General features: G+C 66.6%; 67 protein-coding genes (2 of these 67 cut by a window edge). 37 read left to right on the top strand and 30 right to left on the bottom strand.

Annotated features, from left to right (window positions below):
• Positions 1-97: the 5' end (the start) of an LD-carboxypeptidase gene (locus tag VH326_RS01860; protein WP_329630085.1), read on the bottom strand. 743 nt of this gene lie to the left of the window's left edge; only the first 97 of its 840 coding nucleotides appear in the window; the start codon lies at positions 95-97; the stop codon falls past the left edge of the window.
• Positions 98-153: 56 nt separating this feature from the next.
• Between VH326_RS01860 and VH326_RS01865 the strand changes: the two genes are divergently transcribed.
• Entirely contained in the window at positions 154-1,587 is a 1,434-nt protein-coding gene (locus VH326_RS01865) for a UDP-N-acetylmuramate--L-alanine ligase (protein ID WP_329630086.1), read from the top strand.
• 361 nt (positions 1,588-1,948) lie between these two features.
• Here the strand turns inward: VH326_RS01865 and VH326_RS01870 are convergent, their stop codons facing one another.
• The gene (locus tag VH326_RS01870; RefSeq protein ID WP_329630087.1) at positions 1,949-2,131 is read right to left on the bottom strand and encodes a hypothetical protein; all 183 of its coding nucleotides are present in this window, start codon (positions 2,129-2,131) and stop codon (positions 1,949-1,951) included.
• Positions 2,132-2,368: 237 nt separating this feature from the next.
• A complete protein-coding gene (locus VH326_RS01875) occupies positions 2,369-2,794 on the bottom strand; it encodes a type II toxin-antitoxin system PemK/MazF family toxin (RefSeq protein ID WP_329630088.1) in 426 nt (141 codons plus the stop codon).
• A gap of 154 nt (positions 2,795-2,948) precedes the next feature.
• Here VH326_RS01875 and VH326_RS01880 point away from each other — a divergent pair, with 154 nt between their 5' ends.
• From VH326_RS01880 to VH326_RS01930, 11 genes are all read left to right on the top strand, one after another.
• Positions 2,949-3,365 carry a hypothetical protein gene (locus VH326_RS01880; protein WP_329630089.1) on the top strand — a complete coding sequence of 139 codons (417 nt, stop codon included), beginning with the start codon at positions 2,949-2,951 and terminating at the stop codon, positions 3,363-3,365.
• A complete protein-coding gene (locus VH326_RS01885; RefSeq protein ID WP_329630090.1) occupies positions 3,362-3,775 on the top strand; it encodes a hypothetical protein in 414 nt (137 codons plus the stop codon). Before VH326_RS01880 ends, VH326_RS01885 begins: the two co-directional genes overlap by 4 nt.
• Positions 3,772-3,975: a helix-turn-helix transcriptional regulator gene (locus VH326_RS01890; RefSeq protein ID WP_329630091.1), complete on the top strand. Its 204-nt coding sequence runs from the start codon at positions 3,772-3,774 to the stop codon at positions 3,973-3,975. The genes VH326_RS01885 and VH326_RS01890 overlap by 4 nt, the downstream gene beginning before the upstream one ends.
• A gap of 3 nt (positions 3,976-3,978) precedes the next feature.
• Positions 3,979-4,914, top strand: coding sequence for an alpha/beta hydrolase (locus VH326_RS01895; RefSeq protein ID WP_329630092.1), 936 nt, complete (start codon positions 3,979-3,981; stop codon positions 4,912-4,914).
• Positions 4,915-5,069: 155 nt separating this feature from the next.
• A complete protein-coding gene (locus tag VH326_RS01900; RefSeq protein ID WP_329630093.1) occupies positions 5,070-5,780 on the top strand; it encodes an alpha/beta hydrolase in 711 nt (236 codons plus the stop codon).
• 3 nt (positions 5,781-5,783) lie between these two features.
• Entirely contained in the window at positions 5,784-6,563 is a 780-nt protein-coding gene (locus tag VH326_RS01905; protein WP_329630094.1) for a tetratricopeptide repeat protein, read from the top strand.
• 150 nt (positions 6,564-6,713) lie between these two features.
• The gene (locus VH326_RS01910; protein ID WP_329630095.1) at positions 6,714-7,166 is read left to right on the top strand and encodes a VOC family protein; all 453 of its coding nucleotides are present in this window, start codon (positions 6,714-6,716) and stop codon (positions 7,164-7,166) included.
• 4 nt (positions 7,167-7,170) lie between these two features.
• Positions 7,171-8,214: an NAD(P)H-dependent flavin oxidoreductase gene (locus tag VH326_RS01915; RefSeq protein WP_329630096.1), complete on the top strand. Its 1,044-nt coding sequence runs from the start codon at positions 7,171-7,173 to the stop codon at positions 8,212-8,214.
• A complete protein-coding gene (gene gloB, locus VH326_RS01920; protein WP_329630097.1) occupies positions 8,214-8,939 on the top strand; it encodes a hydroxyacylglutathione hydrolase in 726 nt (241 codons plus the stop codon). The genes VH326_RS01915 and gloB overlap by 1 nt, the downstream gene beginning before the upstream one ends.
• 50 nt (positions 8,940-8,989) lie before the next feature.
• Positions 8,990-9,406, top strand: coding sequence for a hypothetical protein (locus VH326_RS01925; protein ID WP_329630098.1), 417 nt, complete (start codon positions 8,990-8,992; stop codon positions 9,404-9,406).
• 169 nt (positions 9,407-9,575) lie between these two features.
• On the top strand, positions 9,576-9,947 hold the full coding sequence (locus tag VH326_RS01930; RefSeq protein WP_329630099.1) for a DUF6232 family protein: 372 nt from the start codon (positions 9,576-9,578) through the stop codon (positions 9,945-9,947).
• A gap of 9 nt (positions 9,948-9,956) precedes the next feature.
• Here VH326_RS01930 and hslU read toward each other — a convergent pair whose 3' ends face one another.
• Entirely contained in the window at positions 9,957-11,252 is a 1,296-nt protein-coding gene (hslU, locus tag VH326_RS01935) for an ATP-dependent protease ATPase subunit HslU (RefSeq protein ID WP_329630100.1), read from the bottom strand.
• Positions 11,253-11,409: 157 nt separating this feature from the next.
• Positions 11,410-12,120, bottom strand: coding sequence for a winged helix-turn-helix transcriptional regulator (locus tag VH326_RS01940; protein ID WP_329630101.1), 711 nt, complete (start codon positions 12,118-12,120; stop codon positions 11,410-11,412).
• 88 nt (positions 12,121-12,208) lie between these two features.
• Between VH326_RS01940 and VH326_RS01945 the strand changes: the two genes are divergently transcribed.
• The 9 genes from VH326_RS01945 to VH326_RS01985 all read left to right on the top strand — a co-directional run bounded on the left by VH326_RS01945 (position 12,209) and on the right by VH326_RS01985 (position 18,927).
• Positions 12,209-12,646 (top strand): VOC family protein, encoded by a 438-nt coding sequence (locus VH326_RS01945; protein ID WP_329630102.1) that lies wholly within the window; start codon positions 12,209-12,211, stop codon positions 12,644-12,646.
• A gap of 89 nt (positions 12,647-12,735) precedes the next feature.
• Positions 12,736-13,443, top strand: a complete 708-nt coding sequence (locus tag VH326_RS01950; protein ID WP_329630103.1) for a glutathione S-transferase family protein — start codon at positions 12,736-12,738, stop codon at positions 13,441-13,443.
• A complete protein-coding gene (locus VH326_RS01955; protein WP_329630104.1) occupies positions 13,440-14,156 on the top strand; it encodes a DUF1428 family protein in 717 nt (238 codons plus the stop codon). The genes VH326_RS01950 and VH326_RS01955 overlap by 4 nt, the downstream gene beginning before the upstream one ends.
• A gap of 10 nt (positions 14,157-14,166) precedes the next feature.
• Positions 14,167-14,949, top strand: coding sequence for a VOC family protein (locus tag VH326_RS01960; protein ID WP_329630105.1), 783 nt, complete (start codon positions 14,167-14,169; stop codon positions 14,947-14,949).
• A gap of 20 nt (positions 14,950-14,969) precedes the next feature.
• The gene (locus tag VH326_RS01965; protein WP_329630106.1) at positions 14,970-15,464 is read left to right on the top strand and encodes a VOC family protein; all 495 of its coding nucleotides are present in this window, start codon (positions 14,970-14,972) and stop codon (positions 15,462-15,464) included.
• Positions 15,461-15,937, top strand: coding sequence for an SRPBCC domain-containing protein (locus VH326_RS01970; RefSeq protein ID WP_329630107.1), 477 nt, complete (start codon positions 15,461-15,463; stop codon positions 15,935-15,937). The genes VH326_RS01965 and VH326_RS01970 overlap by 4 nt, the downstream gene beginning before the upstream one ends.
• Positions 15,930-16,598: a dihydrofolate reductase family protein gene (locus VH326_RS01975; protein ID WP_329630108.1), complete on the top strand. Its 669-nt coding sequence runs from the start codon at positions 15,930-15,932 to the stop codon at positions 16,596-16,598. The genes VH326_RS01970 and VH326_RS01975 overlap by 8 nt, the downstream gene beginning before the upstream one ends.
• 134 nt (positions 16,599-16,732) lie before the next feature.
• A complete protein-coding gene (locus tag VH326_RS01980; protein WP_329630109.1) occupies positions 16,733-17,575 on the top strand; it encodes a hypothetical protein in 843 nt (280 codons plus the stop codon).
• A 68-nt stretch (positions 17,576-17,643) separates the two neighbouring features.
• A complete protein-coding gene (locus VH326_RS01985) occupies positions 17,644-18,927 on the top strand; it encodes a phospholipid carrier-dependent glycosyltransferase (protein ID WP_329630110.1) in 1,284 nt (427 codons plus the stop codon).
• Here the strand turns inward: VH326_RS01985 and VH326_RS01990 are convergent.
• The 7 genes from VH326_RS01990 to VH326_RS02020 all read right to left on the bottom strand — a co-directional run bounded on the left by VH326_RS01990 (position 18,924) and on the right by VH326_RS02020 (position 25,556).
• A complete protein-coding gene (locus tag VH326_RS01990) occupies positions 18,924-20,024 on the bottom strand; it encodes a glycosyltransferase family 2 protein (RefSeq protein WP_329630111.1) in 1,101 nt (366 codons plus the stop codon). The two genes, VH326_RS01985 and VH326_RS01990, sit on opposite strands and share 4 nt — an antisense overlap.
• Before the next feature lie 47 nt (positions 20,025-20,071).
• A complete protein-coding gene (recO, locus tag VH326_RS01995; protein ID WP_329630112.1) occupies positions 20,072-20,683 on the bottom strand; it encodes a DNA repair protein RecO in 612 nt (203 codons plus the stop codon).
• 120 nt (positions 20,684-20,803) lie between these two features.
• Positions 20,804-21,715: a GNAT family N-acetyltransferase gene (locus VH326_RS02000; protein WP_329630113.1), complete on the bottom strand. Its 912-nt coding sequence runs from the start codon at positions 21,713-21,715 to the stop codon at positions 20,804-20,806.
• A gap of 2 nt (positions 21,716-21,717) precedes the next feature.
• A complete protein-coding gene (locus tag VH326_RS02005) occupies positions 21,718-22,665 on the bottom strand; it encodes a polysaccharide deacetylase family protein (protein WP_329630114.1) in 948 nt (315 codons plus the stop codon).
• 235 nt (positions 22,666-22,900) lie between these two features.
• Complete coding sequence (gene uvrC / locus VH326_RS02010; RefSeq protein ID WP_329630115.1) at positions 22,901-24,826, bottom strand: excinuclease ABC subunit UvrC; 1,926 nt, start codon at positions 24,824-24,826, stop codon at positions 22,901-22,903.
• A 40-nt stretch (positions 24,827-24,866) separates the two neighbouring features.
• The gene (locus VH326_RS02015; RefSeq protein WP_329630116.1) at positions 24,867-25,193 is read right to left on the bottom strand and encodes a hypothetical protein; all 327 of its coding nucleotides are present in this window, start codon (positions 25,191-25,193) and stop codon (positions 24,867-24,869) included.
• A gap of 63 nt (positions 25,194-25,256) precedes the next feature.
• Positions 25,257-25,556, bottom strand: a complete 300-nt coding sequence (locus VH326_RS02020; protein WP_329630180.1) for a chorismate mutase — start codon at positions 25,554-25,556, stop codon at positions 25,257-25,259.
• 132 nt (positions 25,557-25,688) lie between these two features.
• Here VH326_RS02020 and VH326_RS02025 point away from each other — a divergent pair, with 132 nt between their 5' ends.
• Positions 25,689-26,387, top strand: coding sequence for a hypothetical protein (locus VH326_RS02025; protein WP_329630117.1), 699 nt, complete (start codon positions 25,689-25,691; stop codon positions 26,385-26,387).
• Positions 26,388-26,399: 12 nt separating this feature from the next.
• On the opposite strand, the gene VH326_RS02030 is transcribed toward VH326_RS02025, so the two are convergent.
• Genes VH326_RS02030 through VH326_RS02050 form a run of 5 tightly spaced genes read right to left on the bottom strand, consistent with a single transcriptional unit; the run spans position 26,400 to position 28,899 of the window.
• Entirely contained in the window at positions 26,400-26,954 is a 555-nt protein-coding gene (locus tag VH326_RS02030) for a F0F1 ATP synthase subunit B (RefSeq protein WP_329630118.1), read from the bottom strand.
• Positions 26,947-27,441, bottom strand: coding sequence for an ATPase (locus tag VH326_RS02035; protein WP_329630119.1), 495 nt, complete (start codon positions 27,439-27,441; stop codon positions 26,947-26,949). Before VH326_RS02035 ends, VH326_RS02030 begins: the two co-directional genes overlap by 8 nt.
• A gap of 51 nt (positions 27,442-27,492) precedes the next feature.
• The gene (locus VH326_RS02040) at positions 27,493-27,720 is read right to left on the bottom strand and encodes a F0F1 ATP synthase subunit C (protein WP_293988874.1); all 228 of its coding nucleotides are present in this window, start codon (positions 27,718-27,720) and stop codon (positions 27,493-27,495) included.
• A gap of 40 nt (positions 27,721-27,760) precedes the next feature.
• Complete coding sequence (locus VH326_RS02045; RefSeq protein ID WP_329630120.1) at positions 27,761-28,531, bottom strand: F0F1 ATP synthase subunit A; 771 nt, start codon at positions 28,529-28,531, stop codon at positions 27,761-27,763.
• A 47-nt stretch (positions 28,532-28,578) separates the two neighbouring features.
• Positions 28,579-28,899 carry an AtpZ/AtpI family protein gene (locus VH326_RS02050; RefSeq protein ID WP_329630121.1) on the bottom strand — a complete coding sequence of 107 codons (321 nt, stop codon included), beginning with the start codon at positions 28,897-28,899 and terminating at the stop codon, positions 28,579-28,581.
• A gap of 183 nt (positions 28,900-29,082) precedes the next feature.
• On the opposite strand from VH326_RS02050, the gene radC reads away from it, so the two are divergent.
• Positions 29,083-29,763 carry a RadC family protein gene (gene radC / locus VH326_RS02055; RefSeq protein WP_329630122.1) on the top strand — a complete coding sequence of 227 codons (681 nt, stop codon included), beginning with the start codon at positions 29,083-29,085 and terminating at the stop codon, positions 29,761-29,763.
• Between the two features lie 67 nt (positions 29,764-29,830).
• Here radC and VH326_RS02060 read toward each other — a convergent pair whose 3' ends face one another.
• Positions 29,831-30,484: an EF-hand domain-containing protein gene (locus tag VH326_RS02060; protein ID WP_329630123.1), complete on the bottom strand. Its 654-nt coding sequence runs from the start codon at positions 30,482-30,484 to the stop codon at positions 29,831-29,833.
• A 206-nt stretch (positions 30,485-30,690) separates the two neighbouring features.
• On the opposite strand from VH326_RS02060, the gene purB reads away from it, so the two are divergent.
• Entirely contained in the window at positions 30,691-32,019 is a 1,329-nt protein-coding gene (gene purB, locus VH326_RS02065) for an adenylosuccinate lyase (RefSeq protein WP_329630124.1), read from the top strand.
• Positions 32,020-32,300: 281 nt separating this feature from the next.
• On the opposite strand, the gene dnaJ is transcribed toward purB, so the two are convergent.
• Entirely contained in the window at positions 32,301-33,416 is a 1,116-nt protein-coding gene (dnaJ, locus tag VH326_RS02070; protein ID WP_329630125.1) for a molecular chaperone DnaJ, read from the bottom strand.
• Between the two features lie 60 nt (positions 33,417-33,476).
• Positions 33,477-35,399 carry a molecular chaperone DnaK gene (gene dnaK, locus VH326_RS02075; protein ID WP_329630126.1) on the bottom strand — a complete coding sequence of 641 codons (1,923 nt, stop codon included), beginning with the start codon at positions 35,397-35,399 and terminating at the stop codon, positions 33,477-33,479.
• Positions 35,400-35,564: 165 nt separating this feature from the next.
• Between dnaK and VH326_RS02080 the strand changes: the two genes are divergently transcribed.
• The 5 genes from VH326_RS02080 to VH326_RS02100 all read left to right on the top strand — a co-directional run bounded on the left by VH326_RS02080 (position 35,565) and on the right by VH326_RS02100 (position 38,977).
• Complete coding sequence (locus VH326_RS02080; RefSeq protein ID WP_329630127.1) at positions 35,565-36,908, top strand: transferrin-binding protein-like solute binding protein; 1,344 nt, start codon at positions 35,565-35,567, stop codon at positions 36,906-36,908.
• The gene (locus VH326_RS02085; protein ID WP_329630128.1) at positions 36,908-37,450 is read left to right on the top strand and encodes a transferrin-binding protein-like solute binding protein; all 543 of its coding nucleotides are present in this window, start codon (positions 36,908-36,910) and stop codon (positions 37,448-37,450) included. The genes VH326_RS02080 and VH326_RS02085 overlap by 1 nt, the downstream gene beginning before the upstream one ends.
• 63 nt (positions 37,451-37,513) lie before the next feature.
• A complete protein-coding gene (locus VH326_RS02090; RefSeq protein WP_329630129.1) occupies positions 37,514-37,951 on the top strand; it encodes a copper chaperone PCu(A)C in 438 nt (145 codons plus the stop codon).
• Entirely contained in the window at positions 37,948-38,418 is a 471-nt protein-coding gene (locus VH326_RS02095) for a vgr related protein (protein WP_329630130.1), read from the top strand. Before VH326_RS02090 ends, VH326_RS02095 begins: the two co-directional genes overlap by 4 nt.
• A 58-nt stretch (positions 38,419-38,476) precedes the next feature.
• On the top strand, positions 38,477-38,977 hold the full coding sequence (locus tag VH326_RS02100) for a PH domain-containing protein (protein WP_329630131.1): 501 nt from the start codon (positions 38,477-38,479) through the stop codon (positions 38,975-38,977).
• Positions 38,978-39,058: 81 nt separating this feature from the next.
• On the opposite strand, the gene VH326_RS02105 is transcribed toward VH326_RS02100, so the two are convergent.
• From VH326_RS02105 to VH326_RS02125, 5 genes are read right to left on the bottom strand one after another with little or no spacing between them, the layout of a single operon-like run.
• Positions 39,059-40,285 (bottom strand): threonine synthase, encoded by a 1,227-nt coding sequence (locus tag VH326_RS02105; protein ID WP_329630132.1) that lies wholly within the window; start codon positions 40,283-40,285, stop codon positions 39,059-39,061.
• 47 nt (positions 40,286-40,332) lie between these two features.
• Positions 40,333-40,803 carry a hypothetical protein gene (locus VH326_RS02110; RefSeq protein ID WP_329630133.1) on the bottom strand — a complete coding sequence of 157 codons (471 nt, stop codon included), beginning with the start codon at positions 40,801-40,803 and terminating at the stop codon, positions 40,333-40,335.
• 2 nt (positions 40,804-40,805) lie between these two features.
• Complete coding sequence (grpE, locus tag VH326_RS02115; protein WP_329630134.1) at positions 40,806-41,366, bottom strand: nucleotide exchange factor GrpE; 561 nt, start codon at positions 41,364-41,366, stop codon at positions 40,806-40,808.
• Positions 41,367-41,392: 26 nt separating this feature from the next.
• Entirely contained in the window at positions 41,393-42,436 is a 1,044-nt protein-coding gene (hrcA, locus tag VH326_RS02120) for a heat-inducible transcriptional repressor HrcA (protein ID WP_329630135.1), read from the bottom strand.
• 31 nt (positions 42,437-42,467) lie between these two features.
• Positions 42,468-42,974, bottom strand: coding sequence for a hypothetical protein (locus tag VH326_RS02125; protein ID WP_329630136.1), 507 nt, complete (start codon positions 42,972-42,974; stop codon positions 42,468-42,470).
• A 56-nt stretch (positions 42,975-43,030) separates the two neighbouring features.
• Here VH326_RS02125 and rph point away from each other — a divergent pair, with 56 nt between their 5' ends.
• Together rph and rdgB are read left to right on the top strand one after the other, a co-directional pair.
• Entirely contained in the window at positions 43,031-43,762 is a 732-nt protein-coding gene (gene rph, locus VH326_RS02130) for a ribonuclease PH (protein ID WP_329630137.1), read from the top strand.
• Entirely contained in the window at positions 43,759-44,403 is a 645-nt protein-coding gene (gene rdgB, locus VH326_RS02135) for an RdgB/HAM1 family non-canonical purine NTP pyrophosphatase (protein WP_329630138.1), read from the top strand. The genes rph and rdgB overlap by 4 nt, the downstream gene beginning before the upstream one ends.
• Here the strand turns inward: rdgB and VH326_RS02140 are convergent.
• Together VH326_RS02140 and VH326_RS02145 are read right to left on the bottom strand one after the other, a co-directional pair.
• The gene (locus tag VH326_RS02140) at positions 44,400-45,224 is read right to left on the bottom strand and encodes a hypothetical protein (protein ID WP_329630139.1); all 825 of its coding nucleotides are present in this window, start codon (positions 45,222-45,224) and stop codon (positions 44,400-44,402) included. The genes rdgB and VH326_RS02140 overlap by 4 nt on opposite strands.
• A 115-nt stretch (positions 45,225-45,339) precedes the next feature.
• Complete coding sequence (locus VH326_RS02145) at positions 45,340-45,861, bottom strand: CAP family protein (RefSeq protein ID WP_329630140.1); 522 nt, start codon at positions 45,859-45,861, stop codon at positions 45,340-45,342.
• Between the two features lie 23 nt (positions 45,862-45,884).
• Between VH326_RS02145 and hemW the strand changes: the two genes are divergently transcribed.
• A complete protein-coding gene (gene hemW / locus VH326_RS02150; RefSeq protein ID WP_329630141.1) occupies positions 45,885-47,048 on the top strand; it encodes a radical SAM family heme chaperone HemW in 1,164 nt (387 codons plus the stop codon).
• A 140-nt stretch (positions 47,049-47,188) separates the two neighbouring features.
• On the opposite strand, the gene VH326_RS02155 is transcribed toward hemW, so the two are convergent.
• Positions 47,189-48,376, bottom strand: a complete 1,188-nt coding sequence (locus VH326_RS02155) for a penicillin-binding protein activator (RefSeq protein ID WP_329630142.1) — start codon at positions 48,374-48,376, stop codon at positions 47,189-47,191.
• A gap of 12 nt (positions 48,377-48,388) precedes the next feature.
• On the opposite strand from VH326_RS02155, the gene rsmI reads away from it, so the two are divergent.
• The 4 genes from rsmI (at position 48,389) to VH326_RS02175 (ending at position 51,366) form a co-directional block, all read left to right on the top strand.
• A complete protein-coding gene (gene rsmI, locus VH326_RS02160; protein ID WP_329630143.1) occupies positions 48,389-49,222 on the top strand; it encodes a 16S rRNA (cytidine(1402)-2'-O)-methyltransferase in 834 nt (277 codons plus the stop codon).
• A complete protein-coding gene (locus tag VH326_RS02165) occupies positions 49,219-49,572 on the top strand; it encodes a YraN family protein (protein WP_329630144.1) in 354 nt (117 codons plus the stop codon). The genes rsmI and VH326_RS02165 overlap by 4 nt, the downstream gene beginning before the upstream one ends.
• Before the next feature lie 244 nt (positions 49,573-49,816).
• Entirely contained in the window at positions 49,817-50,770 is a 954-nt protein-coding gene (gshB, locus tag VH326_RS02170) for a glutathione synthase (protein WP_329630145.1), read from the top strand.
• Positions 50,767-51,366, top strand: coding sequence for a DedA family protein (locus tag VH326_RS02175; protein ID WP_329630146.1), 600 nt, complete (start codon positions 50,767-50,769; stop codon positions 51,364-51,366). Before gshB ends, VH326_RS02175 begins: the two co-directional genes overlap by 4 nt.
• 144 nt (positions 51,367-51,510) lie before the next feature.
• Here the strand turns inward: VH326_RS02175 and VH326_RS02180 are convergent, their stop codons facing one another.
• Both VH326_RS02180 and VH326_RS02185 read right to left on the bottom strand, forming a co-directional pair.
• Positions 51,511-52,395 carry a tyrosine recombinase XerC gene (locus tag VH326_RS02180; RefSeq protein WP_329630147.1) on the bottom strand — a complete coding sequence of 295 codons (885 nt, stop codon included), beginning with the start codon at positions 52,393-52,395 and terminating at the stop codon, positions 51,511-51,513.
• A complete protein-coding gene (locus VH326_RS02185; RefSeq protein ID WP_329630148.1) occupies positions 52,392-52,832 on the bottom strand; it encodes a hypothetical protein in 441 nt (146 codons plus the stop codon). Before VH326_RS02185 ends, VH326_RS02180 begins: the two co-directional genes overlap by 4 nt.
• A gap of 42 nt (positions 52,833-52,874) precedes the next feature.
• Here VH326_RS02185 and VH326_RS02190 point away from each other — a divergent pair, with 42 nt between their 5' ends.
• On the top strand, positions 52,875-54,007 hold the 5' portion of the coding sequence (locus tag VH326_RS02190) for a primosomal protein N' (RefSeq protein ID WP_329630149.1). It continues 1,036 nt past the right edge of the window; only the first 1,133 of its 2,169 coding nucleotides appear in the window; the start codon lies at positions 52,875-52,877; its stop codon lies off the right edge, out of view.

Here is a 54,007-nt window from a genome sequence, read left to right on the forward strand (position 1 = left end):
TCACCAGCTCGACGCCATATTCGGCGGCGAGCGCGGGCACCGCATCGAGCGAATGCTCGTCGACCCGGTTGGCCGGCGCCATCACCGCGATTTTCATTGGCCCTGCCGCCCCGTCCTTGCCGTCGTTCGTGAAAGCGGAGATAGCGCCGCGCGATGGATAACGCCAACCCGCAAGCCGCGCTGACCGGCCGCCGCTTCTTCTTCGTCGGCATCGGCGGGTCGGGGATGATGCCGCTGGCGACGATCCTGGCCGCGCGCGGCGCCACCGTCGCGGGGTCCGACCGCAGCCTCGATGCCGGGCGCCTGCCCGCCAAGTTCGATCATCTGCGCGAGCTCGGCGTCGAATTGTTCGCGCAGGACGGCAGCGGGATCGTGTCGCCCGACCAAGTCGTCGTCGCCTCGGCGGCGATCGAGGCCAGCGTCCCCGACATCGTCGCCGCCGACGCGATCGGCTGCGAGCGGCGCACTCGCGCCGAACTGCTCGCCGAATTGTTCAACGCCGCCCCGATCTCGATCGGCGTCGCGGGGACCAGCGGCAAGTCGACCGTGACCGGGATGATCGGCTGGATCCTCCACGCGACGGGCCGCGACCCGACGGTGATGAACGGCGCGGTGATGAAGAACTTCGCGACTCCCGACGCGCCGTTCGCCAGCGCGCTGGTCGGCCAGGGCCCAAATAAGGATGGGGCGTTCGTCAGCGAAGTCGACGAAAGCGACGGATCGATCGCGCTGTACCGGCCCAGCGTCGCGGTGCTCAACAATGTCAGCCTCGACCATAAGTCGATGGAGGAGCTGCGCCGGCTGTTCGGCGACTTCGCGCACCGCGCGACGACGACGGTGGTCAACGTCGAAGATGCGGAAAGCGCCGCGCTCGCCGCGACGCTCGATCGTGCGCGGACGGTGACCTTCGCGGTCGAGACCGAGGCCGATCTGGTCGCGGAGCACCTGTCGCCGGAGCCGCATGCCATCGCCTTCGACCTGGTGGCGAACGGCGAGCGCCATCGCATTGGCTTGGCGGTCCCCGGGCGGCACAACGTCTCCAACGCGCTCGCCGCGATCGGTGCCGTGACCGCCGCCGGCGTCGCGCTTGGGGAAGCGGCCGGCGCGATCGAAGGGTTCGCCGGCCTGCGCCGCCGCTTCGAATTGGTCGGCGAGGCAGAAGGCGTCGCCGTGATCGACGATTTCGGGCACAACCCCGACAAGATTGCCGCGACGCTCGCCACGCTCCACGCGCATCCCGGACGGTTGCTGCTGCTGTTCCAGCCGCACGGCTATGGGCCCTTGAAGGTCATGCGCCGCGAACTGGTCGATGCGTTCGCGAACGGGCTCAAGCCCGGCGACGTGCTGATCCTGCCGGACCCGGCCTATTATGGCGGCACCGTCTCGCGCGAAGTGACCAGCGCCGACATCGTCGCCGATCTCGCCGCGCGGGGGTGTGACGCGCGCCATATCGCCGACCGCGCCGAGGCCGCCGCGACGATCGCAGGCCTCGCCCAAGGGGGCGATCGCGTGGTGGTGATGGGGGCGCGCGACGACACGCTGAGCCAGGTCGCGGCCGATATCCTGGCGACGATCGCGGCGCGCTGAGCCGCCGAAGATCACACGCTCCGCCGCCTTCGCGAGTCCGCGAAAGGTCCCAATGTTCGCATTGCCATGGGGATTGCGCGCGCGCCGTCGATCCGCCTGCGCCCGCACCGCCGGAGCGCGGTAAATTTCTCGAACCTCGCGCATATCGCACACCAAAAGCGCTGTGAAGTTTCCAATCGCCAAGGCCCCGCCGGTCCGCATGCGCGGAACGGTGTCAGACGAAATCCAACATTGCCAGCGGCTTGTGGCGAACGGCGGCAGTTGCGCCGTGACAAGCCGCGTCGTCGGTCATCGCGCTGCGATGCTGGCCGCGCTCGCGGCCGGGCGCGAAACAGCCGAGGCCATTTCCCTGCCGCGAGCGTCAGACCGGCTTGGCGCCCGGCGTGCCGCACTTGGCGAACTTGCCGTTCTTGAGCTTGCACCGCACCGGCGTCTTGTCCGGGCACTTCATGAACTTGCCCTTGGCATCCTTGCACGGCGCGGCGAGCGCGACCGGCGAGGCAACCAACGACAGGACGGCGAGCGAGGTAAGCATCAGGCGCATGGCACACTCCTTTATCGGAACCGCTGTGTGCACCCTCATATGCGCGGCGGCAAGTGAGGCCTCGCGAGCGAGCCATGGAGCGCGATCCGCAGAAACGAGAAAGGCCACCCTAGGGCGGCCTTTCCGAACACTACAACTCCACCCGCTTGTTATCGCAAAGTGGAGCCGGCTACCTCGTTAGAGATAGTCTCCAAGCCCGATGCCTACGCAGAGCGGGAACGTCGATCATATAGCCAATTACAAGTGTTTTGTCAAGGAATCGAACCCGAGGCCGCACAGCAGTGAGACGCGTAAGGCATACAATTGATCGACGCTCACCTTGCCTGTGCGCCACTGTCGAGCGCTCCCTCGCGGACGACGATCTTTGAAGCGATCCAACCTGTCCAGGGATACCGTCGCGATCATATCGCACTTTGCCCACATGACCAGAGAATCGAACGGCGGCGGCAGGGGCTGGGCGAGCTCGATGCGGCAATGGTAATTCTCGACCGGATCAGGCTCAGTCGTACTTAGCGGCAAGACAGTAGCAAGCCTGCCGCGGCGGCGAAGCCTCGGACCAACTACGACGACCGGCCTGGCCTTTCGCATCTCCGGGTCGATGACGACGGCATCATAGTTACACATGACGAGTTCGCCGGCAGACGGATAATAAAGAAGGCCCATCGATCCTCCGACCACTCCTTGTTTAACCCCACTACGGGATTGTGCCGCAAACGGTTCTGGAATGACCAGAGCCATCTATGTCTGTAAAGCCCCCTTGACGTAAAGCCTCCTTTCCATGTAAAGCTTCCTTCACTGATTCGAAAGGAGCCTTTACATGCCCCCTAGCCCCGCAGCAAAACGGTACAGCCGCCGCGTGCTGATCGTCAGCCTGGTCTACGTCGTCTGCCTGCTGGGCGCGGTGTATGGGTTCAAGCACCATCTGTTCAGCGGCCCGATCGCCTGGATCGTCGCGGTGCTGCCGGGGCTTTCGATCGTCGGGGTGTTTGTCTCGATCGGGCTCTATCTCGTCGAGGAGCGTGACGAATACCTCCGCGTGCTGATGGTCCGCCAGACGTTGTGGGCGAGCGGGTTCGCGCTCAGCATCGCGACGATCTGGGGCTTCCTCGAAAGCTTCGAGCTCGTCGGGCACGTCGAATCCTATTACGTCGCGGTGTTGTGGTTCGGCGGGCTTGGGCTCGGCGCGTGCGCCAACAAGCTGAGCCTTGGTTCCGCCGCGGAGCGCGGGGAATGAGCCGCGATCGCGACTCCGCCGAGTGGACCTATGTCCGCCGAGTCATCCCGACGATGATCGTCTACCTCGCGCTGATCGTCGCGGTGCCGTTCCTGATCGCCTGGCTGCGGCCGAGCGGGCCGGCGCTGTGGCTGATCGCGTTGCTGCCCGCTGTCCCGCTCTCGGCGGTGTTCTGGTTCTACGGCCGATTCTTCGTCGAGCTGCGCGACGAATATATCCGCCTGCTGGAGATCAAGAAGGCGGTGATCGCGACCGGCATCGTGATGATGGCGGCGACCGCCTGGGGCTTCCTCGAAAGCTATGCCGGGGCGCCGCACTTGCCGCTGTTCGCGGTGCCGCTGGCGTGGTTCCCGTGCCAGGGCATCGGTGCTGCGATCGTGACGATCGCCGAGCGGATGGCGGACGCATGAACAACCGCCTCCGCGTGCTCCGCGCCGAGCGCAACTGGAGCCAGGGCGACCTCGCCGCCGCGCTCGACGTGTCGCGCCAGAGCGTCAACGCGATCGAGACCGGGCGTTACGACCCTTCGCTCCCGCTCGCCTTCAAGATCGCCGAACTGTTCGGCCTGACCATCGAAAACGTCTTCACCAGTCCATCCAAGGAGAATTGAGCCATGACCCCTGCCAGCAAAGCCCGCTTCATCGCCGCGATCGCGTTTCCCGCGCTCGCGTTCAACGTCGCCCAAGCGCACGCCGCGCCGCACGCCGTGCCGCAAGCCGCGCGGATGCCGGTCTCGGCGATCTATTCGGCCGAGGTGCGGATGCCGCACATATCGGTCGTCACCGCGGGCAAGGGCAGCCCGGTGATCCTGATCCCCGGCCTCTCCTCGCCGCGCGCGGTGTGGGAGGATGCCGCGGCCAAGCTGGCGGCGAACCACCGAGTCTATCTGGTCCAGGTCAACGGTTTCGGCGGCGACGATCCCGGCGCCAACCTGGCCCCCGGCATCCTGCCCGGCGTGGTCGCCGATCTCGACGCCTATATCGCGAAGAACAAGCTGCAGGGCGCGGCAGTCGTCGGCCACTCGATGGGCGGGCTGCTCGGGTTGATGCTGGCCAAGGCGCACCCGGCCGATGTCGGCAAGCTGATGATCGTCGATTCGCTGCCCTGGTACGGGATACTGTTCGGCCCGACCGCGACGGTCGCGATGGTCGAGCCGCAAGCCAAGGCGATGCGCGACGGCATGGCGGCGAGCTATGGCAAGCCCAACCCGCAGGCGCAGATGATCGCGTCCAAGCTCGCGCTCAAGCCCGACAGCCAGGCCAAGCTGCTCGCGTGGATGGACAAGGCCGACGCGCGAGTTTCCGCCGAGGCGATGTACGAGGATCTGATGACCGACCTGCGCGGCGACATGGCCGGGATCGCGACCCCGATCACGATGCTGTTCCCGACCTCGGCGGCTCTGCCCAAGGCGGTGGCCGAGCCGATCTATCACGGCGCGTACAAGGACGCGCCGCACGTCACCTTCATCGACGTCGAGGACAGCGCGCACTTCATCATGCTCGATCAGCCCGCGGCGTTCGAAGCAGCACTGATGGCGTTCGTGGGGTAGGAACGTGGGGTGAGGCTGCCCCTCACCCCCACGTCCGTCATGCTGAACTCGTTTCAGCATCCAACGTGCAACAACGAGCGCCGTCCGTCGCGGAGGGTTGGACCCTGAAACAAGTTCAGGGTGACGGGTGAGTGGGCGATGCCTAAAGCCGCCCCATGACCGACACCCCCCGCCCCACGCCGGCTCACCACCTCACGATCGGCAAGGGGCCGCCGGTGCTGTTCCTGCCCGGCTATGCCTCGGACATGGCGGGCAGCAAGGCGCTCGCGCTCGAAGCCTGGGCACAGGCGGTGGGGCGGACCTTTCTGCGGTTCGACTATGCCGGGTGCGGCGCGAGCGCGGGCGATTTCGAGGAGCAGACGCTGACCGGTTGGCGCGACGATGCGTTGGCGATGCTCGACCTGTTCTCCGAGCCCGCGATCCTGGTCGGGTCGTCGATGGGCGGGTGGATCGCGCTGATGATCGCGCGCGACCATCCCGAGCTTGTGGCCGGCCTGATCGGCATTGCCCCTGCCCCCGATTTCACCGACTGGGGCTTTTCGACCGACGAGAAGATGGCGATGCTGCAGAACGGGCGGATCGAGCGCGCGTCGCCTTATTCGGACCAGCCGACCGTCTATACCGCGCGCTTCTGGCAATCGGGCGAAGCGTCGCGGATGACCGCGGGGACGATCGCGGTGGATTGCCCGGTGCGGCTGATCCATGGGCTGAACGATGGCGACGTGCCGAGCGAGCGGACGATGCATTTGCTCCGCCAGCTCCGTTCAGCCGACGTGCAGGCGAGCTTCGTCAAGGGCGGCGATCATCGCCTGTCGCGCGACGGCGACATCGCGCTGCTGATCCGCACCGTCGAAGGAATCGCCTGACCCATGCTGCTCCTCGCGATCGCGCTCCAGGCCGCCGCTGCGCCGACCCCCGCCGACACGCGCTACAAGGCTTGCCTCGATCTATCGACGAGCAATCCGCCCGCCGCCGAGGACGAGGCCGAGCGCTTCCGGCTGGCGGGGGGCGGCGCACGCGCGCGGCAATGCCTGGGGCTCGCTTATGCGCAGGAGGAGCGCTGGCAGGACGCCGCGACCGCGTTCGACGCGGCGGCGCGCGAGGCCGATACCGCCAAGGACACGCTGGCGCCGCGATACTGGGCGCAGGCGGGCAACGCCTGGCTGGCCGCGAACGCGCCCGCCAAGGCCTATGCCGCGCTGAGCACCGCGCTCGCCGCCGGGACGCTCGAGGGGCAGGACAAGGGCGAGGCGTTGCTCGATCGCGCGCGTTCGCTGGTCGCGGCGGGGCAGCTAGCGCCGGCGCGCACCGACCTCGACGCCGCGCTCGATGCCGCGCCGCAGGACCCCCTCGCCTGGCTGCTGTCGGCGACGCTGGCGCGGCGGATGAACGATCTGCCGCGTGCGCAGGGCGACATCGACCAAGCGCTCAAGCTGTCGGCGGACGATGCCTCGGTACAGCTCGAAGCGGGCAATGTTGCCGCCGCGACGGGCAATGCCGATGCCGCCAAGGCGGCCTGGGAAAAGGCGGTCAAGATCGCGCCGACCAGCCCGGCCGGCCAAAGCGCGCGCGCCGCGCTGGGGCAATTCGATGCACCGCTTCCACCGGCCGCGCCGCCGGCGCCGGTACCGGTGACACGCCCGAAATAACAATCGCGACGCTGCGCCCCACACGCCTCCCCGGCGAAAGCCGGGGTCCAGCATCGCGCCGCTCGCCACTGGGCCCCGGCCTTCGCCGGGGAGGCGTAGATATTTGAAGGGCACACGCCTATCTCCCGACACAATCAAGGGAGCGCTCACATGAACTACCTCCACACCATGATCCGGGTCAGCGACCCCGACGCCACGGTGAAGTTCTTCGAGCTGCTGGGCTTGCAGGAAGTCCGCCGGATGGAGAGCGAGCAGGGGCGCTTTACTTTGATCTTCCTCGCGACGCCCGAGGATCATGCGGAGCTGGGCGGTGAGCGCCGCGCCGAGGTCGAGCTCACCTACAACTGGCCGGCCGAGGACGGCAGCGCAGAGACCTATACCGGCGGGCGCAATTTCGGGCACCTCGCCTATCGCGTCGAGGATATCTACGCGACGTGCCAGCGGCTGATGGACGCCGGCGTGACGATCAACCGCCCGCCGCGCGACGGCTACATGGCGTTCGTCCGCACCCCCGACAACATCTCGATCGAGCTGCTCCAGGCCGGCGGCCCGCGCGAGCCCGCCGAGCCCTGGGCGTCGATGCCGAATACGGGCGAATGGTGATTCGATGAGCGGCTGGCCCGATCGGCGGTTGCTCGAGCTGACCGGCGCGGGCGTGCCGATCGTCCAGGCGCCGATGGCGGGAGCGAGCGGGGTTGCGCTGGCGATCGCAGCGATGCGTGGCGGCGCGATCGGCTCGCTGCCATGCGCGATGCTGACGGCGGAGCAGGCGGCAGACCAGGTGGCCGAGATACGCGCGGCAACCGACGGCCCGCTCAACCTCAATTTCTTCTGCCACCATCTCGGTCCCGAGCCCGACGACAGTGCGTGGCGCGCGTTGCTCCAGCGCTTCTACGACGCCGAGCACGTCACGCCGGTCCCGCCCCCGCCGCTGCGCCGTCCGTTCGACGAAGCGATGGCGGCGATGGTCGAAGCGGTGCGGCCGACGATCGTCAGCTTCCACTTCGGCCTGCCCGCGCCCGATCTGCTCGCGCGCGTTCGGGCGTCGGGCGCGCTGGTGTTCGCTAATGCGACCGCACTCGACGAAATCCACTGGCTCGACAATGCAGGCGTCGATGCCATTGTCTTGCAGGGCGAAGAGGCCGGTGGCCATGCCGGCTGGTTCCTCGACGGCCACAAACCGACACCGCTTGCCGATCTTCTCGCGGTGCCCGTCGCTATTCCAACCATCGCCGCGGGTGCGATCGTCGACGCCGCCGACATCGCCGCCGCGCTGACCGCCGGCGCGAGCGCGGTGCAGATCGGTACCGCCTATCTCGCCTCCCCCGAAAGCCTGGCGAGCGCGCCGCACCGCGCGTTGCTCGGCAGCGCGACCGAGACGGTTTTCACCAACCTGCTCTCGGGCGGTCTCGCGCGGGGGTTCCGCAATCGGCTGATCGACGCGATCGGCCCGATCAACGCCGCGGCGCCTCCCTATCCTTACGCCTCCGCCGCGCTCGCTCCATTGCGGGCCAAGGCCGAAGCCGATGGCCGTGGCGATTATTCGCCGCTGTTGGCCGGTACCGGCGCGGCGCGCGTGCGCCCCGAGCCCGCGGAGGCCCTCACCCGCCGCCTCGCTGCCGAAACCCTCATCCTGCTGGAGACCGCCTGATGGCCCTCGATATCGTTCGCATCCCCGCGTTCAGCGACAATTACATCTGGCTGGTCCACGATGCCGACAGCGGGGAGACGATGGTGGTCGATCCCGGCGATGCCGCCCCGGTGATCGCCGAAGCCGACCGGCGCGGCTGGACGATCTCGGCGATCTGGAACACGCACTGGCACCCCGACCACATCGGCGGCAACCAGGCGATCAAGGATGCGCATGGCGCGAGCGTGATCGCGCCTGCCGCCGAAGCCGCGAAAATCCCAAGCGCCGACCGGCTGGTCGCCGAGGGCGATACCGTCAAGCTAGGCGCACACGTCGCCACGGTCCTGGAGACGCCCGCGCATACCGGCGGGCATATCAGCTATCACTTCGACCAGGACGCCGCGCTGTTCCCCGGCGACACCTTGTTCGCGATGGGCTGCGGGCGGCTGTTCGAAGGCAATGCCGAGCAGATGTACGCCGCGATGCAGCGCTTCGCCGCGATGCCGCCCGAGACGCAGGTCTATTGCGCGCACGAATACACGCTGTCGAACGCGCGCTATGCCCGTGTCGCCGAGCCCGAAAACGCCGCGATCGCGAAGCGATTGGCCGCGGTCGAGGCTTTGCGCGCAGCGGGCGAAGCGACCGTGCCGACCAGCATCGGCGAGGAGCGCGCGACCAATCCGTTCATGCGCGCAGCCTCGGTCGCCGAGCTCGCCGAACGCCGCGCCGCCAAGGATGCTTTTTGAGCGCGTGTGCGTTATACCGTGCGACGGGGGGTCAAGCGATGGAGTCGTCGATGCGTATTCTTGCCCCAACCCTCGCGCTAGCCGCGCTCGCGCTGACCGGCTGCGCGATGTCCCCCGCCGAAACCGCCCGCGCGCAGGAGCGCGCCGCCGCCGATCAAGCGGCGCTTGGGCAGAAGCTTGCCGGGCTGCATCCGGCCGGCACGACCGATTGTCTCGATCACTTTCAAACCAACAACGCCTCGCTCTCCGCTTACGGGCCGGCTCTGGTCTATCGAGTCAGCGACCGCCTCGTATACGTCAACGACACGGCGGGCGGCTGCGAGGCGGTTTCGCGCGGCGACATCCTGGTGACGAAGTCGAACCAGGGACAGCTATGCCGCGGCGACATCGGCCAGACCGTCACCCCCGGATCGCGGGTGCCGAGCGGCAGCTGCGCGCTGGGATCGTTCACCAAATACGTGCGCTGAGGCCGAACGCGGCGGCAGTTGTGCGGCGGCGAGAGCGACCGCTTTGTCGTTCGGCGCGTTCACGCCGCACGACCTGCAAGGAAATAGCACCAAAACGACCGCAACTGCCGCTCCGCCACGTTGACAGCTTTCACCCCCGTGCCGAGAAATCGGCGAAGGGGGAGCGACCATGGCTGAAGACGTATTTTACGAGGCGCCGGGCGTGAAGGTGACCAACGCGCGCTTCATCGTCGATAACCAGACCTACGCAATGAACGGCGTCACCTCGGTCAAGACCTTGACCATTCCGCCAAGCTATGGCGGCGCGATCATAGCCATACTCATCGGATTGGTATTGCTCTTCGCGGGCGCGGCCGGGGTCAAGGTGCTCGGGCTAGCGATCGCGGCATTCGGAATATTCCTGATCGTCAAAGCGAAGGCGGAGCATGTCGTCGTGCTGCACAGCGCCTCCGGCGAAGCGCAGGCGCTCAAGAGCACCGACGGACAGCATATCCACGACGTGATCGCCGCGCTCAACGACGCGCTGGTTCATCGCGGCTGACGCCAGCGCCTAGAGCACGAAGCGGCTCAAATCGGTGTTGCGCGCGATCGAGGCGAGCTGCCGGTCCACGTAAGCGGCGTCGATCGTCAGCGACGAACCGCCGCGGTCCTCGGCATCGAAGCTGACTTCCTCGAGCAGCTTCTCCATCACCGTCTGCAGCCGTCGCGCGCCGATATTCTCGACTTCGCCATTCACTTCGGCGGCGATGCGCGCGACCGCGCGGATGCCGTCGTCGGTGAAATCGATCGTCACGCCCTCGGTGCCGATCAGCGCCTTGTACTGCTCGGGAAGCGACGCCTTGGTGTCGGACAGGATGGCGACGAAATCGTCCTCGGTCAGCCCCTTCAACTCGACCCGGATCGGCAGCCGTCCCTGGAGCTCGGGGAGCAAGTCCGACGGCTTGGCGATGTGGAACGCGCCCGACGCGATGAACAGGATATGGTCGGTCTTCATCGGCCCGTATTTGGTCGCGACGGTGGTGCCTTCGATCAGCGGGAGCAAATCGCGCTGGACGCCCTCGCGACTGACCGATCCGCCGCGCACGTCGCTGACCGCGATCTTGTCGATCTCATCGAGGAAGACGATGCCGTTCGATTCGGCGTCCGACAGCGCGACTCGCGCGACGTCCTCCTGATCGAGCCGCTTGTCGGCTTCTTCCTCGACGAGCTTGTCCCATGCTTGCGGCACGGTCAGCTTGCGGCGCTTCATCTGCTGGCCGCCGAACCCCTTCATCATCTCGCCGAGATTGATCATCCCGACTTGCGCGCCGCCGGGGATGTCGAACGGCATTTGCTGCGCCGCCTCGAGTTCGATCTCGATCTCGGTCTGGTCGAGATGCCCGTCGCGAAAACGCTGGCGAAAACTTTCGCGAGTCGCGGTCGACGAATCCTTCCCCGTCAGCGCGTCGAGCAAGCGGTTCATCGCCGCTTCCTCGGCCTTGTCCTTGACCGCGACCCGGCGGCGTTCCTTTTCGAGCCGGATCGCTTCCTCGACCAGGTCGCGCGCGATCTGCTCGACGTCGCGGCCGACATAGCCGACCTCGGTGAACTTGGTCGCCTCGACCTTGACGAAGGGGGCATCGGCGAGCTTGGCCAGCCGCCGCGAAATCTCGGTCTTGCCGCACCCGGTCGGCCCGATCATCAGAATGTTCTTGGGCGTCACCTCGTCGCGCAGATCGGCCGACAGTTGCTGACGGCGCCAGCGATTGCGCAGCGCGACCGCGACGGCCTTCTTGGCGTCGGTCTGGCCGATGATGTGCGCGTCCAGTGCGCGGACGATGGCTTTGGGGGTAAGGGCGTCGTTCATTGTTCTCTTCATTCCCCTCCCGCGAGCGGGAGCGGCCAGGGTGGACGTGGATCGAGCGTCGGCATGCTGAAACAGGCCCACCCCGACCCCTCCCGCGAGCGGGAGGGAGATGATCGCGATATTGGGTGCCGTGCGCGTCAATCAACCACAATGCGCCTCAAGCGCGTGGCGCGAACTTCGGCGGGAGCGGAAACAACGTGACGAACCGCTCGGCGAGCGCGCGGTCGCCCTTGATCCGCATTGCCCCCGCCGCCTCCAGTTCGCCTAGCGGCACACCGCCGTACACCGCGCCGGCGAGCGCCGGAGGCATCGTGTCGAATGTCACATCGGCACCCGACGGATCGCCGCGCACGACCGCGATACCGTGGTCTAGCGTCGCGACGAAGCCGTCGTCGCCAAAGCGGAACCCGACCGTGGCGTCTAGGTCGCCGAGCCGTTCGCGGTCGATCATCGTGCGGAACGACAGCATCGCCGACGCCGCGCTGAACGGCAGCGTCGGATCGTGCTCGGGCGATCGCGTCGCCCAGCGGCCGAGCTCGCTCAGGATCGGTTCGGCGAGGTAGCCCCATTCGGTCAGTTGATAGACTTGCGCCGAGGCCGGCGGCGGCAGCTTGCGGCGCTCGATCACGCCTTCGCGCTCGAGGCTGGTCAAGCGCTGGGTCAGGATATTGGCGCTGATTCCCGGCAAGTCGCCCTTGATCTCCGAAAAGCGGCGCGGACCGAACATCAGCTCGCGAACGATCAGGATCGACCAGCGCTCACCGACCAATTCCAGCGCGAACGCAGCGCCGCAGGCATCGTTGTACCAGCGTTTGGCGAGAGCGTCTGTCGGCCTGGATTCTTGCTGAGTCACTTTTTTTAACTTCATGGTTGTTTTTTGTAACTTGATGCTGCACAAAAGTCAAGGCAGCCGATTCGCCGCGCTCAATCCGGCAAAGGCTTCAGGAGAGAAAAAGATGCCAAAGATGATCTTCGTGAACCTGCCCGTTACCGATGTCGCCAAGTCGACCGCGTTTTACGAATCGCTCGGGTTCGAGAAGAACGCGCAGTTCAGCAACGAGCAGGCCTCGTCGATGATGTGGTCGGACTCGATCGTCGTGATGCTGCTCGCCAAGCCGTTCTACGCGACCTTCACGCCGAAGCAGATCGCCGATCCGCATACGACCAGCGGCGCGTTGTTCGCCTTGTCGTTCGACAGCCGGGCCGACGTCGACCAGGTCACAAAGGCTGCGATCGCCGCCGGCGGCCGCGAAGCGCACGACCCGGAGGACCACGGCTTCATGTACAGCCGCGCGTTCGAGGATCTCGACGGGCACGGCTGGGGCCCGTTCTGGATGGATCCCGCCGCCGCCGAACAGGGCCCGCCCGAGCACCAGCCGATCGCCGCGGCCTGAGCCGCTAACGGCGCATCGCGTCGCGACTTGATCCAAGTCAGGAATCGGCGTGACATCGCGATGTCACGCTCCGCAGACAGGAGAGAATCATGTCCAAGCCGGTGATTACCGCGTTCAGCTGGGTGCCGCCGCCCGCACAAGGCCAGGTCCGCGACCTCCGCGTGCGCTGGGCGCTCGAGGAAGTCGGGCAAGCCTATGATGTTCGCTTTCTCGATAGCGGCGAGAACAAGCAGCCGCCGCACCGCGCGCGCCAGCCGTTCGGGCAAGTGCCGACGTACGAGCAAGGCGACCTGACCTTGTTCGAATCGGGCGCGATCGTGCTCCACATTGCGGAGAAATACGGCACGCTGCTGCCGACCGACCCGGCCGCGCGCGCTCGCGCCATCGAATGGATGTTCGCGGCGCTCAACTCGGTCGAGCCGATGATCATGGACTTGTCGTTCGTCACCTTTTTCGAGGCCGACAAGCCATGGTCGGCGATGCGCCGGCCCGCGGTCGAGGACCGCATCCATGGCCGGCTGACCGATTTGTCCGCGCGGCTCGGCGACCGCCAATGGCTCGACGGCGACGCGTTCACCGCGGGCGACTTGCTGATGGTCAGCGTGCTGCGCATCGTCATCGGCCAGGGGCTGGTCGAGACCTATGACAACCTGGCCGCGTACATGCATCGGGGCATCGAGCGGCCCGCCTTCCAGCGCGCGCTCGCCGATCAGATGGCCGGCTTCACCGGCGAAGCGCCCGACTGGTTCGCCGATTGGGCCGAGAAGATGAAGCACGCACAAGGAGAGACGGCATGACCTACATCCAGGGCTTCGTGGTTCCGGTTCCTGAGGGCAACAAACAAGCCTATCTCGACATGGCGACCGACATCGCGCCATTCTTCGCCGAGTTCGGCGCGAGCCGAACGGTCGAATGCTGGGAGGAATCGGTGCCCGACGGCAAGCGCACCGACCTGCGCCGCGCGGTCGCCGCCGAGCCCGGCGAAAAGATCGTCTTTGCGTGGGTCTGGTGGCCCGACAAGGCGACGTGCGACACGGCGGCCGAAAAGATGATGGCGGACGAGCGGACGCAACCTCCCCAGGACCCGCCGTTCGACACGAAACGGATGATCTTCGCCGGGTTCGACGTCGCATATGACAGCGGCGACGGCGGCACGTTCGGCTATGTCGATGCGATCGTGGCGCCCTCCCCGGATGATCGCGCCGCCTATGCAGCGAACGCGGCCATGCTCGACGCGTTCTTCATTCGCGAAGGCGCGATGCGCACCGTCGACGGCTGGGGCGCCGATGTGCCCGACGGCAAGGTCACCGATTTCAAGCGAGCAGTCGCGGCGGAAGCCGGCGAGCAGATCGTGTTCGGCTGGATCGAATGGCCCGACAAGCCGACCCGCGACGCCGCCTTCGCCAAAGTGATGCAGGATCCGGCGATGCAGGCGATCAAGCCCGCCTTCGACATGCAGCGCGCGATCTTCGGCGGCTTCGTGCCGATCCTCGACACCGATCACCAATAGGAGAGCGACCATGCCCAACCCCGAAGGCACCCCCATCTGGTACGAACTGCTGACCGCCGATCACGACCCGTCGAAGCAATTCTACGACCATGTCATCGGCTGGACGATCGGGGGCAAGCCCGATGGCGATATCGACTACCGCATGATCCAGACCGCCGACGGTTCCATGGTCGGCGGCGTGATGCAGCTGACACCTGAGATGACGGCGAACGGCGCCAAGCCGATTTGGCTGTTCTATCTCGGGGTCGACGATGTCGACGCCTCGTTCGCCAGGGTCAAGGCGAACGGCGGCGGCGAGTTGATGGCGCCGTTCGACATTCCCGGTGCGGGCCGCGCGGCGTTCGTGACCGACCCGCAGGGCGTCCCCTTCTACATCATGCGCGGCGCCAGCGAGGAGAACAGCACCGCCTATGACCGGACGGGCATGGGCAAGTGCAACTGGAACGAGCTGATCTCCAGCGACCAGGCCGGAGCCAACGCCTTTTATGCCGACACGTTCGGCTGGACCTATCCCGACAAGATGCCGATGGGCGAAATGGGCGACTACATCTTCGTCCAGGCCGGTGAGCAGACGATCGGCGCGACGATGCAGCAACCTCCCGGCGATCCGACCGGACCCGGATGGCGCTTCTATTTCCGCACGCCCGACATTGAGGCGACCGCCAGCAAGGTGACCGAAGCCGGCGGCACGATGGTGCGCGACATCATGGAGGTGCCCGGCGGCGACCGGGTGCTTCTGGCGAAAGACCCGCAAGGCGTCGTGTTCGGCGCGGTCGGCCCCGGCAACCAATAAGAACGCCAAGGAGAGAGACGATGGCGAACAAACTGACCACCTGCCTGTGGTTCGACAAGGGACAGGCGCGCGATGCGGCGGAATTCTACGCCGCCACCTTCCCCGACAGCCATGTCGGAACCGGGCAGGACTCGCCCGCCGACAACCCGTCGACCAGGCGCGGGGAGGAGATCACGGTCGAATTCACCGTTTGCGGCCAATCGTTCGTCGGGCTCAACGGCGGACCCAATTTCACGCCGAACGAAGCGATCAGTTTCCAGGTCTTTACCGACAGCCAGGAAGAAACCGACCGCTATTGGGCCGCGATCGTCGGCAATGGCGGGAGCGAAAGCATGTGCGGATGGTGCAGGGACCGCTGGGGCTTTTCGTGGCAAATCGTGCCGCGCGCGCTGATGACGGGGATGTCTGATCCCGACCCCGCCGCCGCCAAGCGTGTCATGGAAAGCATGATGACGATGCGAAAGATCGACATCGCGCAGATCGAGGCTGCCCGCGCCGGGGAGCCTGTGGCGTGACCGCGGGGCACGAGCTCGCGATCGAACGCACGTTCGACTCGCCGCGCGGTGCGGTGTGGCGCGCGGTGACCGATCACCTCACCGAATGGTGGTGCCCGCGGCCGTGGACGTCGGAGATCGTCGCGGTCGAATGGCAGAGTGGTGGCCGTTTCGCGATCACGATGCACGGCCCCGACGGCGAGGAGCATGGCGGCGACGGCATGCTGCTCGAGGTCGTGCCCGGCGAGCGCTTCGTCTTCACCAACATGTTCGGCAAGAACTGGGCGCCGCAGGACGCCAGGCCGATCGGCATCGTCGGCATGTTCGAATTCGCCGATGCGCCCGGCGGCGGCACGCGCTTCCGGTCGAGTGCGCGGCACTGGAGCGAGGCCGACCGCGAGACCCACGAGACGATGGGGTTCGCGCAAGGCTGGGGCATCTGCGCCGACCAATTGGGCGAAGTGGCCAAGCGACTGGAGACCGCCGATGCGTAGGATCATCGGCGCGGCGTTCCTGACGCTCGACGGCGTGATGCAGGCGCCGGGCGGGCCGAGCGAGGATTATACCGGCGGCTTCGACGAGGGCGGCTGGCTGTTCCGGTTCGGCGACGACGGCATCTTCGAGACGATCGGATCGCTGTTCGGCGGCAAGTACGACCTGCTACTCGGTCGGCGCACCTACGACATCTTCGCCGCTTACTGGCCCTATGTCGAAGGCGAAGGCGCGGAAATGGGCACGGCGTTCACCCGCGCGAACAAATACGTGCTGACGCGCGGGCAGCAGCCGCTCGACTGGGAGAACAGTCACCGCCTGACGGGCATCGACGATGTCGCGGCGCTCAAGGCGGGCGACGGCCCCGATCTCATCATCCAGGGATCGAGCACGATCTATCCGGGGCTGCTCGCGGCCGGGCTGATCGACCGGCTGACGCTGATGACCTTCCCGGTGACGTTGGGTAGCGGCAAGCGGCTGTTCGGCGACGGCACACCCGCGGGCGCGCTGACGATGGTCGAGCACAAGGTCACGCCCAAGGGCACCGTGATCGCGACCTATCAACCCGGCGGCGCCATTCCGGCGAGCGGGTCGTTCCCCGAACAGAGCGATAGCGCGCGCGAGCAGGAGCGCCAGCGCCGGATGCAGACCGGCAGCTGGTGATCGTCGCCCTCGTGGGGATGGACGGCTTCCCTTGCGCGCTCTACGCATGTCTCCGGTGCTGGTGACGCTGCGAAAGGCGGGATAACTTCCGCTCGATGTGCGCCGCGCGGAAGCGCCGACAAGGGGGTCTGAACATGTCCGACAACAAGCCGGCCGACGACGTCGACGTCACCAAGGAATGGCGTGCGTCGCACGGCCAGGCGTCCGCCGCCGCGCGGCTCCGCATTTTCGCCGGCTTGGCGTGGGTCGTCGCGATCGGCGGCGAAATCGCCGGGGTGGTCCTGCTGTTCAGGCACAAGTTCGACCATGGAAACCTGGGGCTGTTGATCGGCCTCCTGGTCGGAATCGCCGTCTTCGCGATTGCCGGCAATCTGATGTGGAAAGCCGCCAACAAGCAGGATCCCGCGCGCCAGTCGGACACCGCGCGGTTCTTCTTCCAGAACCAGCTGGGCGCGATCGTCACGCTGATCGCCTTCCTCCCGCTGATCGCCTTGATCTTCATGGACAAGGACATGGATCCCAAGAACAAGAAGATCGCCGGCGGCGTCGGCGCCGTGCTGGCGGTCGTCGCGACGCTGATCGGCGTGAGCTACCATCCGCCCTCGGTCGAGCAATACACGCAGGACATGAACAAGTGCGCGGCCGAGATCCGGGCAAGCCAGCCCACCACCGATTGCTCGCCCGAAGTCGCCGATCAGGCCAAGGACATCGCCCGGGATTCGAGCACGGTGGCCGACGCGACCAAGGACGCCACGCACCCGGCGGGCCAGGACGTCGTCTACTGGATCGCGCCCGAAGGTGGCGCCAAGAAGTCTGCGGACCCGCACGTCTTCCATCTCTGCAGCGCCGTGAGCCCGCTGCGCGACAAGACGGTGAACAGCGGTTCGGTGACCGAAGCCTATGCCCAAAACGCCACGCGCATCACCAAGCAGATCGCGATGGAGCAGAAGCAGTGCGGGTTTACCGCGGCGAAGTGAGACCCGGCACGCGATGACGCACGGCGCGCCCATTGCTGGGTTCACGGTCGCGCCCTAGACCGGCCGCGATGCAAGCCCGTCACCGCCCGTTCGTCATCGCGCTGCTGATCGGGCTGGCGGTCGAGGCGCTGTTCCTGTGGGGCATCGCGACGCCGCACACATTGGTGTTCGACGAGGTGCATTACGTCCCCGCCGCCCGCGCGTTGCTGGCGTTGAGCGGGCCGGTCAACACCGAGCATCCCCTGGTCGGCAAGGAGATGATCGCCGCAGGGATCGCGCTGTTCGGCGACAATTCGCTCGGCTGGCGGTTCTTTTCGAGCATCGCCGCGTCGGCGAGCGTGATGGGGGTGTTCGCGATCCTGTGGCTGTTGTTCGGCCGCGTGCGTCCGGCGGTGCTGGGGGCGATCTTCGCGACGCTCAATTTCACGATCTACGTCCAGGCGCGGATTGCGATGCTCGATGGGTTCCTGGCGGCATTCACCGTCGCCGGGGTCGCGGCAATGCTGTGGGCGATGCGCGCGCCGGCGGGCCGTGCCTGGCCGCGCTGGGTGCTGAGCGGGGTGATGTTCGGGCTCGCAACTGGCACCAAATGGGTCGCGGCACCATATCTTGCCCTCGCCGGGCTGGCCTTCCTGGTGGTGCGCTGGCGCGATGCTCGCAAGGCCAAGCGCCCGCTCGCGGCGATGCTGTCGGGCAACGACCAGCCGCACTGGCCGGGCCTCCCCGCGATCCCGGCGCTCGGGGTGCTGGGGCTGGTCGCCATCGCGACCTATTTCCTGACCTTCCTCCCCGCGTTCTTCTACACGCGCGATCCTTTGACGCTCGGCCATCTGATCGCGTTTCAGGGGCAGATGTACGCCGAGCAGACTCAAGTGCTTCCCCCGCACACCTACCAGTCGAGCTGGTGGAGTTGGCCGCTGCTGATCCGACCGATCTGGTACCTCTACCAACAGGCCGACGGCGCGATGCGCGGCGTGCTGATGATTGGCAATCCGGCGATCATGTGGGGCGGTCTGGTCGCGGTGGCGGCGTGCCTGTGGGGCGCGTGGCGGGGCCGCGACGGGCGGCTGCTGACCGCCGCGATGCTGTGGGTCGCGGCGTATCTGCCCTATGCGATCATCCCCAAGTCGCTCGGCTTTTACTATTATTACTACCTGCCTTCGATCGCGCTCCCGATCGCGCTGGCGGCGGCGTTCGATCGCTACGCGAAGGGCAAGCTGGCGTATTGGGACGAGGGATTCGCGGTGCTGTGCTTCGGGCTGGCGGTGTATTTCTTCCCGATCCTGTCCGCGGCGCCGCTGATCAGCGACCAGGCGTTTCTGCACTGGATGTGGCTGCCGACCTGGCCCTAATAGCGTCCCCACACAAACCGCGACGACAGCGCATAATTCCACACGGCGCTGACCAGAATCCCCGCCAGCGCCGACACGATCCAGGTGTCCGACCGCGCGTCGTACAGGAACGCCGCAACGCCGACGTTCGCCACCGCGCCGACCGAGCAGACCGCGCAGAACGACACCCAGCCGTCGATCAGCGCGCGCGTCCCCTTCAATCGCGCGTCGCGATAGGTCAGCGCATTGTTGACGAAGAAGTTGAACGTCATCGCCACCGCGGTCGCCGCGATGGTCGATGTGATGAAGCCGATCCCGAAGGTCTTGAACAACAATGCCAGCGCGAGGAAATGAACCAAAGCACCGATCGCGCCGATCCCGGAGAACATCGCGAAACGTACCGGAATGAACCGCCCGAACAACCGGTCGTACAGCGCGATCAGGAACTCCATCGCGACGACATGGTCGAGCTTCGATTCGCCCTCGGTCCGCACGCGGAACGTGTACGGCAGCTCCTTGAAGTTGAGCGGGCGCGGCGCGGTGGTCATGATGTCGAGCAGGATCTTGAACCCGATCGCCGAGAGATGCGGCGCGATCTCGCGCACCATCGCGGTGCGCGCCATGAAGAACCCGCTCATCGGGTCGCCGAGATCGGCCTTGAGCACCCGCCGCGACAGCTTGGTCGCGAAGGCGGATTTGGCGACGCGGTCGGTGTCCCAATCGCCCGTCCCCCCGCCCTCGACGAAACGCGAGCCAACGACGAGGTCGAGCGCCGGGTCTGCCTGGAGCGCGCGCGCCATCGCCGGCAGGATGCTCTCGTCGTGCTGGAGGTCGCCGTCGATCACCGCGACCAGCGGCGCGGCGGTCGCGCACATCCCCTCGATCGTCGCCGAGGACAGCCCGCGCCGCCCGATGCGCTGGATCACGCGCACACGCCGGTCGCGCATCGCGAGGGCGCGCGCGGCGTCGGCGGTGCCGTCGGGGCTGTTGTCGTCGACGAAGATCGCTTCCCAGGCGAGCCCGGCGAGCGCCGCGTCGAGCTTGGCGACGAGCTTGGCGACGTTGCCGCGCTCGTTGAACGTGGGAATGACGACCGCGAGGTCGAGCGTATCGGTCATGGCTGGCGGCTGTCCCCTCCACCCCTGCTTTGCCGCCGCGCGCGCCGTCACGCAACCGCGCGCTTGAGCCGATCGACCAGCCGCGCGCGGGCGGCGAGCGCTTCGGCGCGGCGATCGGTCAGGAGATGCGCCTCGATCGCCGCGCCGGTCTCGGCCAGCCCGGTGAGGATCGCGGCCCAGCCGGACGCGCCGTCGACCACGGGCGGCTGCTCCAGCGCATAGCCGAGCTCGGCGAGCATCAGGTCTTCGTATCGCACCAGCGCCACTGCCCAGCCGCGCGCGGCGGGCGCCGCCTCGATCGCGGCGATCATCGCGTCGAGCGCCGCGTAAAGCCGCGGATAGGGCTGGCCTTCGGGCAGCGCGACGGCGGTCAGCGCGGTGACCCATTCGAGCGCCGCGGCGGCGAGCGGCTCGCCATAAAGCGGCGCGCGGCTATGGACGAGCTCGACGGTCAGCCCCGCGAGTTGCTCCTCGGTCCGCGCGCGCCATTCACCCATCACGAGGTTGGCGGGCTGAAGCACCGGCCGGATCGCTCGCGATCGTCCGCCGCGGACGTATCCGGCAAGCATCCCCGCCTCGCGAGTCACCGCACGCACGATCGCGCCATGCTCGCCATGCTGACGGACACCGAGGATCAGGGCTTGCGCGCGGAGGTGCATGGATGGGCTGTAGCAAGCCCCTCCCCTTCAGGGGAGGGGTTGGGGTGGGGCAGTCACAAGCGATGTGCTCTGCGAGGCACCCCCACCCCTTACCCCTTCCCTGAAGGGGAGGGGCGATGATCAGTTCCGGCGGACCCTCTTCGCCATCTCGTGCAGGCCAAGCCGCTGAACCGCGCTCTTGGCGAACGCCATGCCGCCATCGAACGTCGCGAGCGCGGCGATGGCTAGCCGGTTAGGAAGCGTCGCGCGAAGCAACAGCAGGTCGCAGCAATCGATGCCGCCGGTGGCGAACTGGCGTTTGTGCTGGCCATCGCCCTCGGTGAAGTCGAACCGTACGACGCGGGGTTCGTCACACAGATCGCGCAATGCCTCAACCTGGAGCACCGCGCCGACCGATAGATCGTTGAACCGCGGGTCGTGACCGACGAATTCGTAGATCGCGGTGCCGTCGTGGATCGGACAGTAGAGATACGCCGCCGCCTCGCCGCCCACGTAAAGCAGCCACGCGCGGACGTTGCCCTCCGCCGCCATCGCGTACATCCGCTGCACGAAAGCGGGCGTGTCGGGCAGCCCGGCGCCCATCAACCGCTCCTGATACGTCGTCAGCGCGAGCGACCGCGCGATCGGATGAAACTCGGCAAATTGCTCGGGCGTCGAGAAACGCCGCACGTCGAGCGTTCCGCCCGACGCGGCCGCGACCTTCTTCGCCTTGCGCTTGATCGCCGAGCGCGTGTTGCCCGACAGACGCTCGCAATAGGAATCGAACCCGGTTGTCAGATCGGCATAGCGCCGCGTGTAAAGTTGCCGCGTGAAGGCGATCATCCCGGCCGTCGCCCAGGCAAGTGGTGCGCGCTGGCGTTCGGGAAGCGAGGTGACGAGGTATCCGTCGGCGTGCGAATCGAGCGGCGGAAGCTCGGGGAGCTGCCCGGCCAGAGCATCGTCGAGGCTGAGCGGCACGCGCACGAGGTCACGGCGGATCGACGCTAGCGTCCGCGCGCCGATCTGAAATTTGAGCGGGAGGGGACGAGCCATACTCACGCCGCGCGTTCCTCGACCAGATTCGACCAAAGCTGTTCGGCCTGGCGCCAGCGGGTGCGGATCTGACTCGGGCCGAGCGGGATGGCGTCGGACCCGGCGAATATCGGGCGATCGCGGAACTGCACCGTCGGCAGCGTCTCGCGCGCATCGGCCAGCATCCCACACAACGCCTCGAACCGCGCGACATGGACGCCGTTGGGCCGCGTCCCGCTGCGGTTGGCGAGCTCGAAACTGTGGCTGACGACGGTCACCGCTTTGTGATCGGCGGCCACGGCATGGTCGAGCGCGGCGCGCATTTCGCCGCGCGACAGAGCGCAAATCTGGAAGTGGCGCAGCGATCCGGGCGTGTCCTCGATCAAGGTCACCGGCACCTCGGTCACGCCGTTGCGCGCGACCGGCGCGATCTGGCGCGGCGGGAGGCCGATCTGGCTCGGCCACGGCGTGTCGGCGCCATTGTGGCTGCTGTCATAGGCGAAACCCAGCTCGGTGAGCGCGGTCAGCGTGTCGTCGTTCGCAGCATAACTGCCCGCGCGAAACGCGACCGGGTCGGGCGCGCCGCACGCCTTGAGCAAATCGCGCGCGCCGGCAATCAGCGCCTGCTGTTCGTCGAGGCTGTAGTCGATCAATTCAAACCGCGCGTGCCGCTCGACATCGTCCGCCTGCGCGCCGGCCCAATTGGGGTGGAGGTGAAGCTGCACTTCCTGCCCCGCCGCGACGATCGCCTCGACCACCGGCCGGATCGCGTCGAGCCCGAACACCATCGTCGGCATCGGATCGACGAAAAAGGTGGCCTTGAGACCGTGTTTGGCGAGCGTTGCCAGCTGGTACGCGATCCCCACGCCCGCCGGCTCGAGCGAGCGCGCGGTCTGCGTCACTAGGTCGCACCCGGCCGTGTGGTGGCGCCACATCAGCTCGGTATCGATGGTGATGAAGACTGCGGTCACTCGCGCGGGATAGCGAGTGGGGGTGAAGATTTCCCTTCTCCCTCTCCCCTTGCGGGAGAGGGTTGCGCAGACTTGGGTCGCGCTTTTTCAGCGCGGCCTTAGTCGAAGCTGGGTGAGGGGTAGCGGCCGTGCTTGCGACCGCGCGGCGCTTGAGCGCCGCTCACCCTCTCCAAGCTACGCTAGGCAGCAAGCTGCCAAGCTTCGCTATCCTCTCCCCTCAAGGGAGAGGAAGATACTAACGCGAATGATAGAAATCGTACACCTGCTGCGCCACCATGGCGCTCACCCTAGGCGCCCTCTGCAAGTCCTCCAAACTCGCCCCGCGCACCGCCCGCGCGGTCCCGAAATGCATCAGCAGCGCCTTCTTCCGCGCCGGCCCGATCCCCGGGACTTCGTCCAACGGCGATGCCCCGATCGCCTTCGCCCGTTTCGCGCGGTGCGCGCCGATCGCGAACCGATGGACTTCGTCGCGCAGCCGCTGGAGGTAGAATAACACCGGCGCGTTGGTGGGCAGCGTGAAGTCGCGGCCGTCCATCAGGTGGAACACCTCGCGCCCTTCGCGCCCGTGCCCCGGCCCCTTGGCGACGCCGACCAGGCAGACGTCCTCGATCCCCATATCCTCAAGCACGCCCTTTGCCGCGTTGAGCTGCCCGCGCCCGCCGTCGATCAGCACGAGGTCGGGCCAGTCGCCCGCGTCGCGATCGGGGTCCTCGGCTTGCGCGCGTGCGAAGCGGCGCTGGAACACTTCGCGCATCATCGCGAAATCGTCGCCCGGCACGGTGTCCTTGTTGCGGATGTTGAACTTGCGATACTGGCCCTTGCGGAACCCCTCTGGGCCGGCGACGACCATCGCGCCGAGCGCGTTGGTGCCCTGGATGTGGCTGTTGTCATAGACTTCGATCCGCTGCGGCGGCTCGGCAAGCTCGAACAGATCGGCGACTTCGCGCAACAATTTGGCTTGCGTCGTGCTCTCCGCCATGCGCCGGTCTAGCGCCTCGACCGCGTTACGCTTGGCCTGCTCCATCAGCCGGCGGCGGTCGCCCCGCTGCGGCACCGACAGCGCGACCTTGTACCCCGCGCGCTCGCCCAGCGCTTCGGTCAGCAATTCGCCCTCCGTCAATTCGCGATCGAGCAGCACCGTTCGCGCCGGCGGCACCTCCTCGTAGAATTGCGTCAGGAACTGAGTCAGCACCTCGTCCTCGGGCACTTCGGCGGTGTGCGCGGGGAAGAAGCTGCGATGCCCCCAATTCTGCCCGCCGCGGATGAAGAAGGCCTGGATGCCCATCACCCCGTCCTTGCACGCCAGCGCGAACACGTCGGCGTCGCCCACGCCTTCGGCGTTGATCGCTTGCGTGCCCTGGATGAACGTCAGCGCCTTGAGACGGTCGCGCAACACCGCGGCGAGCTCGAAATCCATGTTGGCGGCGGCTGCTTCCATCTGCGCGCCGAGCTTCGACTGCACCTTGGTCGACTTGCCCGCGAGAAAGTCCTTCGCGTCGCCGACCAGCTCGGCATAGCCCGCCTGATCGATTCGCCCGACGCACGGCGCCGAGCAGCGCTTGATCTGGTAGAGCAGGCACGGCCGGTCGCGGGTCTTGAAGAAGCCGTCGGTGCACGATCGCAGCAGGAACAGTTTCTGCAGCGCATTGAGCGTGTTGTTGACCGACCCCGCGCTGGCGAACGGCCCGTAATAATTGCCTTTTGCGCGCCTGGCGCCGCGATGCTTCTGGACGCGCGGAAAATCATGGTCGGCGCGCAGCAGGATGAACGGGAAGCTTTTGTCGTCGCGTAGCAGCACGTTGTAGGCGGGGCGGAAGCGCTTGATCAGCTGCGCTTCGAGCAGCAGCGCCTCGGCCTCGTTATTGGTCGTGACGATCGTCATCGACCGTGTCTGCGCGACCATCCGCTGCAGCCGCTTGGGCAGCCGATCGACCTGCGTGTAGTTGGTCACGCGGTTCTTGAGCGCGCGCGCCTTCCCGACGTACAGCACGTCGCCGCGAGCATCCTGCATGCGGTACACGCCGGGCCGCGCCGGCAGGGTCTTTAATACGTTGCGGATCGCCGCGACACCCGCCGCGAGGTCGGGCGATTCGCCACCGCCGCGAACCGCGTAGGTGGCTTTCTCCTCGTTGAATCTGTTCGGCGAGTTCGGGTCGGACATGCCCGGCGAATCTAGGGATTCGCCGGGCGTCCGACTAGGCTTACTTGATCGCGGCGAGGTCGGCGGCGATCTTGGTCATCAGCGCGGCGGGCATCTTGTCGGGCGCATAGGGCTGCACCTGGTTCAGGCTCATGCCCTTGAACTGCTCGTAATTCGGATTGGCGGTGATATCGCCCCCGAAATCCGTCGTCAGCACCGCCTTGGCGGCGGGATCGGCGACCAAAGTCTCGATCGGCGTGTCGAGGGTGAACTTGGCAGTGGCCGCGGGCGCGACGGTCGGCGCGGGCGAAGGGGCCGGTACCGGAGCGGTTTGCGCCAGCGTGGGCGTGGTAACGGTGATCAGGGCAATGGCGATAAGCGACTTCATGGTGTTCCTCCCCAGGGGTCAGCGCCGCCGCTGTGGCGACGATTGGCGTCCGAATTGTGGCAATCACGCGCGATGATCGTCCCAACGATCGAATTCGTAGGCGATCGATCCTTCGACCAGCCGCTCCCACAGCTCGCCAACCAGTTCGGGCGGCACTCCCGCGCGCGCCGCGGCGACCTTGGCATTGGCGATGACCAGTGCCTTGCGCCCCTCGTCGCGCACTGTTCCGCGATCCTGCTTGATCCGCGCGGCGGCGGTCATCAGGCGAAAGCGGACCGCGAGCAGCGCGACGATCTCGAGATCGACCGAATCGACTCCGGCGCGAACCTCGGCCATCGTCTCGCAATCTTCGGGCGCGATCATACCGGGCGCTAGCGGGACCGAAGCCGGGTCGACGTTGGTCCGTGCCGGATCGAGTTCGGCTTGTGGCCGCATGCGCGCGCTCATAACGTTGCTCAAATCGCTTTCCATCACTGCTGCCTTAGGGGGGATGCTATGGCCGGGGAAGAAGAGAGTCCGCAATGGCTGGGCACGTCGAACGACATGCTGCCCCGCGAGCACAAGCAGCATTTCCAGCGAGTGCTCACGCAGCAGGCGATCCGCAGCTATCTGTTCCTGTGCCTCGGGATCGGGCTCGTCGCGCTGGCCCTTCCCGTCGCGCTGGTCGCGGTCGGCGGGTATGACGGACATTATTCGATCAGCTATTTCTACCATGTCGGCGAAACCACCCGGAACATCCTGGTGGGGGCGCTGTGGGCGACCGGCGTGTTCCTGCTGCTCTACCACGGGCTGTCGACGCTGGAGAATTGGCTCCTCAACATTGCCGGCGTGGCCGCGATCTCGGTCGCGATGAACCCGATGGACGCTCAGCAATGCAGCAAGGGGCTCAGCATCCATGGCGTCAGCGCCGGACTGTTCTTCGTCTGCCTTGCCGTCGTCGCGGTGCTGCTGTCGAAGGGTCGAGTCAAATACGTCAAGGATCAGGCCAAGCGGCGCTGGTTCAAGCGCGCCTACACGATTGCGGGCGGCGCGATGGTCGCGATGCCCGCGATCGTCTGGGCACTTCACCAACTGGGCGGCGGCAAATGCGAAACGCACTGGATCTTCTGGATCGAGTGCCTCGGTATCTGGGCGTTCGCCGCTTACTGGTTCGTCAAGACCTACGAATATCGCGTCCTGCTCGGCGCCCGCTGACGGGGCGCCGCCTCAATTGAGGCGGCCGAGCCCGGCGATCGCCTTGTCGACCAGCGCCTGGTCCGCGCCTGCATCGTGCTTTTCGGCGATCAGCGCGCGCGCCGCATTGGTCGCCGCATCGGCTGCGGTCGCCCGGATTTCGGCCAGCATCGCGCGCTCGGCGGCGGCGATCTTTTCCTCGGCCATCGCGCCGTGGCGAGCGATCAACGCGGTCGCGTCGGCCTTGGCCTTGGCGACGATTTCCTCAGCCTGGCGCGCCGCGCCCGCGCGCATTTCCTCGACCTCGCGATGCGCGTCGCGCGCCTTGGCTTCATAGTCGGCCTTGAGCGCCTCGGCTTCCTTGCGGAGCTTGGCAGCGGTGTCGAGCTGTTCGCGGATGCCGGCGATCTTGCGGTCGAGCATCCCGGCGATGATCGACGGGACCTTGGCGACGAGCGCGATCGCGAATACGACGAGCATCGCCAGCGCGACCCAGCCACCGGCCTGGATGCCGAGCGCGGACGGTTCGGCTTCGCCGCCGGGAGCCGGGCCGCCAGGTACCGTCGTATGAGCTTGAGTCTCAGCCATTGGCCATTGCCGCCTTCACTGCGTTGCCCGCTTCGGCCGCCGAAACATTGGCACCCGATACCTTGGCGACGATCTCTCGCGCGGCTTCGGCCGCGACTTGCTCGATCGCCGCCAGCGCCGAGTCGCGCGCCTGGGCGAGCTTGGCATTGGCTTGCGCCGTGCGCTCCGAGAGCTCGGCATCGGCCGCGGCGAGCCGCTTGGCGCCTTCTTCACCGGCCTTCGATCGAGCCACCGCTGCGGCGGCCTGAGCGTCGGCATGGACCTTGGCGATGTCCGCCTGCCACTGCTGCTCGGTCGACTCCGCCTCTTGCCGGGCGCTTTCGGCGGCGGCGAGGTCGGCGGCGATCTGGGCGTCGCGCGAATCGACCGTCGATTCGACCCTGGGAACGATCCCGCGGCCGACGACGAAGAAGATCACGCCTAGCGTAATCAGCAGCCAGAGCCACTGCGACTGGTAGACGAGAGCGAGTTGCTGGATTTGCGGCATGCGTCACCTAGGCCCGGCGCCGGCGGGACCAGCCCGCCGGCGTCGTGGCGATTAACGAGCGTAGAGGATGATCATCGCGACGGCGAACGCCATCAGGCCGAGCAATTCGGCCGCGGCGAAGCCGATGTACAGCGTGCCCTGCTGCTGCGAGGCAGCCGCCGGGTTGCGCATCGCGCCTTGCAGGAACGAGCCGAACACGAAGCCGACGCCGGCCGAAGCGGCACCGACACCGATGGCGGCCAGACCGGCGCCGAGAACTTGAGCGGAAGCGAGATCCATTTTGTAAACTCCGTTAGATAAAGCGTTGATATTGAAACGATTAGTGAAGGTTGACCGCGTCGTTGATATAGAGCGAGGTCAGCAGCGCGAAGACGTAGGCCTGGATCGCGCCGACCAACAATTCGAGAGCGTTGACGAACACCACGAACACGAACGCCAGCCCCGAAACCGCATAGCCGACCCCGCCCGCATTCAATCCCTGCACGACGAAGTTGCCGAACACGTCGAGCAGGATGTGCCCCGCGAACATCGCGATGAACGGCCGCAAGCCAAGCGAGAACGGCCGCACCAGGAACGATACGAGCTCGATCGGAAAGATGAACAGTGCCAGCACGAACGGCGCATCCTTGGGCCAAAACAGGCTGAAGAAATGCAGCTTGTGCTTCCAGAATCCGACCCCGAGCACGATCGCGAAGCTGATGATCGACATCACGCCGGTCACCGAGAACTGGCTGGTGACGGTGAACGGGTGCGCGCCGGGGACGATCCCGAACGGCATCGCGCCGATCACGTTGGCGAACAGCAGGAAGGTGAAGGCCGTGAACACCCAGGGAAGGTAGCGACGGCCCTGGGGGCCGATGCTCGAGCGGGTGATGCCCTCGACGAATCCGGTGAACCCCTCGACCGCTGCCTGCCAGCGGCCCGGCACGAGCTGGCGCCGGTTGCCGCCGATCATGAACACCAGGATCGCGGCAAGCACGATCAGCATCCACAACGACGAGTTGGTGAACGCGAAAGGCGAGCCGAGATTGCCTGCGACCGGGTGGATCGCGAACTGGCTCATCGGATCGATCTTGGCGGAGGCGGCCACGCTTAAATCCCTGTACTTTTCATATCGTCACACGAACGGGCGGCGCCCTATTCGGACGGTTCCTTGGAAATGCTGAAAACCTGAAAGCATGCGCCGGCGAAAGCGAGGAACAGCAACGCCAGCATGATCCACGGGCGGGTATGAAAGAACCCGTCGAGGAACCAGCCGATGACGCCGCCGCCAAGCGGATAGCCTACCAACGTCGACAACACGCGCTGCCCGGTTCGCGCGCCCGTATTCGTCATCCCCATCGCCTGCTTCGGCGCGGCGGTGCGCTCGGCTTCGGTGCGGCGCGCGGCATCGAGTCGCGTTTCGAGCGAGGCCAGCTTGGGGTCTTCGCCCGGCGTCTGATCGGGGTCGGGCGTCACGAAGCAAATCGTCCTTGCGAACCGTTGGAGGGTTAAATTTCAATGGCAAACCGGCCGGGAAGCAAGCTGCCCCGCCAAGCGCGGTTGCGTTTAGGAACCGGACGCCGCCAAGTCAACCGCCGTGCCGCAGTGCGGCATCGCCGCCGATTGCGCGCGTAAGGACATCCCGATAACGCTCTCGTCATGAGCGCGCCCACTTCCGACAATAGCGGTCACCGCGCTCGACTGCGCGAGCGGTTGTTCGCCGATCCCGACGGACTGCTCGATCATGAACTCGTCGAATATCTGCTCGCGGTCGCCATCCCGCGGATCGATACCAAGCCGATCGCCAAAGCGTTGTTGCGCGAATTCGGCAGTCTGCCCGGCCTGATGACCGCGCCTCCCGAGGCGATCGCCGAGGTCAAGGGCATGGGCGAGGTCTCGACCGCGGCGATCAAGATCGTTCATGCCACGGCGCTCCGCTTGCTCCGCGCCGAGGTCGAGGAAAAGCCGGTGCTCGCCAATTGGCAGGCGCTGCTCGATTACCTGCGCGCCGACATGGCGCATCATGGCAACGAGCGAGTCCGCGTGCTCCATCTCAACACGCGCAACATGCTGATCCGCGACGAATTGATGGCCGAAGGCTCGATCGACGAGGCGCCGGTCTATGTCCGCGAGGTCATCCGCCGCGCGATGGAATTGAAGTCCGCCTCGATCATCCTGGTCCACAACCATCCGTCGGGGGATCCCTCGCCGAGCCGCGCCGACATCGACCTGACTCGATCGATGATCGAAGCCGGCAAGCGGCTCGGGATCGGCGTCCACGACCACATCATCATCGGCACCAAGGGCTATGTCAGCCTGCGCGCGCAAGGGCTGATCTAGCCCCACGCAAAAAGGCCGCCGCGCTCGGGAGGGACGCGCGGCGGCCTGCACGGGCGTCGTCGGGGGATTACGACGCCTTCGAGCTGCCCTGGACGAGGAAGTTGGTCATCTCGTCCTTGGAGATCGCCTTTGACTTGTCCGAATCGGCCTGACCGAACGCGGTGGCAGTCCAGGTCTTGTTGGCGGCGTCGTTGGCGACGTTCGGATCGGCCGCCTTGCGCAGCGCGAACGTCCAGGCGCCGAATTCGGCCTGGCTCAGCTTCCCGTCGCCGTTCTTGTCGTAGCTCGAAAACTCCTTGTCGACGATGTCGGCGACTTGCGCGCCGGCGCCCGGCGCCGCTGGTGCGGCGGCGGTGGTAGGCGCAGGCGTCGCGGGCGCGGCGGCCGGGGCGGCAGGCGTGGGCGCGGCCGGAGCCGCGGGCGCCGTGCTGCCATCGGGCGCGGGAGGCATCGGCGTCGTGGGCGCGCGGCCGGGAGCGCCCGCTTGCTCGGGCGGGGGCGCGACCGGGGTCGTTGCCGGCGGCGTCGGCGCGGTCGCGGTACTGGTAGGCGGCGTGGTGGTTTGCGGCGGCGCGACCGGCGCCGGCGATTGCGACGTGGGGGGTGCAGTCGTCGAAGTCGCGGGCGGGGGCGGTGTAGTCTGATCACCGGTCGGCGCGGTCTGGGCGACTACCGGCGTGGCGATCATCACGGCACCGGCCAGCAAAGCGTGTTTCAACACGATCACTCTCCTTTTCAACATGATACGGATTCTGCGACACGTTCATGGGCGCATCGCTAGAATGGGTGATTGATCAACCAACGACTCGCCGATTGGGTCCGAAACTGGCCGTTTGTCGCCCCGCTTGGTCCCTGCTAGGGCGCGGCTCACCGCAGATCGTGCGCGTCGCGCGACGGACGGTGCCACGATTTTCAGGAACCGTTGCCATGGTGCCACGCTATTCGCGCCCCGACATGACCGCGATCTGGAGCGCCGAGGCGCGCTACCGGATCTGGTTCGAGATCGAGGCGCACGCGACCGACGCGCTGGCCGATTTGGGCGTGGTCCCGAAGGAGGCCGCTGCGGCTTTGTGGCGCTGGTGGGAGACCAACCCCGCGATCGACGTCGACGCGATCGATGCGATCGAGGCGGTCACCAAGCACGACGTCATCGCCTTCCTGACCTGGGTCGCAGGCCAAGTCGGCGAGCATTCCGGTGAAGATTGGGCGCGCTTCATGCATCAAGGGATGACGTCGAGCGACGTGCTCGACACGTGCCTGGCGGTGCAGTTGCGCGATGCCGCCGACCTCCTGATCGCCGATATCGACGCGTTGCTCGCCGTGCTCTCCGCCCGCGCCCGTGAGCACAAGCTCACGCCGACGATCGGCCGCAGCCACGGTATCCATGCCGAGCCGGTGACCTTCGGGTTGAAGCTCGCCCAAGCCTATGCCGAGTTCGCGCGCAACCGCCGACGGCTGGTCGCGGCGCGCGACGATATCGCGACGTGCGCGATTTCGGGCGCGGTCGGAACGTTCGCCAACATCGATCCGCGCGTCGAGGCGCATGTCGCCGACAAGCTTGGTCTGGCGGTCGAGCCAGTCTCGACCCAAATCATCCCGCGTGATCGCCACGCGATGTTCTTTGCAACGCTCGGGGTGATCGCCTCGTCGATTGAGCGTCTCGCGGTCGAGATTCGTCACTTGCAGCGCACCGAAGTGCTCGAAGCCGAGGAATATTTCGCGCCGGGGCAAAAGGGCTCGTCGGCCATGCCGCACAAGCGCAACCCGGTGCTGACCGAGAACCTCACCGGGCTTGCGCGGATGGTGCGCGGCTATGTCACGCCGGCGCTCGAAAACGTGGCTTTGTGGCACGAGCGCGACATCAGCCATTCGTCGGTCGAGCGCTATATCGGCCCCGACGCGACGATCACGCTCGACTTCGCGCTCGCGCGGCTGACCGGCGTGGTCGACAAGTTGCTCGTCTATCCCGAGCGGATGGCGAAGAACCTCAACAAGATGGGCGGGCTGGTCCATTCGCAACGCGTGCTGCTCGCGCTGACCCAAGCCGGCGTCAGCCGCGAGGATGCGTACCGGCTCGTCCAGCGCAACGCGATGAAGGTGTGGGCATCGGACGGCCAACTGTCGTTACTCGACCTGCTCAAGGCCGATCCGGAGGTGACCGCCGCGCTGTCGCCCGCCGAGATCGAGGAAAATTTCGACCTCGACCATCACCTTAGATACGTGGACACAATCTTCGCGCGGGTGTTCGGCGATTAACCGTCAGTGTTAACGCCTGCAAATGCTGCAACTGCGAGCGCGTGAAATAATATTGCGCACGGGCGTAACAAATTTCACATGCGCCCTAGCCGGACCTAACCGGCTATTGGAGAAGCAACCATGCGCATCATGGAAATGATCGCGACCACCGCCGTTGCGGTTGGCACGCTCGCGCTGGTAGCGGGGGTTCTGTCCCTCTAACCGGCCCACCGCCCCCTGAGACGGGGGCGGACAGGGGCCCCGCCGCTAGGGTTGTAGCCTGTAGCGGCCGTCATGAGCGTCTAGCCGCCCACGGCCTTCTTCACCTTCTGGAAAAAGCCCTGCGCCTCGGGGCATTCGTCGCCCGTTTCGGTGCAGCGGAATTCCTCGAGCAATTCGCGCTGCTTCGCGCTCAGGCGAGTCGGGGTCTCGACGACGATCCGCACCACCAGGTCGCCGCGCCCCCTGCCCTGAAGCACCGGCATGCCCGCACCGCGCTGGCGGACCTCGCGGCCCGACTGGATGCCCGGCGCGATCTTGACCTCGTTGACCGAGCCGTCGAGCCCCGGAATAGTGATCGCCCCGCCGAGCGCCGCTGTGGTGAAGCTGATCGGCGCGTGCGCATAGAGCGTCGTGCCCTCGCGCTCGAAGATCGCGTGGCGTTTGACGTGGAGGAAGATGTAGAGGTCGCCCGCCGGCGCGCCGCGCGGCCCCGCTTCGCCTTCGCCGGCCAACCGCACGCGGGTGCCCTCGTCGACGCCCGCAGGGATGTTGACGGTCAGCGTCTTGGTCTTCTCGATGCGCCCCTCGCCGCGGCATTCGCGGCACGGATCGGCGATCACTTCACCCGCGCCATGGCAGGACGGACACGTGCGCTCGACGACGAAGAAGCCCTGTTGCGCGCGTACCTTGCCGTGCCCGGCACAGGTTGCGCAGGTCTTGGCGCTGGTGCCCGACTTGGCGCCCGAGCCGTGGCAAGCCTCGCACGTCGCGGCGACATCGACGGTGATGTCCTCGGACTTGCCGTGGAACGCGTCCTCGAGGCTGATCTCCATGTCGTAGCGCAAATCGGCGCCGCGCCGCGCCGCGCGCTGGCCGGCGCCGGCGCGCCCGCCCATGAACTCACCGAACACGCTTTCGAAAATGTCGGAAAAGCCGCTGAAATCTTGGCCGCCGCCCCCGCCGCCTTGCTGAAACGCGGCGTGTCCGAAGCGATCATACGCCGCGCGCTTCTGCGGATCCTTCAGGCAGTCATAGGCAGCGTTGACCGCCTTGAACTTGGCCTCGTTTTCCTTGCAGCCCCCGTTCTTGTCGGGGTGATATTTCATCGCGAGCTTGCGGTACGCCGACTTGATCGTCGCATCGTCCGCCCCGCGCTCGACCTCGAGCAGCTCGTAATAATCGACTTCGGTACTCATCGCAGGCCCCCGCCCCCGTCACGCCGGCTAGTCCCGGAATGACGGGGGGTACGCATCACATCAAGCCTTGGTGTCGTCCACTTCGGAGAATTCGGCATCGACGACATCCTCGCCGCCGGCCTCCGAACCCGCCGCCGCGCCGTCGGTCGCACCGCCCGCCGCGGCCGCTTCCTCGGCGCCCTGCTTCTCGTAGATCGCCTGGCCGAGCTTCATCGCGACCTGGGCAAGCGCTTGCGCCTTGTCCTTCATCGCATCGACGTCGCCGCCCTCGACCGCGGTCTTGGCCTCGGCGATCGCCGCTTCGATCTCGCCCTTAAGGCCGGCCTCGACCTTGTCGCCATTGTCGACGAGCTGGCGCTCGGTGGTGTGGATCAGCGATTCGGCGTTGTTCTTGGCTTCCGCCGCGTCGCGCCGCTTCTTGTCCTCGTCGGCGAACTTCTCGGCATCGCGGACCATCTGCTCGATGTCGGCGTCCGAAAGGCCGCCCGAGGCCTGGATGCGGATCTGCTGCTCCTTGCCGGTGCCCTTGTCCTTCGCCGAGACGTTGACGATGCCGTTGGCGTCGATGTCGAACGTGACCTCGATCTGCGGCACGCCGCGCGGCGCCGGCGGAATACCGACCAGGTCGAACTGGCCCAGCATCTTGTTGTCCGCCGCCATCTCGCGCTCGCCCTGGAAGACGCGGATCGTCACCGCCTGCTGGTTGTCGTCGGCAGTGGAGTAGACCTGCGACTTCTTGGTCGGGATCGTTGTGTTGCGATCGATCATCCGGGTGAATACGCCGCCCAGCGTCTCGATGCCGAGGCTCAGCGGCGTCACGTCGAGCAGCAGCACGTCCTTGACGTCGCCCTGCAGCACGCCGGCCTGGATCGCCGCGCCCATCGCGACCACTTCGTCGGGGTTGACGCCGGTGTGCGGCTCCTTGCCGAAGAAGTCCTTCACGATCTCACGGACGCGCGGCATGCGAGTCATGCCGCCGACCAGCACGACTTCGCTGATGTCGCTCGCCTTGACCCCGGCATCGGCCAGCGCCTTCTTGCACGGATCGAGCGTGCGCTTGATCAGGTCCTCGACCAGTTTCTCCAGGTCGGCGCGCGTGATCGTCTTGACCAAGTGCTTCGGGCCGTTCTGGTCGGCGGTGATGAACGGCAGATTGACTTCGGTCGATGCGGCCGACGACAGCTCGATCTTCGCCTTTTCGGCGGCTTCCTTGAGCCGCTGCAGCGCGAGCTTGTCCTTGGTCAGGTCGATGCCCTCGGCCTTCTTGAAATCGTCGGCCAGGAAGTTGAGCACCTTGTTGTCGAAATCCTCGCCGCCGAGGAAGGTGTCGCCATTGGTGGCCTTCACCTCGAACACGCCGTCGCCGATTTCGAGCACGGAGATGTCGAACGTGCCGCCGCCCAAGTCGTAGACCGCGATCGTCTTGCCGTCCTGCTTCTCCAACCCGTAGGCGAGCGCCGCCGCAGTCGGCTCGTTGATGATGCGCAGCACTTCGAGGCCCGCAATCTGCCCGGCGTCCTTGGTCGCCTGGCGCTGCGCGTCGTTGAAGTAGGCAGGCACGGTGATCACCGCCTGCGTGACGGTCTCGCCGAGATAGGACTCCGCGGTTTCCTTCATCTTCTGGAGGATGAAGGCAGAGATTTGCGACGGCGAATAATCGCTGCCGCCCGCCTTGACCCATGCGTCGCCGTTCTGGCCCTTGACGATCGAATAGGGCACCAGCTCGGTGTCCTTCTTGGTGATCGGGTCGTCGAAGCGGCGCCCGATCAGGCGCTTTACCGCGAACACGGTCGAATCGGGATTGGTCACCGCCTGACGCTTGGCCGGCTGGCCGATCAGCCGCTCGCCGTCCTTGGCGAAGGCGACGATCGACGGCGTGGTGCGCGCGCCTTCCGCATTCTCGATCACCTTGGGCTTGCCGCCCTCCATCACCGCAACGCAGCTGTTGGTCGTGCCGAGATCGATACCGATTACTTTTGCCATTGGTCCTCTGTGGCCCCTCAATCAAAAACAAACCGAAGCCCTCGCGCCCCTCTCGAGAGGCGGCACGAGCGCCGTTACGAAGGCGATATAGGGGGCCTTTTGCTTGCCGCAAGATTTGGAGCGAGTTACCAATTCCGCCTAATCCCGGAACGGGAAGGGCATCGCATGCGTGTAACGCGTTTGGTTGGCGTATTGGCCCTGGTCGGCGCTCTGGCCGCCTGCGGCGAGGGTGGCGGTAGCGGCGCAACTGGCGGAGGCGGAACGCCCGCACCAACCCCCGCTCCGACCCCGACCCCCACACCTACTCCGACGCCGAACACGGCGCTGAGCAACCTGGTCAGCGACGCCGATCTGGCGAACGTCGCGGGCGAAGCGAGCGAAATCTTCGCTACTGGCAGCCCGTCGAGCAATTCGTTCAAGACCGACTTCGCGTCGCTGTTGCTGCATTACACCGCGGCGACCCAAGGTTATTCGCTGACGGTCGATTCGCGCGGCCAAACATTTCTGCCAGCGAATATCGACAGCACGCGATCGTATCCGGGGCTGGTTTTCTACGACAAGTCGACCGCCAGCATCATCGACTATTTCGAACGCATCCGTCCGGGAACGACTACCTCGGTGCCGACCTATTATGTCGGGATCGGCGGCTGGGGCCGAACCCAGACCGAAGCCGGCGCACAGGGCCCATCCACCTGGGGCGATTCCTTCGTCTACGGTTTCCCCACCGTCGCGGCCGGCGTGCCGACGACGGGCACGCGGCGCTATGCGGTCGACGCCCAAACATTCGACAATGCCGGGGGCAACACGCCGACCGCGCAACGCCTGGCGCGACGCCTCGGCGAAGGCGAGATGACGGTCGATTTCGGCGCTCACACCGTGACCGTCAGCTTCGTCCGCCATGGCCTGGCCGACAGCGAGAGTTCTTCCGCCCCAAGCGGTACGCAGACGCTCGACAGCTTCACGGGGAGCGGCACGCTGGCTGCCGACGGCAGCTTCACCGGCGCATTCGACTGCGCAAATTGTTCGGGGTCGGGCATCAAGTTTGCGCAATTCCGCGGCAATTTATACGGTCCGGCTGCCGAGGAAATCGGGCTGACCTACGCGCAAGGCGGCGCAAACCTGCTCGGCACCGGCAGCCTGATCGGGCACCAGCATGGCAAGTTCGACACCAACGTCGTCGATACCGGCTTCAGCGCCGTCGATACGACGCTCAGCACCGGCGCCTCATGGCAGTTCGGCCTGAACGATTACGACTTGCGCACCGGCGCGGCGATCGATTTCCCTGACCGCTTCAGCACCGTCACCAATCTCTATTACGTCCACACCTATCTCGGCGGCGGCGGCACGATTCAGTACCGCGAAAACCCGTTTTCGTTCGGAGCGGCGATTCCGGCGGAGAGCACGCCCGAATACAATGTCTGGGGCTATTCGCTCGCCGCGACCGCCAACGGCCCACAGGCGGATGAGCGGCTCTATTCCTCAACCCCGGCGCGGTCGATGCCGGGCTGATGCTCAATTCGCTCAAGCTCGGCCGGTTCGAGCGGCGCGAGGCGACCGGTCGCCATTCGGACATCTTCTTCGCCTCGGGCGCGTCGACCCCGACCGCTAGCATCCCCACCAGCGGCACGGCGCATTATGTCGGGGTGATCGCCGGGCAATATTTCCCGAGCGAAGCCGGGGGCACTGGCTTCACCTACATGTACGGAGTAGGCGGAACGGTCGATCTCACGGTGGATTTCGCGGCGCATAGCGTGACGGGGAGCTTCCACGCCACGGCGCGCAAATCGACCGACAACAATCTGGTCGATATGGGCGTTTTCCCGATCACCGGCGGCACGATCGACGCGAACGGCGTGATCGCCGCGACTCTCGCGACCAATCCCAACAGCTATTATATCTATCTGCGAGGGGGGCTGAGCGGCCGGGTGTATGGGGCAACGGCGGGCGAACTGGGGCTGCAAGCCGCGTTCCGCACGTGCCACTATTGCTTTGCCGGCACGCTCGATTCGTACGACGCCTTCGACGCCGCCGGGGCCGCTTCGCGGCGCTAGCCCCGCTTGCTGCCGGTAGCCACGCCGTCTAACCCTAGCGATCGCTTCTCTGGAGACCGTTCGATGATGCGTGCTTTTGCCCCGATCGCGGCGATGCTGATCGCCACGGGATGCCAGCAGCACGACGTGACCGTCGAGCACCCGTGGGTGCGGCTCTCCGCGGTGCCGGCCAATCCGTCGGCAGCCTATTTCACGCTGAAAGGCGGGGCGAAGGACGAGACGCTGACGGCGGTCGCCGCGCCCGCTGCGCAACGCGCCGAGATGCACGAGAGCATGGGCAGCGGCGGGATGATGACGATGACCCCGGTCAAGCTGGTCGCGGTGCGTGCGGGCGACAGCGTCGAGTTCAAGCCGGGCGGCAAGCATGTCATGCTGTTCGGGCTCAATCCCGCCGTGAAACCCGGCACCACCACGCCGCTGATCTTGACCTTCGCCAGTGGCCGCACGGCCACCGTCAAGGCCCGCATCGTCGGTGCCGGCGATCCGGCACCCGGCGATTGAGCGAGGCCCGCCCACTCACATCGGGCGAGACCGATCTCGCGCGCGGCGTGTTCGGCGACGCGATCGATTACGCACCGGTCCGCATCGTACTCGGCAAATGGGCGTTCTTTCAGCCCCGGGACGTGGTGATGACGCCGACCGGCCGCCTCCACTTCCACCCGCACGGGACCGCGTATCGCGACGATTTCAGCCACGCCGGCTTGGGCGAGCAAGGCTTGTTCATCCACGAAATGACTCATGTCTGGCAGCACCAGTCGGGCATTTTCCTACCGCTCCGGCGCGTGCCGTGGGCGCGCTACGACTATGCGGTCAAGCCGGGTTGGGAATTGCGCAAATACGGCCTCGAACAACAAGCCGAGATCGTCCGTCACGCCTTCGTGCTCGGCAAGGGTGGCGGATTTGCCGGGGCGCCGCCGCTTGCGCAGTTGCGCACGATCCTGCCGTTTCATCCAGCAGCCCACAGCTAGCAAGGGGAGTTGTCGAGCGCTCCGATCGCGCTACACTCCGGCGCGGGAGGGACTTCACATGCCGCAAACGCTCGACCGCTTTCGCTCATCCACGCTCGGGTGGCTCAAGGGCACGCTCGCCGGCTGGGGCACCGTGCTGCTGGTGCCGATCGGCGTGGTCGGGGCGTTGGTGACCGGCACCTGGTGGCCGCTGCTGTTCGTGGCGCTGGCGCTCGTCATCGTCGCGGTCAAGTGGCTCGGCAACCTCGCCACCACCTATGAGGTCACCGAGGACCGGCTGATCCTCCACCGCGGCGTCCTCAACAAGTCGATCGACGAGATCGAGCTCTACCGGATCAAGGACATCCGCATCGACTTCAGCCTGATCAATCAATGGGCGGGGATCGGCACGATCACGATCCAGTCGAGCGACGAGACCACCGGCGGCAAACCCTTCGCGATCGCCAACATCGAACACGCGCGCGAACGCCGCGAAAAGCTGCGCGATCTCGTCAACGCCGCCCGCCAGGCCCGCGGCGTGCGTGAACTCGACATGGTGCAGGAAGCGGTGATGCCGTGAGGCACCGTCGCTGCGACGGAGGCCGGAGCCGCTGAAACATCGTGCCGCTGCCAGCGATCCCGGCCTTCGTCGGGATGCGCGTTATAGTTGCGCCAGATCGATCGGCGCATTCTTGTCGAGTGTCGCGTTCGCCTCGGGCATCGGGTATTTGAGCCCGGTCGCGCAGTTGAACAGCACGACCTGATCGTCCTCGTCCACCAATCCGTCGCTCAACGCCTGCCGATAGGCGGCAAGCGTCGCGCCGCCTTCGGGGCAGAGCAGTAGTCCGTCCTTCTTCGCGCAATCCTCGACCGCCTGGAGGATCGCCGGATCGCCGACCGCGAGCGCGCGACCGCCGCTGTCGCGCACCGCGCGCAGGATCAGGAAATCGCCGACCGCCTTGGGGACGCGGATGCCGGCGGCGACGGTGTGCGCGTCCTCCCAGCATTCGGCATGCTCCTCGCCCGCCTCGAACGCGCGGACGATCGGCGCGCAGCCGCTCGCCTGCACCGCGAACATCTTGGGACGCTCGGGCCCGATCCAGCCGAGCGCCTCCATCTCGTCGAACGCCTTCCACATGCCGATCAGCCCGGTGCCGCCACCGGTCGGGTAGAAGATCGCGCCCGGCAGCCGCCAGCCGAGTTGCGCGGCAAGCTCTAGCCCCATCGTCTTCTTGCCTTCGATCCGGTACGGCTCCTTCAAGGTCGAGAAATCGAACCACCGCCCCTCGGCCGCGCCGCGCGCGACGATCGCGCCGCATTCGTCGATCAGCCCGTTGACTCGGTAAACGCGGCCGCCCTGCATCGCGATCTCGCGCACGTTGATCTCGGGCGTGTCGTCGGGGCACAACACGATCGTCTCGATGCCCGCTCGGCTGGCGTAAGCGGCAAGCGCGGCGCCGGCATTGCCGTTGGTCGGCATCGCAACCCTGGTGACGCCGAGCTCCTTCGCCATCGCCACCGCCATCACCAGCCCGCGCGCCTTGAACGATCCGGTCGGGAGCCGGCCCTCGTCCTTGACCAGCACGTTTGGGCCGCCGCTCGATTTCGGGATCGCGACCAGCGGCGTCTCGACCTCGCCCAGACTGACGATGTTCCCGGTCCGTCGCACCGGCAGCAATTCGCGCCACCGCCACAGATCGGTCGGCCGCGCCTCGACCATCGCACGCGGCAGGAACCCGCGGACGCCGGCGAGGTCGTAGCGAACCAGCAACGGCTTGCCCGCCGCGGACAGATTGTGGAGCTGATCGGCCTCGTAGCGCTCGCCAGTCAACGAGCATTCGAGATGGGTGACGAAGGTCGGGCGGTCGGCGGTGAGGTTGGGGTTCATGCGGAGGGCTTAGCCGCCCCGCTCATCACTCGCTACCCTGAGGCAATTTATGGCCAACGCTTGCCGGTCGCGTCGGGTAGGCAGTTCTCGAAATAGCCCAATTCCTCTGGGCTCTTTACAATAGGAATCAGGCCTTCCTTCGCTTTGTAAGCCGTCGCGACCACAACCTGCCAAGCGGCGTCGTCCAATATTACGTCCAACGCGTACGGATCTTTCGGCCGGCACGCCTTTAACGCCAAGTGCAACGGCCAAATACTATCCGCCTCCACTTGGGATAGCACTTTTGTCTCGATCCAATGTCGTAGAGGAGCATGGACCGCGGTCGGATCAGTCTCATCATACGACCCACCGGAGCTGTCATAAAAGCATTCGACAAACTCGACATATCCATAATGCGGATTCTGCATTTCGGGGTCGAGCCAAGTGGCTCGCTGATAGTCGATGTCGGCAAGCTCGGCGATACTGCCGAACAAACCTGCCCTTATATTGCGCTGGAGTTCCTGATCCGCAGCCGTCAAAGTTATCCCTTCTTCGCCACGCCCACCAACGCCGGCCGCAGCAACCGATCGCGGAGCATGTATCCCGCCTGCATTTCCTGCACGATCGTCCCCGGCGCCTGGTCGCTGGGGATCTCCAGCATCGCCTGGTGCTGGTTGGGATCAAGCGGGAGCCCCATCGCGGCGATGCGGGTGATGCCGTTCCTTTGGAACACGCCGTCGAGCTCGCGCTTGGTCGCCTCAAGCCCGGTCACCAGGCCCTTCAAGCGATCGTCGTTCCGCAACTCCTCAGGAATCGCCAACAGCCCGCGCTCGAGATTGTCGGCCACCGACAGCACGTCGCGCGCAAAGCCGGTGATCGCATAGGCGCGCGAATCGCTCGCTTCCTTCTCCGCTCGGCGGCGGACGTTCTGCGCTTCGGCGTGCGCGTACATCACCGCCGATTTGGCCTCGGCCAGTTCGGCTTCGAGTTGCGCGACTCGGTCGTGCTCGGCCAGCTCGGGGGCGGCTTCGGCGGTTTCGGCGCGCAGGTCTTCGTCGGTGGTCGCAGTCATGGCTTCGGTCTCGATCTTCTCTTCGCTCATGTTTCTCTTCGTCATCTGAAAGCCTCTCAACCGATCAGGCGGGAGAGGGTTGCGGCGGTGAAATCCACCATGGGCACGACTCGCGCATAGTTCAACCGTGTCGGGCCGATCACCCCGACCACGCCGACGACGCGGCCGTCGATCCCGCGGAAGGGGCGAGCGATCACCGACGATCCGGACAGCGCGAACAATTTGTTCTCGGCGCCGATGAAGATTCGCGTCGAATCGCCGATCCGCGCGCTGTCGAGCAACGTCGCGATCTCCTGCTTGCCCTCGAGATCGTCGAGCAAGTCGCGGATTCGCTCGAGGTCCTCCGCCGCCGCCGCGTCGATCAGCCGTCCCTGCCCGCGCACGATCAGCACCGGGCGGCGCTCGCCATCCTCGCTCCAAACCGCGAGGCCGCGCTCGACCAGAGTCGCCGCCGCCTGGTCGAGCGCGGCGCGGTCAGCGGCGAGCTGGCGGTCGAGCCGCGCCCGCGCCTCCGCCAGCGTCAGCCCGGCGAGCGTCGCCGACATGTAATTCCCCGCCTCGACCAGGGCCGACGCGCTGGTGCCCGGCGCGAGATCGACCACACGATTGTCGACCTGCCCGTCGTCGCCGACGATCACCGCGAGCGCGCGGGTTGGCGACAGCGGCACGAAGCTGATCGAGCGCAGCACCATCTCCGCCTTGGGCACCAGCACCAGCCCCGCGCACGCCGACAGCCCGCTCAGCGCCGCGGTAGTCGCCGCCAGCGCCTCCTCGACCGGCCCCGCGCGCCCGGCGCGCTCCTCGATCGCCGCACGCTCCTCCGCCGACGGCTCCGCCACGCGCATCATCCCGTCGACGAACAGCCGCAGCCCGATGTCCGTCGGCAACCGGCCCGCCGAGGTATGGGGCGCCGCGAGCAGCCCGAGCGTCTCGAGCTCGTGCATGACGTTGCGGATCGACGCCGGCGACAACTGGAACGCCCCCGCATCGGCCAGCGTCCGCGACCCCACCGGCTGCCCAGTCGCCAGATACCCCTCCACCACCGCGCGAAAGATATCGCGCGCTCGGTCGCTGAGTTCGGTGACGGGGGTAGCTGTCATGACGGCGATGTAGGCGCCGGGACGCTGCCGCTCAACGGCGGCTTATGAAGCGTTTGATCGGGAGCAACTTCGGAGCGCCCGCGACCGCATCGAACATTGCGCGGTTCTTCTCCATGTCACAGCCATAATAAATGAACAGATGCCCGGGTCGCCCGCCGCCGCTCCACGCAACATCGACCGATCCTTGGTCGGTAGCCATTTCCTTACACAAGGGCTCGCCGTCGAAATGCAGATCTCCTGCAGGCCGGTAGGGAGCCAACAACGCTTTGAACGCCGCAAAGGTCGATTTCGTGATGGCGAATCGTCGCTCGCCCTTGACGACTGTCTTGACGCGCCCCGTGAATAATCCGGTGCCATCGGAAGATACCGTAACGGCATAGCCTGCAGTCGGAAATAGTCCGCCACCCGGCACGGTGTACGTGATGCTTTCCACTGTGCGTGCGCGCCGAGCGTCCGTGGGAGGCGCGTACAGCATGGCCGTCAGTACCGCCGCGACTGCTAACCGCATTTGAGCCTCCATCAGATCGCTGATCGACACTGGCGCGCTTCCCTAGCTACGTCTAGGCACGCCTTCACCATTCTCAGGAGACCCCCATGCGCCCCAGCGGCCGCGCCCCCGACCAGATGCGTGCGATTACCATCGAGCCCCACTTTACCCGCCACGCCGAAGGTTCGGTGCTGATCGGGTTCGGCGATACGCGCGTGCTCGTGACGGCATCGGTCGAGGATCGCTTGCCGCCGTGGCTGCGCGGCAAGGGACAGGGTTGGGTCACCGCCGAATACGGCATGCTGCCGCGCGCGACGCATACGCGCGGCAATCGCGAGGCGGCCAGGGGCAAGCAATCGGGGCGGACGCAGGAGATTCAGCGGCTGATCGGGCGGTCGTTGCGCGCGGTCACCGACCTCAAGCTGCTCGGCGAGCATCAGATCACGCTCGATTGCGACGTGATCCAGGCCGATGGCGGTACGCGCACCGCGGCGATTTCGGGCGCGTGGGTCGCGTTGCGGCTCGCGATCAACGGTCTGCTCAAGCAGGGCAAGATCGCTGCCGACCCGCTGACGCAAAAGGTCGCGGCAGTCAGCTGCGGCATCTATCAGGGAACGCCCGTCCTCGATCTCGACTACGATGAGGATTCGTCGGCCGATGCCGACGCCAATTTCGTGCTGCTCGAAAACGGCAACATCGCCGAGGCGCAAGCGACCGCCGAGGGCGCGACGTACGACGAGGAAGCGCTTTTGCGGCTACTGCGTTTGGCTCGCATCGGGTGCGGCGAAATCTTCGCCGCCCAAGAACAGGCAACGGCGAAGGCGACGCAGGCGGCATGAGCGGACCGGATGAAGGCATTGGCGGCGACGCCCCCCAGGCGATCCGCAAGCTCGCGCTGGGCAAGCTCGTCATCGCCAGCCACAACGAAGGCAAGGTGCGCGAAATCGCGGCATTGCTCGGGCCGTACGGGATCGAGCCGGTGTCGGCCGCCTCGCTCGATCTGCCCGAGCCCGAGGAGACCGGCACGACGTTCGTCGCCAATGCCGAGCTGAAGGCACTCCAGGCCGCCGATTTGTCTGGGATGCCCGCGCTCGCCGACGATAGCGGGCTGTGCGTCGAGGCGCTCAATGGCGACCCCGGCATCTTCTCCGCGCGCTGGGCGGGCGAGAGCAAGGATTTCGGGCTGGCGATGCGGCTGGTCGAGGACCGCCTGCAGGCGACCGGTCCGGAGATCGACCGCAACGCGCACTTCGTCTGCGCGCTCGCGCTGGCCTGGCCCGACGGCCATGTCGAATGGTTCGAAGGTCGGGTCGACGGCTGCCTGGTATGGCCGCCGCGTGGGCAAAACGGCTTCGGCTACGACGCAATGTTCGAGCCCGACGGCCATAACCGCACCTTCGGCGAGATGATGGCGGACGAGAAGACGCCTCTCACCCACCGCGCGGACGCGTTCCGACAGCTTGTGGCGGCGGTGCTCTAGAATTCTTCCTTCAGCCTGGAGGGCGAAGCTTTCATCAGAGGCACTGCCGGCACAGCGGCGGTCGTCCTCCTACCCAATTCGTAGGTTACGTCCCAGCGCGCCGCCGGATCGGTTTCGAGAACGATGCCGCGCCGCGCATCGCGATCCGGGCCGGACGAATGCGGCCCGCAACCCTCCTGCTCGCAATCCCACGCCGTACCGCCGTTGCCGATGACGTTGACGGTGATCGTTTGATCGCGCGGCATCAGGCTCGCCGCCGGCCTGATGATCCTGCCGGCGCGGGCGATCGAGCTTCGGCTCGCGTGGAAATTACCCACCAGCACCATGATCCGGCTCCGGGTTTCCGCCTGAATCGCCACTAGCCTGTCGGCCATTGCGGCGTTGCGTTCGCGGCGGTCGGGACTGCTGTCGGACACATCGAAGCAGCGCACGCCGGCAATCAATCCGCGGTGTTTCATCGCACGGAGACGCTCGAACATGCGAAGGAAGGCGACGCTCGACCGACCATCTTGGAAATCGCGATGCCAGAAGGGCGCGGCGAGCAACGCGGCCCGTGCCTTGGCGCCGCCATCGGATACGAGGAACGCGTCGATCCAGGGTTGCTCGTCGACCGGATATTCGAGTGCCACGGTCACTGGTTGCTTCTGTTGAGCAGCGAGGCAAGCGAGATTGACGAAGGCATCGGGAATCTCGTTGGTGCCATGAAGTTCACCGACGAAGACCCAACGGATCTCCGTACCCCATAATTGCTCTGCGCCGGGGACGGAATGGCAAACCGCAGATGCTGCGGCCAATGCGGTGGCAATTACCACGCTGAACATTGCAGCCTCCCCTCGTTTTCCGAAAACCTGCAATTGCGGAATCTGGACTTAGGATATGTAATACCATCGCTAAACTAGGCGCAAGATACCGCGTGAGCTGGCGAGCGTCGGGGGTCTAGAACACCTTGCGCCCCCAGACATTCCCCGGCGGCGAGTAGCGGCACACCAGATAATCGTGCCCGTCGCCGGTCGCCAGCGCGCAGCCGACGCGGGTCGTGTCGCGCCAGACGATCTGGCTGTAATGCCCGACGCTCGACCATTGGCCGTTGATGCTGATCGCCGGGAAGACGCCGTCGGTGAAATTGCGGCCTTCCTCGACCCAGAACCGCACCATTTCCTCATACGAATAGCTGCCGGCACTGCCCATGAAGAGGTTCTCGCCCTCGCTCTTGCGCGCGGTCGAATGCTCGAAGCGGCCGGTTTCGGCGAGGTGGTCGGCCCAGTCTCGCGCGTCGGCGGCGAGGCCAGCATCCCATGCCAGATCGGGCACCCCGGCGTCGCGGCGGGCGGCATTGTGCGACCCCATCATCGCGCGCTCGAACACACCGCTCGCGATCGGGCCGCCGCCGTTTGCCGCACCCGCGCTCGCCGCCACACAGCCGAGCGCCAGCACGCCCCAAACTTTGCATCCCCGCATCGGCTTGGCATAACGGGCTGATCATGAACGAAAACCAAACGCCATTGGCGCTCTACGTCCACTGGCCGTTCTGCTTGTCGAAATGCCCGTATTGCGATTTCAACAGCCATGTTCGCGCCGAGGTCGATCAGGCGGCGTGGCGCGAGGCTCTGCTGGTCGATCTGACGCACGAGGCGGGCGAATTGCCGGGGCGGACGCTGGGGTCGATCTTTTTCGGCGGGGGCACACCGTCGCTGATGCCGCCCGAAACGGTGGCAGCGGTGATCGGCGCGGCACGAGACGCCTGGGATTTCGCGCCCGATATCGAGATCACGCTCGAGGCCAATCCCTCGTCGGTCGAGGCAGCGCGGTTCGCCGATCTCGCGAGCGTCGGCGTCAACCGGGTGAGCCTCGGGCTGCAGGCGCTCGACGACGAAGCGCTCGCATTCCTCGGCCGTGCCCATGACGTGCGCGAGGGGCTAGCCGCGCTCGACGTCGCGCAAAAGGTGTTTTTGCGAGTCAGCTTCGACCTGATCTACGCGCGCCCCGGCCAGTCGATGGCCGACTGGCACGGTGAGCTGACTCGCGCGCTCGCGTTCGGGACCGAGCACCTCTCGCTCTACCAGCTCACCGTCGAACCCGGCACGCGCTTCGCCACCGAGGAGCTGGCGGGGCGTCTGACCCTGCCCGACCCCGACCGCGCCGCCGACCTGTTCGAGCTGACCCGCGCAACCACCGCACGCGCCGGCCTTCCAGCCTATGAAATCTCCAACCACGCTCGGCCTGGTGCCGAGAGCCGCCACAACCTGACCTATTGGCGGTACGGCGATTATGCCGGGATCGGGCCCGGCGCGCACGGCCGGCGCGGCGGGATGGCGACGCAGCGGCGGCGCAAGCCCGAGAACTGGCTGAGCGCGGTCGCGCGCAATGGCCATGGCATCGAAATCGAGCAACGTCTGACACCGGGCGAGCGCGCGACCGAGACGATTCTGATGGGGCTGCGGCTCGGCGAAGGAATCGATCTGGTGCGGATCGCGCGTCTCGGCGAGCGGCCGATCGACATGCTGGTCGACACTGCCGCGATCGATCGCCTCGCCGCGCTCGGCCTCGTCGCGAGCGAGGGCAGCCGGCTACGCGCGACCGCGGCGGGCATGCCGGTGCTCAACGCCGTGCTTGGAGAGGTCGTCGCGATCCGCGAGCCGGCCTGAGCGAAAGGGCTGGCAATGTTGGATTTCGTCTGTCAGCCCAAACCGGCTCTTCGATATGGCCGGCGCATCTCGGTTCGTCGCATTTCGCGGCGAGCGTGGCGTGACTTTCGTGACCTTCGCCAGCGAATCGGCCGTCGTCGCTAGAACCCGCTCGGCGCCGGCGACACCGTCACCGTCGTGCCGCCGCGTACTTCCTGCACCTCGAGCGCGCGTTCGGCGACGCCATCGCGGTCGAAGCGGAACGCGCCGTCGATCCCCGCAAAGCCGCCACGGTCGCGCAACCGGCTCTCGGGGAACGGCCGCCCCATCGGCCAGTCGCGCGCGATCCGGATCGCCAGCAGCACCGCATCGTAGCCCATGCTCGACAGCCGGTACGGCGCCGCGCCGAACCGCGTGCGATACTTGACTGCATACTGGCGATAGAGATTGTCGGGCACGCTCGCGAACCACGCGCCGTCGAGCGAGGGCTTGGCGGCGATCGACGATTCGTTGTTCCAGCGTTCGGTGCCGAGCACGCGCGCACCGGGCTCGCCCGCCTTGCGCATCAAGGGCACGACACCCGCCGCCGCCGCGCCGTCGTCGACCACCAATACCGCGCCGACTGGACCCGACTTGCCCAGCCGCCGCGCCGCGGCGGTGATCGACGCGACGTTGCGGTCATAGGTCTGGAGCGAGATGACTTGGCCCTTGTCGTCTTCAACGGCGCGCAAGAAGGCGGTCGATGCGCGCTCGCCGTACAGGCCGTTGGCGACCAGCCCGCCATAGGTCGTAATCCCCTGGTCGCGAGCATAATCGACCACGCGCTCGATCGACTGCGCGGGCGAATAGCCCATCAGATAGGCACCGTCGCCAGCGACGCTGATATCGTTGGAGAAGCTGATCACGGGAACGCCGGCGGGGCGCGCAATCGGCATCACCGCGCGCACGTCTTCGGACAGGAGCGGCCCGAGGATCAGCTGCGCGCCCTCGTCGATCGCCTTCCTCGCCGCGCCCGCGGCACCGGTCGCGGTGTCGTAGGTGGTGATTCGCAATTCGGCGTTGTTGGTGTCGAGCAACGCCAGCTGAGTCGCATTGGCAATGCTTCGCCCGACCGCGCCGTTGGGGCCGGTCATCGGCACCAGCAACGCGACCATGTGGTGCTCGCTGTCGGTTGGCAGGCCGGGCATGATCACCGGCTCGATCGGTCGCGCCGCCTCGGCGGGCGGGCGATAGACCGGCGGCGCGGTGCGCGGCACGACGGTCGAACAGGCCGATACGACCACCGCCAGCGCGAGTACCGTTATCCGGCTCAGCAGTTTGCGTTGCGGTTTGGTGGCGGCCTCTGCCATGACGATCCCCTGATGACTGATACGCTGATCCCCGGTCTCTACATCGTCGCGACCCCGATCGGCAATCTCGGCGACCTCTCCCCGCGCGCTGCAAAGGTGCTTTCGCAAGCCGCATTGATCGCTGCCGAAGACACGCGAGTGACGGCGGGGTTGCTGCGGCATATCGGCGTCAAGCGCCCGATGATCGCGTATCACGACCACAATGCCGATCGCGTGCGGCCCGGGCTCGTCGCGCGACTCGGCGGCGAAGCGATCGCGCTGGTCAGCGATGCGGGGACGCCGCTGATTTCCGATCCGGGCTACAAATTGGTCCGCGACGCGCGCGATGCAGGCCATGCGGTGGTGACGATCCCGGGTCCGTGCGCGGCGGTCGCGGCGTTGACGCTTGCCGGGCTCCCGACCGACCGCTTCCTGTTCGTCGGGTTCCTGCCAGCCAAGGCGGGGGCGAAGGCAGAGGCGATCGCCGAGCTTTCGGGGATCCGCGCGACGCTGGTGCTCTACGAATCGGGCCCGCGCCTCGCCGCGACATTGGCCACGCTGGCCGACGGGCTGGGCGACCGCGAGGCGGCGGTCGCTCGCGAGATCACCAAGAAGTTCGAGGAAGCGGTCACCGGCACGCTCTCGAGCCTCGCCACGCGCTACGCCGATGCTCCGCCCAAAGGCGAGATCGTCATCGTCATCGCACCGCCGGGACAGCCCGAGGCGGCGAGCGCGGAGGACAGCGACGCCGCGCTCACCGAAGCACTGACTCGGCTCCCCGCGGGCAAGGCGGCGGGCGAAGTGGCCAAGCGGCTCAAACTCGACCGCAAGGCCCTCTACGCCCGCGCGCTGGAGATGAAGGGGTGAGAGACCGCCGCGCCGCCGAGGCTTCGGGCCGGCGCGGCGAGCGGCTGGCGGGGTGGTGGCTTAGGCTAAAAGGCTGGCGGATCCTCGACCGCCGAGTCCGCACTCCCGCGGGCGAAGTCGATCTGGTCGCTCGCAAGGGCAACCTGATCGCGTTCGTCGAGGTCAAGAGCCGCGCCACCGCCGCCGAACTCGACTTCGCGATCGACGAGCGCCGCCTCGCCCGAGTCGCCGCGGCGGCCGAAGTGCTGATGCCGCGCTATGCCGGGCCGGGCGACGACATCCGGGTCGACGTGATCCTGCTGGCGCCGGGCACTCGGCCCCGCCATATCGAGAATGCGTGGATCGGCTAGGCGCAGGCGCGTCGGCCCGGCGAAGGCGGGGAGACGGCGCCGATGCGCAAAGCGCAGCGCCTGGCGCGGCCGGCGGTGGCAAAGCCTTCCGGCCGACGACGCGGCTTTACCGCGGCGCGATGTGGACGAGGTGGCTTAATTCAATAACACGCCTAGACATCGCCCGTCATGCCAGCGAAAGCTGGCATCTCTGCCCGCATGAGACCCCAGCTTTCGCTGGGGTGACGAGGAGGAAAGAGATCGCATGCTGACCATCGCCGTCCAGATGGACCCGCTGGAGTCGATCAACATCGCGGGCGATTCGACCTTCGCGCTGATGCTGACGGCGCAGGCGCGCGGGCACCGGCTGTTCCATTACACCGCCGATGCGCTCAACTATTCCGACGGCCGCGTCTGGGTGAATGCACATCCGGTGACGGTCGAGCGAGTGGTGGGCAAGCATTTCAGTTTCGGCGAAGCGGTCGATCTCGAACTCGGCGAACAGGCCGACGTCGTGCTGATGCGGCAGGACCCGCCGTTCGACCTCGGCTACATCACCGCGACGCATCTGCTCGAACGCATCGCCGATCGCACGCTGGTGGTGAATGATCCCGCGAGCGTCCGCAACGCCCCCGAGAAGGTGTTCGTGCTCGATTTCTCGCGGTTCATGCCGCCCACGCTCGTCACCCGCAGCCTCTCGGAAGCGCGCAAATTCCTCCACGAACATGGCGAGATCGTCGTCAAGCCGCTCCATGGCCATGGCGGCGGATCGGTGTTCCGCGTCGGCCACGACGGCCTCAATCTCTCGGCGCTGATCGAGACGTTCAACGCCGCCTATCGCGAGCCGCACATGGTCCAGGCGTTCCTTCCCGGTGTCGCGAAGGGCGACAAGCGCATCGTACTGGTCGATGGTGAGGTCGCGGGGGCGATCAATCGCATCCCCGGCGAAGGCGAGTTCCGTTCCAACCTCGCGGTCGGCGGATCGGCGGCCAAGACCGAACTGACCGCAAAGGAGAGCGAGATCTGCGCCGCGCTCGGGCCAGAACTCAAGAAACGTGGGCTGCTGTTCGTCGGAATCGACGTGATCGGCGGTGAGTGGCTGACCGAGATCAACGTCACGTCCCCAACCGGAATTGTCGCGATCGAGAAATTCGACGGTGTCGATGTCGCCGCGATGATCTGGGACGCGATCGAGGCCAAGGTCCACCCGATCGGATGACCCAATGGTTTCTCGATGGTCTCGAGCATTGGGGCTATCTCGCGATCTTCCTGTGGATGGCGCTCGAAAACATCATCCCGCCGATCCCGTCCGAAGTCATCATGGGCTTCGCAGGGATCGCGGTTGCGCACGGCAAGCTCAGCTTTTGGGGCGTCATGATCGCGGGCACGCTGGGCTCCACCGCGGGCAATTACTTCTGGTACTGGATCGGCCGCAACGTGCCGCTCCAGCGGCTCAAGCCGTTCGTGGAGCGCAACGGCCGCTGGCTGACGGTCGAATGGGCCGATGTCGAGCGGATCGACAATTTCTTCTTCCGTCACGGCCAGTGGCTGGTGTTCGTGCTGCGCTTTGCGCCGTTCGGGCGCTCGATGGTATCGCTGCCGGCCGGCATATCGAGGATGCCGCGATGGAAGTTCGTCGTCTGGACGCTCGCCGGCACGACGATCTGGAACGCATTCCTGACCGGCGCGGGCTGGTATCTCGGCGCCAATTTCCGCGAGGCCGAGGCGTGGACCGGGCCGGCGGCGGTCGCGATCTGCGCTGCGATCCTCGCCTGGTATCTTTGGCGCGTGATCCGCTGGAAACCGAAGGGCTGATCTCCCTCTCTCCTTGTGGGAGAGGGAAAGGGCCCGCTGCCGAAGGCAGTGGGAAGGGCGAGGGGGTTGGCGATCACCGATCCAGTCCCTCTCACCCTTCCGCGCCTTCGGCGCTCCCTCCCTCTCCCACAAGGGGAGAGGGACTTAGGCGCGCGGGTGGGCGTTGCGATAGACGTCGAGCAAGTGTGCGGCATCAACCGCGGTGTAGATCTGGGTCGAGCTCAAGCTGGCATGGCCGAGCAATTCCTGGAGCTGGCGCAGATCGGCGCCGCGCCCGAGCAGGTGAGTCGCGAAACTGTGGCGCAGCGCATGCGGGGTCGTGCGGTCGGCGAGCCCGAGCCGAGTGCGTGCTGCCTGCACCGATTTCCTGACGACGCCTGCCGATAGCGGCCCGCCCTTGGCACCGCGAAACAGCGCCTCGCTTCGCGCCAGTGGCCAAGGCGCGGCATCGACGTACGCGTCGATCGCATCGCGCACTTGCGGCAGCAGCGGCACGATCCGAGTCTTGTCGCGCTTGCCCGTCACCGCCATCGTCTCGCCAAGCGGGAGCACCGCGCCGGTCAGCCCCACCGCCTCGCCGATCCGCAACCCCGCGCCGTAGAGCAGCATCAGCACCGCCCAGTCGCGCGCGCCGATCCAGGGCTCTGCCGCGTCGTCCGCGACTTCCTCCGCCAGCGCAACTGCGTCGGCGGGCGAGATCGGGCGCGGTACGCCCTTCTTGACTCGCGGCCCCTTGATGCGCGGCGATGCGTCGTCGCCGCCGGACCATTTTAGGAAGGTGCGGATCGCCGACAATTCGCGCGCCGCCGAGGAATTGCCGAGCCCCTGCCCGCGGCGCAGTGCGAGATAGGCGCGCAAGTCGGCGGCACTGACCTTGCCGAGCGCCGGACCATCGATCGCCTCGCCCCAATGCTCGCTGAGAAACGCAATCAGCCGCACGGCGGTCGCTTCGTACGCCCGCACGGTATGCGCCGACCGCCGCCGATCGCGCGACAGATGCTGACCGAACGCGGCGGGCAGCACAGTCACGGGCGCCGGGGCCGCTGCTTGGCGGAAATCGACTTGATGATCAGCCGCTCCTCGCCTGCCGGATCGATCGGCAGCGCGACGCTCGCCGCCGCGTCGAGCAATACCCATATCGCTGGATCGTCGAGGCGGTTCCCGGTCAGCTTGATGTGGCGCACGGTTTCGCCGTCTCCCTCAAGCAGTCCCGCCGGGTCAGGGAGCGTAGGTCCGTGCGTCAGAAACAGGCTGACCCAACGCGGATAGAGCGCGATCGAGCAGACGATCGACCCCACCTTGTCGGTGGCCCCGAACCCGATAGCGAGCGCGTTGTAATTGTCATAGACCATCACCGTCGCGCCCGGCAGCCGCGCCTTGACCATCGCCAGCGCGCGCCGCGCCTGAGCCGCCACCTCGGGCGTGAACTTGTCGATGAAGCCGTCGAGTTGCTGTTGTTCGGTCATTGCGGGTGCCCTTGGCGCACATCCTATATAAAGCGGATGGGAATGTCCCGCGCTCGCGTCCTCGTCATGAACTCCGCGCTCGGCCCGCTCGATTACCGTGTCCCGCACGGGATGCATGTCGAGCCGGGGTCGCTGGTCGTCGCGCCACTTGGGCCGCGCCAGTTGCTCGGTGTGGTGTGGGAGCCCGAGCGGATGAAGTCCGATGCGGAGGTCGGCGACAATCGGTTGCGCAACCTGATGGGGGTGCTTCCGGTGCCGCCGCTGACCGAGCCGATGCGGCGGCTGATCGAGTGGACGTCGGACTATTACCTCGCGCCGCCAGCGTCGGTCGCGCGGATGGCGTTGCCCTCGTCCTCGGCGCTCGAAGGTGCGCGTACCGTCACCGAATATCGCGCGACGGGGGATGTGCCGGACCGCCTGACGCCGCAGCGCGCGCAGGCATTGGAGCGGATCGGCGATCGCCAGGGACTGGTCCGCGAACTGGCGCTGATCGCCGATGTCTCGGACGGCGTGATCCGCGGGCTGTGCAAGGTGCGCGCGATCGAGGCAGTCGAGGTCGATATCGACAGCCCGTTTCCGGTGCCCGATCCCGATCACGACGTTCCCGTGCTATCGCCCGAGCAGCAGGCGGCGGCGGATGCGCTAGTCGCCGACGTCGACGCGCACGCGTTTCACCCCACCCTGCTCGATGGAGTCACCGGATCGGGCAAGACCGAAGTCTATTTCGAGGCGATCGCAGCGGCGATCCGCGCCGGGCGCCAGACGCTCGTCCTGCTTCCCGAGATCGCGCTGACCGAGCCGTTCCTCCAGCGATTCACCGCGCGCTTCGGGTGCGAGCCGGTCGCCTGGCATTCGGGCCTGCGCCAGTCGCAGCGCCGCCGCGCGTGGCGCGCAATCGCGACCGGGCAGGCGTTGGTCACGGTCGGCGCGCGCTCGGCGCTGTTCCTGCCCTACGGCAATCTCGGGCTGATCGTGGTCGACGAGGCTCACGAGACCAGCTTCAAGCAGGAAGAGGGCGTCCATTACCACGCGCGCGACGTCGCGGTGATGCGGGCGAAGTTCGAAGGGCTGCCGGTGGTGATGGCCACCGCCACCCCGGCGATCGAGACTCGCCAGCAGGTCGAGATCGGCAATTATGCCAAACTCAAGCTGCCCGGCCGCTATGGCGCAGCGCA

The organism is Sphingomonas sp., from assembly GCF_036269755.1.
Taxonomy (GTDB): domain Bacteria; phylum Pseudomonadota; class Alphaproteobacteria; order Sphingomonadales; family Sphingomonadaceae; genus Sphingomonas.

Coding starts and splice junctions, on each gene's coding strand:
- VH326_RS02030 (WP_329630118.1), bottom strand. CDS start 26,954: ATGGCTGAGACTCAAGCTCATACGACGGTACCTGGCGGCCCGGCTCCC.
- VH326_RS01925 (WP_329630098.1), top strand. CDS start 8,990: ATGCGTATTCTTGCCCCAACCCTCGCGCTAGCCGCGCTCGCGCTGACC.
- recO (WP_329630112.1), bottom strand. CDS start 20,683: ATGCACCTCCGCGCGCAAGCCCTGATCCTCGGTGTCCGTCAGCATGGC.
- grpE (WP_329630134.1), bottom strand. CDS start 41,366: ATGAGCGAAGAGAAGATCGAGACCGAAGCCATGACTGCGACCACCGAC.
- radC (WP_329630122.1), top strand. CDS start 29,083: ATGAGCGCGCCCACTTCCGACAATAGCGGTCACCGCGCTCGACTGCGC.
- VH326_RS02015 (WP_329630116.1), bottom strand. CDS start 25,193: ATGAAGTCGCTTATCGCCATTGCCCTGATCACCGTTACCACGCCCACG.
- hemW (WP_329630141.1), top strand. CDS start 45,885: ATGAACGAAAACCAAACGCCATTGGCGCTCTACGTCCACTGGCCGTTC.
- gloB (WP_329630097.1), top strand. CDS start 8,214: ATGGCCCTCGATATCGTTCGCATCCCCGCGTTCAGCGACAATTACATC.
- VH326_RS02035 (WP_329630119.1), bottom strand. CDS start 27,441: ATGCCGCAAATCCAGCAACTCGCTCTCGTCTACCAGTCGCAGTGGCTC.
- VH326_RS01900 (WP_329630093.1), top strand. CDS start 5,070: ATGACCGACACCCCCCGCCCCACGCCGGCTCACCACCTCACGATCGGC.
- rdgB (WP_329630138.1), top strand. CDS start 43,759: ATGAGCGGACCGGATGAAGGCATTGGCGGCGACGCCCCCCAGGCGATC.
- VH326_RS02140 (WP_329630139.1), bottom strand. CDS start 45,224: ATGTTCAGCGTGGTAATTGCCACCGCATTGGCCGCAGCATCTGCGGTT.
- dnaK (WP_329630126.1), bottom strand. CDS start 35,399: ATGGCAAAAGTAATCGGTATCGATCTCGGCACGACCAACAGCTGCGTT.
- VH326_RS01890 (WP_329630091.1), top strand. CDS start 3,772: ATGAACAACCGCCTCCGCGTGCTCCGCGCCGAGCGCAACTGGAGCCAG.
- VH326_RS01955 (WP_329630104.1), top strand. CDS start 13,440: ATGACCTACATCCAGGGCTTCGTGGTTCCGGTTCCTGAGGGCAACAAA.
- VH326_RS02155 (WP_329630142.1), bottom strand. CDS start 48,376: ATGGCAGAGGCCGCCACCAAACCGCAACGCAAACTGCTGAGCCGGATA.
- VH326_RS02105 (WP_329630132.1), bottom strand. CDS start 40,285: ATGAACCCCAACCTCACCGCCGACCGCCCGACCTTCGTCACCCATCTC.
- VH326_RS01910 (WP_329630095.1), top strand. CDS start 6,714: ATGAACTACCTCCACACCATGATCCGGGTCAGCGACCCCGACGCCACG.
- VH326_RS02090 (WP_329630129.1), top strand. CDS start 37,514: ATGATGCGTGCTTTTGCCCCGATCGCGGCGATGCTGATCGCCACGGGA.
- VH326_RS01960 (WP_329630105.1), top strand. CDS start 14,167: ATGCCCAACCCCGAAGGCACCCCCATCTGGTACGAACTGCTGACCGCC.
- VH326_RS01895 (WP_329630092.1), top strand. CDS start 3,979: ATGACCCCTGCCAGCAAAGCCCGCTTCATCGCCGCGATCGCGTTTCCC.
- dnaJ (WP_329630125.1), bottom strand. CDS start 33,416: ATGAGTACCGAAGTCGATTATTACGAGCTGCTCGAGGTCGAGCGCGGG.
- VH326_RS02100 (WP_329630131.1), top strand. CDS start 38,477: ATGCCGCAAACGCTCGACCGCTTTCGCTCATCCACGCTCGGGTGGCTC.
- hrcA (WP_329630135.1), bottom strand. CDS start 42,436: ATGACAGCTACCCCCGTCACCGAACTCAGCGACCGAGCGCGCGATATC.
- VH326_RS02020 (WP_329630180.1), bottom strand. CDS start 25,556: ATGATCGCGCCCGAAGATTGCGAGACGATGGCCGAGGTTCGCGCCGGA.
- VH326_RS01965 (WP_329630106.1), top strand. CDS start 14,970: ATGGCGAACAAACTGACCACCTGCCTGTGGTTCGACAAGGGACAGGCG.
- hslU (WP_329630100.1), bottom strand. CDS start 11,252: ATGAACGACGCCCTTACCCCCAAAGCCATCGTCCGCGCACTGGACGCG.
- VH326_RS02185 (WP_329630148.1), bottom strand. CDS start 52,832: ATGACCGAACAACAGCAACTCGACGGCTTCATCGACAAGTTCACGCCC.
- VH326_RS01905 (WP_329630094.1), top strand. CDS start 5,784: ATGCTGCTCCTCGCGATCGCGCTCCAGGCCGCCGCTGCGCCGACCCCC.
- VH326_RS01880 (WP_329630089.1), top strand. CDS start 2,949: ATGCCCCCTAGCCCCGCAGCAAAACGGTACAGCCGCCGCGTGCTGATC.
- uvrC (WP_329630115.1), bottom strand. CDS start 24,826: ATGTCCGACCCGAACTCGCCGAACAGATTCAACGAGGAGAAAGCCACC.
- VH326_RS01990 (WP_329630111.1), bottom strand. CDS start 20,024: ATGACCGATACGCTCGACCTCGCGGTCGTCATTCCCACGTTCAACGAG.
- VH326_RS02145 (WP_329630140.1), bottom strand. CDS start 45,861: ATGCGGGGATGCAAAGTTTGGGGCGTGCTGGCGCTCGGCTGTGTGGCG.
- VH326_RS02000 (WP_329630113.1), bottom strand. CDS start 21,715: ATGGCTCGTCCCCTCCCGCTCAAATTTCAGATCGGCGCGCGGACGCTA.
- rsmI (WP_329630143.1), top strand. CDS start 48,389: ATGACTGATACGCTGATCCCCGGTCTCTACATCGTCGCGACCCCGATC.
- VH326_RS01870 (WP_329630087.1), bottom strand. CDS start 2,131: ATGCGCCTGATGCTTACCTCGCTCGCCGTCCTGTCGTTGGTTGCCTCG.
- VH326_RS01975 (WP_329630108.1), top strand. CDS start 15,930: ATGCGTAGGATCATCGGCGCGGCGTTCCTGACGCTCGACGGCGTGATG.
- VH326_RS01915 (WP_329630096.1), top strand. CDS start 7,171: ATGAGCGGCTGGCCCGATCGGCGGTTGCTCGAGCTGACCGGCGCGGGC.
- VH326_RS02025 (WP_329630117.1), top strand. CDS start 25,689: ATGGCCGGGGAAGAAGAGAGTCCGCAATGGCTGGGCACGTCGAACGAC.
- purB (WP_329630124.1), top strand. CDS start 30,691: ATGGTGCCACGCTATTCGCGCCCCGACATGACCGCGATCTGGAGCGCC.
- VH326_RS01945 (WP_329630102.1), top strand. CDS start 12,209: ATGCCAAAGATGATCTTCGTGAACCTGCCCGTTACCGATGTCGCCAAG.
- VH326_RS01885 (WP_329630090.1), top strand. CDS start 3,362: ATGAGCCGCGATCGCGACTCCGCCGAGTGGACCTATGTCCGCCGAGTC.
- gshB (WP_329630145.1), top strand. CDS start 49,817: ATGCTGACCATCGCCGTCCAGATGGACCCGCTGGAGTCGATCAACATC.
- VH326_RS02040 (WP_293988874.1), bottom strand. CDS start 27,720: ATGGATCTCGCTTCCGCTCAAGTTCTCGGCGCCGGTCTGGCCGCCATC.
- VH326_RS01985 (WP_329630110.1), top strand. CDS start 17,644: ATGCAAGCCCGTCACCGCCCGTTCGTCATCGCGCTGCTGATCGGGCTG.
- VH326_RS02175 (WP_329630146.1), top strand. CDS start 50,767: ATGACCCAATGGTTTCTCGATGGTCTCGAGCATTGGGGCTATCTCGCG.
- VH326_RS01940 (WP_329630101.1), bottom strand. CDS start 12,120: ATGAAGTTAAAAAAAGTGACTCAGCAAGAATCCAGGCCGACAGACGCT.
- VH326_RS01875 (WP_329630088.1), bottom strand. CDS start 2,794: ATGGGCCTTCTTTATTATCCGTCTGCCGGCGAACTCGTCATGTGTAAC.
- VH326_RS01980 (WP_329630109.1), top strand. CDS start 16,733: ATGTCCGACAACAAGCCGGCCGACGACGTCGACGTCACCAAGGAATGG.
- VH326_RS01930 (WP_329630099.1), top strand. CDS start 9,576: ATGGCTGAAGACGTATTTTACGAGGCGCCGGGCGTGAAGGTGACCAAC.
- rph (WP_329630137.1), top strand. CDS start 43,031: ATGCGCCCCAGCGGCCGCGCCCCCGACCAGATGCGTGCGATTACCATC.
- VH326_RS01865 (WP_329630086.1), top strand. CDS start 154: ATGGATAACGCCAACCCGCAAGCCGCGCTGACCGGCCGCCGCTTCTTC.
- VH326_RS02080 (WP_329630127.1), top strand. CDS start 35,565: ATGCGTGTAACGCGTTTGGTTGGCGTATTGGCCCTGGTCGGCGCTCTG.
- VH326_RS01950 (WP_329630103.1), top strand. CDS start 12,736: ATGTCCAAGCCGGTGATTACCGCGTTCAGCTGGGTGCCGCCGCCCGCA.
- VH326_RS02085 (WP_329630128.1), top strand. CDS start 36,908: ATGCTCAATTCGCTCAAGCTCGGCCGGTTCGAGCGGCGCGAGGCGACC.